Origin of the sequence: Sporosarcina sp. P26b, assembly GCF_002743245.1 — a bacterium.
GTDB lineage: Bacteria > Bacillota > Bacilli > Bacillales_A > Planococcaceae > Sporosarcina > Sporosarcina ureae_C.
Genome location: NZ_PDYW01000008.1, coordinates 57672 through 115171, shown reverse-complemented (window position 1 = coordinate 115171; position 57500 = coordinate 57672). Strand labels below are relative to the sequence as shown.

At 42.1% G+C, this 57500-nt stretch carries 62 protein-coding genes and 1 pseudogene (2 of these 63 cut by a window edge); 15 read left to right on the top strand and 48 right to left on the bottom strand.

Going from position 1 to position 57500, the window contains the following annotated elements; genetic code table 11:
- The 18 genes from CSV69_RS16815 to CSV69_RS09965 all read right to left on the bottom strand — a co-directional run.
- A protein-coding gene (locus CSV69_RS16815) for a hypothetical protein (protein ID WP_157129955.1) crosses the window boundary here: on the bottom strand, positions 1-48 show its 5' portion. The gene continues 123 nt to the left of window position 1, outside the view; 48 of the gene's 171 nt are visible here — the first part of the coding sequence; its start codon is at positions 46-48; the stop codon falls past the left edge of the window.
- 366 nt (positions 49-414) lie between these two features.
- The gene (gene mdh / locus CSV69_RS10045) at positions 415-1365 is read right to left on the bottom strand and encodes a malate dehydrogenase (protein WP_099693318.1); all 951 of its coding nucleotides are present in this window, start codon (positions 1363-1365) and stop codon (positions 415-417) included.
- A 55-nt stretch (positions 1366-1420) separates the two neighbouring features.
- Positions 1421-1762 carry a BMC domain-containing protein gene (locus CSV69_RS10040; protein WP_085427579.1) on the bottom strand — a complete coding sequence of 114 codons (342 nt, stop codon included), beginning with the start codon at positions 1760-1762 and terminating at the stop codon, positions 1421-1423.
- Positions 1737-2042: a EutN/CcmL family microcompartment protein gene (locus tag CSV69_RS10035; RefSeq protein ID WP_085427580.1), complete on the bottom strand. Its 306-nt coding sequence runs from the start codon at positions 2040-2042 to the stop codon at positions 1737-1739. Before CSV69_RS10035 ends, CSV69_RS10040 begins: the two co-directional genes overlap by 26 nt.
- 16 nt (positions 2043-2058) lie before the next feature.
- Positions 2059-2937: a phosphate propanoyltransferase gene (pduL, locus tag CSV69_RS10030; protein ID WP_085427581.1), complete on the bottom strand. Its 879-nt coding sequence runs from the start codon at positions 2935-2937 to the stop codon at positions 2059-2061.
- A gap of 33 nt (positions 2938-2970) precedes the next feature.
- The gene (locus CSV69_RS10025; protein ID WP_085132129.1) at positions 2971-3255 is read right to left on the bottom strand and encodes a BMC domain-containing protein; all 285 of its coding nucleotides are present in this window, start codon (positions 3253-3255) and stop codon (positions 2971-2973) included.
- A gap of 23 nt (positions 3256-3278) precedes the next feature.
- Positions 3279-4748 (bottom strand): aldehyde dehydrogenase family protein, encoded by a 1470-nt coding sequence (locus CSV69_RS10020; RefSeq protein ID WP_233192362.1) that lies wholly within the window; start codon positions 4746-4748, stop codon positions 3279-3281.
- Between the two features lie 73 nt (positions 4749-4821).
- Positions 4822-5466 (bottom strand): ethanolamine utilization microcompartment protein EutL, encoded by a 645-nt coding sequence (gene eutL, locus CSV69_RS10015; RefSeq protein ID WP_099693316.1) that lies wholly within the window; start codon positions 5464-5466, stop codon positions 4822-4824.
- 16 nt (positions 5467-5482) lie between these two features.
- Positions 5483-6484: an ethanolamine ammonia-lyase subunit EutC gene (gene eutC, locus CSV69_RS10010; protein ID WP_369823951.1), complete on the bottom strand. Its 1002-nt coding sequence runs from the start codon at positions 6482-6484 to the stop codon at positions 5483-5485.
- 7 nt (positions 6485-6491) lie between these two features.
- Positions 6492-7856: an ethanolamine ammonia-lyase subunit EutB gene (locus CSV69_RS10005; protein ID WP_085427585.1), complete on the bottom strand. Its 1365-nt coding sequence runs from the start codon at positions 7854-7856 to the stop codon at positions 6492-6494.
- A 14-nt stretch (positions 7857-7870) separates the two neighbouring features.
- The gene (locus tag CSV69_RS10000; RefSeq protein WP_085427586.1) at positions 7871-9316 is read right to left on the bottom strand and encodes an ethanolamine ammonia-lyase reactivating factor EutA; all 1446 of its coding nucleotides are present in this window, start codon (positions 9314-9316) and stop codon (positions 7871-7873) included.
- A 236-nt stretch (positions 9317-9552) separates the two neighbouring features.
- Positions 9553-10050 carry a EutP/PduV family microcompartment system protein gene (locus CSV69_RS09995; protein ID WP_085427587.1) on the bottom strand — a complete coding sequence of 166 codons (498 nt, stop codon included), beginning with the start codon at positions 10048-10050 and terminating at the stop codon, positions 9553-9555.
- A gap of 12 nt (positions 10051-10062) precedes the next feature.
- Positions 10063-10404 carry an ethanolamine utilization microcompartment protein EutS gene (gene eutS / locus CSV69_RS09990; protein WP_085427588.1) on the bottom strand — a complete coding sequence of 114 codons (342 nt, stop codon included), beginning with the start codon at positions 10402-10404 and terminating at the stop codon, positions 10063-10065.
- A 22-nt stretch (positions 10405-10426) separates the two neighbouring features.
- Positions 10427-11695, bottom strand: coding sequence for an ethanolamine utilization protein EutH (gene eutH / locus CSV69_RS09985; protein WP_085427589.1), 1269 nt, complete (start codon positions 11693-11695; stop codon positions 10427-10429).
- Between the two features lie 159 nt (positions 11696-11854).
- The gene (locus CSV69_RS09980; protein ID WP_085427590.1) at positions 11855-12424 is read right to left on the bottom strand and encodes an ANTAR domain-containing response regulator; all 570 of its coding nucleotides are present in this window, start codon (positions 12422-12424) and stop codon (positions 11855-11857) included.
- Complete coding sequence (locus tag CSV69_RS09975; RefSeq protein WP_099693314.1) at positions 12417-13847, bottom strand: sensor histidine kinase; 1431 nt, start codon at positions 13845-13847, stop codon at positions 12417-12419. Before CSV69_RS09975 ends, CSV69_RS09980 begins: the two co-directional genes overlap by 8 nt.
- A 100-nt stretch (positions 13848-13947) precedes the next feature.
- The gene (locus CSV69_RS09970) at positions 13948-14898 is read right to left on the bottom strand and encodes an alpha/beta hydrolase (protein ID WP_198166138.1); all 951 of its coding nucleotides are present in this window, start codon (positions 14896-14898) and stop codon (positions 13948-13950) included.
- A gap of 142 nt (positions 14899-15040) precedes the next feature.
- Entirely contained in the window at positions 15041-15175 is a 135-nt protein-coding gene (locus CSV69_RS09965) for a YfhE family protein (RefSeq protein ID WP_085132148.1), read from the bottom strand.
- Positions 15176-15304: 129 nt separating this feature from the next.
- Between CSV69_RS09965 and CSV69_RS09960 the strand changes: the two genes are divergently transcribed.
- Positions 15305-15694 carry an OsmC family protein gene (locus CSV69_RS09960; protein WP_085427592.1) on the top strand — a complete coding sequence of 130 codons (390 nt, stop codon included), beginning with the start codon at positions 15305-15307 and terminating at the stop codon, positions 15692-15694.
- A gap of 118 nt (positions 15695-15812) precedes the next feature.
- Positions 15813-17168 (top strand): S-layer homology domain-containing protein, encoded by a 1356-nt coding sequence (locus CSV69_RS09955; RefSeq protein WP_158232646.1) that lies wholly within the window; start codon positions 15813-15815, stop codon positions 17166-17168.
- Positions 17169-17248: 80 nt separating this feature from the next.
- On the opposite strand, the gene CSV69_RS09950 is transcribed toward CSV69_RS09955, so the two are convergent.
- The 4 genes from CSV69_RS09950 to CSV69_RS09935 are packed head-to-tail and all read right to left on the bottom strand — an operon-like array spanning position 17249 to position 19676.
- On the bottom strand, positions 17249-17632 hold the full coding sequence (locus CSV69_RS09950; protein WP_099693313.1) for a hypothetical protein: 384 nt from the start codon (positions 17630-17632) through the stop codon (positions 17249-17251).
- A 52-nt stretch (positions 17633-17684) separates the two neighbouring features.
- A complete protein-coding gene (locus CSV69_RS09945; protein ID WP_099624892.1) occupies positions 17685-18008 on the bottom strand; it encodes a hypothetical protein in 324 nt (107 codons plus the stop codon).
- 42 nt (positions 18009-18050) lie between these two features.
- Positions 18051-19208 carry a substrate-binding domain-containing protein gene (locus CSV69_RS09940; RefSeq protein ID WP_099693312.1) on the bottom strand — a complete coding sequence of 386 codons (1158 nt, stop codon included), beginning with the start codon at positions 19206-19208 and terminating at the stop codon, positions 18051-18053.
- Between the two features lie 15 nt (positions 19209-19223).
- Positions 19224-19676: a helix-turn-helix transcriptional regulator gene (locus CSV69_RS09935; protein ID WP_085427597.1), complete on the bottom strand. Its 453-nt coding sequence runs from the start codon at positions 19674-19676 to the stop codon at positions 19224-19226.
- Positions 19677-19849: 173 nt separating this feature from the next.
- Here CSV69_RS09935 and CSV69_RS09930 point away from each other — a divergent pair, with 173 nt between their 5' ends.
- Positions 19850-21172, top strand: coding sequence for a sodium-dependent transporter (locus tag CSV69_RS09930; RefSeq protein ID WP_099693311.1), 1323 nt, complete (start codon positions 19850-19852; stop codon positions 21170-21172).
- A 289-nt stretch (positions 21173-21461) separates the two neighbouring features.
- Here CSV69_RS09930 and CSV69_RS09925 read toward each other — a convergent pair whose 3' ends face one another.
- From CSV69_RS09925 to CSV69_RS09890, 8 genes are all read right to left on the bottom strand, one after another.
- A complete protein-coding gene (locus CSV69_RS09925; RefSeq protein WP_085427599.1) occupies positions 21462-21941 on the bottom strand; it encodes a GAF domain-containing protein in 480 nt (159 codons plus the stop codon).
- Between the two features lie 93 nt (positions 21942-22034).
- Positions 22035-22277, bottom strand: coding sequence for a PepSY domain-containing protein (locus tag CSV69_RS09920; protein ID WP_232319502.1), 243 nt, complete (start codon positions 22275-22277; stop codon positions 22035-22037).
- 125 nt (positions 22278-22402) lie between these two features.
- Complete coding sequence (locus CSV69_RS09915; protein WP_099693310.1) at positions 22403-23695, bottom strand: MFS transporter; 1293 nt, start codon at positions 23693-23695, stop codon at positions 22403-22405.
- Between the two features lie 180 nt (positions 23696-23875).
- Positions 23876-24304 carry a YugN family protein gene (locus tag CSV69_RS09910; RefSeq protein ID WP_085427601.1) on the bottom strand — a complete coding sequence of 143 codons (429 nt, stop codon included), beginning with the start codon at positions 24302-24304 and terminating at the stop codon, positions 23876-23878.
- A 187-nt stretch (positions 24305-24491) separates the two neighbouring features.
- On the bottom strand, positions 24492-25526 hold the full coding sequence (mnmH, locus tag CSV69_RS09905) for a tRNA 2-selenouridine(34) synthase MnmH (RefSeq protein ID WP_099693309.1): 1035 nt from the start codon (positions 25524-25526) through the stop codon (positions 24492-24494).
- Between the two features lie 21 nt (positions 25527-25547).
- Entirely contained in the window at positions 25548-26594 is a 1047-nt protein-coding gene (gene selD / locus CSV69_RS09900) for a selenide, water dikinase SelD (RefSeq protein WP_085427603.1), read from the bottom strand.
- A 139-nt stretch (positions 26595-26733) separates the two neighbouring features.
- Entirely contained in the window at positions 26734-27390 is a 657-nt protein-coding gene (locus CSV69_RS09895) for a GNAT family N-acetyltransferase (protein ID WP_099693308.1), read from the bottom strand.
- Complete coding sequence (locus tag CSV69_RS09890) at positions 27387-28499, bottom strand: mandelate racemase/muconate lactonizing enzyme family protein (RefSeq protein ID WP_099693307.1); 1113 nt, start codon at positions 28497-28499, stop codon at positions 27387-27389. Before CSV69_RS09890 ends, CSV69_RS09895 begins: the two co-directional genes overlap by 4 nt.
- Positions 28500-28587: 88 nt before the next feature.
- Between CSV69_RS09890 and CSV69_RS09885 the strand changes: the two genes are divergently transcribed.
- Complete coding sequence (locus tag CSV69_RS09885; RefSeq protein WP_085427606.1) at positions 28588-29826, top strand: HTH domain-containing protein; 1239 nt, start codon at positions 28588-28590, stop codon at positions 29824-29826.
- A gap of 44 nt (positions 29827-29870) precedes the next feature.
- On the opposite strand, the gene nhaC is transcribed toward CSV69_RS09885, so the two are convergent.
- Entirely contained in the window at positions 29871-31319 is a 1449-nt protein-coding gene (nhaC, locus tag CSV69_RS09880) for a Na+/H+ antiporter NhaC (RefSeq protein ID WP_085427607.1), read from the bottom strand.
- A 203-nt stretch (positions 31320-31522) separates the two neighbouring features.
- Here nhaC and CSV69_RS09875 point away from each other — a divergent pair, with 203 nt between their 5' ends.
- Positions 31523-32374: a dimethylarginine dimethylaminohydrolase family protein gene (locus CSV69_RS09875; RefSeq protein ID WP_369823288.1), complete on the top strand. Its 852-nt coding sequence runs from the start codon at positions 31523-31525 to the stop codon at positions 32372-32374.
- Between the two features lie 58 nt (positions 32375-32432).
- Here CSV69_RS09875 and CSV69_RS09870 read toward each other — a convergent pair whose 3' ends face one another.
- From CSV69_RS09870 to CSV69_RS09855, 4 genes are all read right to left on the bottom strand, one after another.
- The gene (locus CSV69_RS09870) at positions 32433-33011 is read right to left on the bottom strand and encodes a hypothetical protein (RefSeq protein ID WP_143560821.1); all 579 of its coding nucleotides are present in this window, start codon (positions 33009-33011) and stop codon (positions 32433-32435) included.
- A 128-nt stretch (positions 33012-33139) separates the two neighbouring features.
- Complete coding sequence (locus CSV69_RS09865; RefSeq protein ID WP_099693306.1) at positions 33140-33892, bottom strand: hypothetical protein; 753 nt, start codon at positions 33890-33892, stop codon at positions 33140-33142.
- Positions 33864-34772 carry an ATP-binding cassette domain-containing protein gene (locus CSV69_RS09860; protein WP_198166139.1) on the bottom strand — a complete coding sequence of 303 codons (909 nt, stop codon included), beginning with the start codon at positions 34770-34772 and terminating at the stop codon, positions 33864-33866. Before CSV69_RS09860 ends, CSV69_RS09865 begins: the two co-directional genes overlap by 29 nt.
- Entirely contained in the window at positions 34772-35134 is a 363-nt protein-coding gene (locus CSV69_RS09855; protein ID WP_198166270.1) for a GntR family transcriptional regulator, read from the bottom strand. Before CSV69_RS09855 ends, CSV69_RS09860 begins: the two co-directional genes overlap by 1 nt.
- A 221-nt stretch (positions 35135-35355) precedes the next feature.
- Here CSV69_RS09855 and CSV69_RS09850 point away from each other — a divergent pair, with 221 nt between their 5' ends.
- Both CSV69_RS09850 and CSV69_RS09845 read left to right on the top strand, forming a co-directional pair.
- Entirely contained in the window at positions 35356-35688 is a 333-nt protein-coding gene (locus CSV69_RS09850) for a DUF5658 family protein (protein ID WP_085427613.1), read from the top strand.
- 118 nt (positions 35689-35806) lie between these two features.
- Positions 35807-36427 (top strand): MOSC domain-containing protein, encoded by a 621-nt coding sequence (locus tag CSV69_RS09845; RefSeq protein ID WP_085429037.1) that lies wholly within the window; start codon positions 35807-35809, stop codon positions 36425-36427.
- A gap of 40 nt (positions 36428-36467) precedes the next feature.
- Here CSV69_RS09845 and CSV69_RS09840 read toward each other — a convergent pair whose 3' ends face one another.
- Complete coding sequence (locus tag CSV69_RS09840) at positions 36468-37514, bottom strand: NAD(P)/FAD-dependent oxidoreductase (RefSeq protein WP_099693305.1); 1047 nt, start codon at positions 37512-37514, stop codon at positions 36468-36470.
- A 121-nt stretch (positions 37515-37635) separates the two neighbouring features.
- Here CSV69_RS09840 and CSV69_RS09835 point away from each other — a divergent pair, with 121 nt between their 5' ends.
- The 4 genes from CSV69_RS09835 (at position 37636) to CSV69_RS09820 (ending at position 41449) form a co-directional block, all read left to right on the top strand.
- Positions 37636-38430: an ABC transporter ATP-binding protein gene (locus tag CSV69_RS09835; protein ID WP_099693304.1), complete on the top strand. Its 795-nt coding sequence runs from the start codon at positions 37636-37638 to the stop codon at positions 38428-38430.
- Positions 38431-38433: 3 nt separating this feature from the next.
- Positions 38434-39366, top strand: a complete 933-nt coding sequence (locus CSV69_RS09830; protein ID WP_099624899.1) for an iron-hydroxamate ABC transporter substrate-binding protein — start codon at positions 38434-38436, stop codon at positions 39364-39366.
- 71 nt (positions 39367-39437) lie between these two features.
- Entirely contained in the window at positions 39438-40445 is a 1008-nt protein-coding gene (locus CSV69_RS09825) for a FecCD family ABC transporter permease (protein ID WP_099693303.1), read from the top strand.
- Positions 40442-41449 carry a FecCD family ABC transporter permease gene (locus tag CSV69_RS09820; protein WP_099693302.1) on the top strand — a complete coding sequence of 336 codons (1008 nt, stop codon included), beginning with the start codon at positions 40442-40444 and terminating at the stop codon, positions 41447-41449. The genes CSV69_RS09825 and CSV69_RS09820 overlap by 4 nt, the downstream gene beginning before the upstream one ends.
- Positions 41450-41490: 41 nt before the next feature.
- On the opposite strand, the gene CSV69_RS09815 is transcribed toward CSV69_RS09820, so the two are convergent.
- The 3 genes from CSV69_RS09815 to CSV69_RS09805 form a co-directional block, all read right to left on the bottom strand.
- Positions 41491-42423, bottom strand: coding sequence for a 3-hydroxyacyl-CoA dehydrogenase family protein (locus CSV69_RS09815; protein WP_099693301.1), 933 nt, complete (start codon positions 42421-42423; stop codon positions 41491-41493).
- Positions 42424-42492: 69 nt separating this feature from the next.
- Positions 42493-43143 (bottom strand): 3-oxoacid CoA-transferase subunit B, encoded by a 651-nt coding sequence (locus CSV69_RS09810; protein ID WP_099693300.1) that lies wholly within the window; start codon positions 43141-43143, stop codon positions 42493-42495.
- A 15-nt stretch (positions 43144-43158) separates the two neighbouring features.
- The gene (locus CSV69_RS09805; protein WP_085427621.1) at positions 43159-43854 is read right to left on the bottom strand and encodes a CoA transferase subunit A; all 696 of its coding nucleotides are present in this window, start codon (positions 43852-43854) and stop codon (positions 43159-43161) included.
- Positions 43855-43968: 114 nt separating this feature from the next.
- Here CSV69_RS09805 and CSV69_RS09800 point away from each other — a divergent pair, with 114 nt between their 5' ends.
- Entirely contained in the window at positions 43969-44835 is an 867-nt protein-coding gene (locus CSV69_RS09800) for a LysR family transcriptional regulator (RefSeq protein ID WP_099693299.1), read from the top strand.
- 108 nt (positions 44836-44943) lie between these two features.
- On the opposite strand, the gene CSV69_RS09795 is transcribed toward CSV69_RS09800, so the two are convergent.
- Both CSV69_RS09795 and CSV69_RS09790 read right to left on the bottom strand, forming a co-directional pair.
- Positions 44944-46500 (bottom strand): ABC-F family ATP-binding cassette domain-containing protein, encoded by a 1557-nt coding sequence (locus CSV69_RS09795; protein WP_099624900.1) that lies wholly within the window; start codon positions 46498-46500, stop codon positions 44944-44946.
- Between the two features lie 191 nt (positions 46501-46691).
- Positions 46692-48172, bottom strand: a pseudogene (locus tag CSV69_RS09790) (BCCT family transporter).
- A 544-nt stretch (positions 48173-48716) separates the two neighbouring features.
- Between CSV69_RS09790 and CSV69_RS09785 the strand changes: the two are divergent.
- Positions 48717-49850, top strand: coding sequence for an amidohydrolase (locus CSV69_RS09785; protein ID WP_099693298.1), 1134 nt, complete (start codon positions 48717-48719; stop codon positions 49848-49850).
- Entirely contained in the window at positions 49847-50608 is a 762-nt protein-coding gene (gene pgeF, locus CSV69_RS09780; RefSeq protein WP_099693297.1) for a peptidoglycan editing factor PgeF, read from the top strand. Before CSV69_RS09785 ends, pgeF begins: the two co-directional genes overlap by 4 nt.
- 33 nt (positions 50609-50641) lie before the next feature.
- Here the strand turns inward: pgeF and CSV69_RS09775 are convergent, their stop codons facing one another.
- From CSV69_RS09775 to CSV69_RS09745, 7 genes are all read right to left on the bottom strand, one after another.
- Entirely contained in the window at positions 50642-51958 is a 1317-nt protein-coding gene (locus tag CSV69_RS09775) for a DUF4179 domain-containing protein (RefSeq protein ID WP_099693296.1), read from the bottom strand.
- Positions 51951-52475, bottom strand: a complete 525-nt coding sequence (locus CSV69_RS09770; protein ID WP_099624903.1) for an RNA polymerase sigma factor — start codon at positions 52473-52475, stop codon at positions 51951-51953. The genes CSV69_RS09775 and CSV69_RS09770 overlap by 8 nt, the downstream gene beginning before the upstream one ends.
- 127 nt (positions 52476-52602) lie before the next feature.
- On the bottom strand, positions 52603-53241 hold the full coding sequence (locus CSV69_RS09765; protein WP_099693295.1) for a class F sortase: 639 nt from the start codon (positions 53239-53241) through the stop codon (positions 52603-52605).
- A 36-nt stretch (positions 53242-53277) separates the two neighbouring features.
- Positions 53278-54639, bottom strand: coding sequence for a copper amine oxidase (locus tag CSV69_RS09760; RefSeq protein ID WP_099693294.1), 1362 nt, complete (start codon positions 54637-54639; stop codon positions 53278-53280).
- 166 nt (positions 54640-54805) lie between these two features.
- Positions 54806-55519: an anti-sigma factor gene (locus tag CSV69_RS09755; protein ID WP_099693322.1), complete on the bottom strand. Its 714-nt coding sequence runs from the start codon at positions 55517-55519 to the stop codon at positions 54806-54808.
- Positions 55512-56075, bottom strand: coding sequence for an RNA polymerase sigma factor (locus CSV69_RS09750; protein ID WP_099693293.1), 564 nt, complete (start codon positions 56073-56075; stop codon positions 55512-55514). The genes CSV69_RS09755 and CSV69_RS09750 overlap by 8 nt, the downstream gene beginning before the upstream one ends.
- 135 nt (positions 56076-56210) lie before the next feature.
- Positions 56211-56558: a DUF378 domain-containing protein gene (locus tag CSV69_RS09745; RefSeq protein ID WP_085427632.1), complete on the bottom strand. Its 348-nt coding sequence runs from the start codon at positions 56556-56558 to the stop codon at positions 56211-56213.
- A 170-nt stretch (positions 56559-56728) separates the two neighbouring features.
- Between CSV69_RS09745 and CSV69_RS09740 the strand changes: the two genes are divergently transcribed.
- A protein-coding gene (locus CSV69_RS09740) for a patatin-like phospholipase family protein (protein ID WP_099693292.1) crosses the window boundary here: on the top strand, positions 56729-57500 show its 5' portion. It continues 158 nt past the right edge of the window; 772 of the gene's 930 nt are visible here — the first part of the coding sequence; the start codon lies at positions 56729-56731; the stop codon falls past the right edge of the window.

Genomic DNA, 57500 nt, shown 5'->3' with positions numbered 1-57500 from the left:
ATTTTGCTCTGGTAACGCTGAATTGTTTTGATAGTTATTGTTTTTCATAAAAATTACCTCCTGGATTTTGTATTTTTCATAGTATATGTCTTGTTAGGAAATAAAAGAACGCTTTCTACGCTTTTATTGATAAAAGGCTAATTGGTAGCGCTTACATTTAGAAAGCAAGAAGAAATGAATTCATATATATTCCCAGGTGCGTGTACTAAACGCATGTTTTTTAATTCAATGAATTCTGTTTATTGTACCATTTCCATAAATAAAAGTAAACTATAATTGTAACTTCTTATTAACTTTTGTTAGTTATTTAATGCACTTGCATGACCTTCCACTCATTCAATGACTAAATGAACTTTCCTACATACAAAAACATCCCCCTAAGTCCTGATTACGACTTAGAGAGATTTGTAGTGGTTAAGACAGTTGCTTTTCGCAAATCGCGATGACTGCTTTGACAGAGTCTACTGAATGATCGAGTGCAGTTTGTTCTTCTTCTGTTAATGGAAGTTCAATCACACTCTCGATACCATTGCCTCCCAAAACAGTTGGCACGCCTAAATAAATGTTTTGATAGCCGTATTCGCCCTCTAAGTACGCAATGGATGGCATGATACGTTTTTTATCTTTAATAATTGCTTCAGCCATCTCCACCAAAGCTGCTGCTGGTGCATAATACGCGCTGCCATTACCTAGCAAAGAGACAATTTCGCCGCCGCCTTTTCGAGTGCGTTCGACAATTGCTTCTAGTCTCTCGCTCGAGATAATTTTATCCAACGGAATGCCGCCAGCATATGAATAACGCACAAGTGGAACCATATCATCTCCGTGTCCACCTAGTACAAAGCCCGAAATATCTTCTACGGAAATATTCAGTTCTTCCGAAACGAAGGTATTGAAACGCGCCGTATCAAGTACACCCGATTGTCCAATTACACGGTTTTTAGGAAAGCCTGTTGTTTTGTAACATACATACGTCATCGCATCTACCGGATTACTTAAAATCAACACAGTGCTGTCTGGCGCATAACGCTTTACTTGTTCGGAAACGGAACGCATAATCTTAGCATTCGTTGTCACTAGATCATCGCGACTCATACCTGGTTTACGCGCAACGCCTGCTGTAATGATGACCATTGCAGCGCCTTCAATTTCTTCATAATTGGATGTACCCGTAATACGTGAATTGAATTGTTGCACAGGACTTGTCTGAAGAAGATCTAACGCTTTACCTTTAGTCGGATTGGAGAGGTCTGGAATATCAACCAACACGATATCGCCTAATTCCCTCTGCGCTGCCATCAATGCTACGGTTGAGCCGGTGTGGCCAGCTCCTATGACTGCTATTTTATGTCGTTTGAAAGCCATGGAAACCACTCCTTTCTATAGATTTCATTATGGAAAATATGCTAATAAGCAACCGTCAGTCTTTCTTCGGTGCCTTCTTAGCCTCTGCAGACTTCTTTATTTGCGGAATTTCTGGAGTGGGCGACACTAAGGGTTTCACCATGCCGTATACTGAATCATCGGGACGCGGTATCACATGTGCACCTAGTAACTCGCCAACACGCGCTGCTGCGTCGCGACCTGCATCGACAGCTGCCTGTACTGCTCCGACATCACCTTGAACGATGACCGTGACAATTCCACCATCGACCATCTCTTGTGATACCAATTCCACGTTAGATGCTTTCACCATAGCATCTGCTGCTTCAATCGATCCAATCAATCCTTTTGTTTCAATCATTCCGATCGCTTGACTCATGTATATCACCTCTCTTTACTTCTGTTGAATCGATAATACCGATAATGACCGCGTCGATTGGGATCGGGTTTTCTTTCGGTAAAATGAAGCGTGAGGAACCGCCACTCGTAATAAGTACCTCGTCGCCGACTCCTGCCCCGATTCGATCTGCCGCGACCATATGCGACTGTATACTATTGCCGTGTGCATCAATCGGCTGGATGATCAGCAGTTTAAGCCCTGATAGTCCATCTTCTTTGCGGGTTGCCCACACATTACCAATTACTCTACCCATTCGCATGCGTAATCACCTTTTTCTACTTTCTATTGGTTATCGTTTTACCGAGTTCCCGTGCTGTATCTCTTGCAAGTGCTGTAACAATCGTGCCTTTATTCACTAAAATCTCCCGCTCAGAAATCAAAGCGATATCTTCAGCTGACAATAGTCTTTTAGTAAATTCAAATGACTGTGGCACACTTACTGGTTCAGGCGTTATAACGGTTTCTGTTACTCCCGCAACTTGTCCTACTGTCGTATTATTTGCGTCATTCGGTTTCACTAGACGGCCAATCGACCCTTGTGTAATGAAACCACCATTGGCTTCATCCGTATCGATATGCATTTCAAGACGATAGCGTTCATTCACCCGTATCCGCACATTGCGGAATGCAATAGGACGGATTCCATCTGCTTCGACCGTCACGTACTCCCCATCTACCACGCCAAAGCGTGAAGCGTCCGTGGGAGCCATGTGGATATGTGACTGTGCGATAATCAGACCTTGGTCTATATGCACACTACCCTTTGGTCCAATTAATGTAATCGGTGCGGATCCTTCAATATTGCCGGATTCCCGAAGTGGGGGCTTGACGCCGAGCTTCATGGCATCCGTAAAGCTGACCTCAACTTGAGTCGCTTTTCGGACAGGACCTAAAATCCGCACACGTTCAATGCTACTTTTAGGTCCCGCAATCATCACCGTTTCATTGGCGGCGAATTGGCCCGGCTGCGATAGCTCGGACCGTTGTGTCAATTCATACCCTGCGCCAAACAATACTTCCACATGTTCAGGCTGTAAATGTGCGTGACGGGCGGAAACCGCAATGGGCACCGCTCGTTCCGGCAATTGAACGGGGGATTTTCCCAGTTGTCCAAGAATCTCTCCGACAATTTGCTCAATCAATTGCTGATTCATTTAGTTCACGCCTTTCTACTGTGTCAGCAGTGATTATTCGCTTTTTGGTAACATCATTTCTAATTCATTATGTGGTCTTGGAATTACGTGAACAGAAAGCAATTCGCCTACGCGTTGTGCAGAAGCCGCGCCTGCGTCTGTTGCCGCTTTTACTGCGCCTACATCGCCACGTACCATGACAGTTACAATTCCGCCGCCAACATGTACTTTACCAACTAAGTTTACACTCGCTGCTTTCACCATTGCGTCTGCTGCCTCGATTGCACCGATTAACCCTTTAGTTTCTACCATTCCTAATGCTGTACCTTCTCTGTTCATAATTGTTTCCTCCTAATAATGTTTTATTTTGTAAGTTGTTTAACGATTTCACTGACTAAACTTTGCACTAATGCCGGATCGACCTTGCTGTTTGTTGCTGCTGTAACGTTGTTCATTACACTAGATACAAGCTGATCATTTGAGCTTTCAACAGGCTCTGAATGCTTCGGCAATTGAACTTCTTTTGTACCGTATGCCATTCGCTTAATGTTTAGCAAGTGCTTAGCTGTAACATTGTCCGATGTGATATTGCCACCGAAAGTTCCGCATCCTAACGTGAGCGACGGCATCAAGCCTGTCGTTCCACCCACCGCACCAATGGAAGCCATCGTGTTGACTAAGATACGTGATACAGGCATTTCCATGGCGAATTCACGTGCAACTGCATCAATTTCCGTGTGAATCGCCAAGCTGTGCCCACGTCCTCCAAGATTCAGCAAGTCGAGGCATACTTCTTTCGAATGCTTCACACCATCGACAATATACATCGCAAAGATCGGTGATAATTTCTCCAATGAAAACGGAATGTTTTTTCCAACCTTTGTTTCCATCCCGATAATCAAGCGAGTGCCTTCCGGTAAAGAAATACCAGCCATTTTGGCAATGAACTGCGGACTCTTGCCGACCACTTTAGGATTCACTTTGCCGGGTACCGGCGAGATGACACCTTCCATGATCTTCTTCTCTTCATCGGATAAAATGTATGCGCCATTTTTCTTCAATTCACGTGTAACTAAGTCTACAACATGCTTATCAACGACAATTGCTTGCTCCGTTGCACAAATCGTACCGTAATCGAATGATTTACTGTCGACAATATCTTTTACCGCTTTCTCTATCTTCGCAGAACGTTCGATATAAACGGGGACATTACCAGGACCTACACCATAAGCCGGTTTTCCAGAGCTGTATGCCGCTTTAACTAGTGCACTACCACCTGTTGCGATGATTAGATTGACGTCTTTATGGGACATCAGTTGCTGTGTTGCCTCCATTGAAGCCAACGTCAAACACTGGATCAAACCTTCTGGAGCACCTGCCGCAACAGCTGCTGCATCACATACTTTTAACGCTTCATGTGTACACTCCACTGCATAAGGATGTGGACTCACAACAATGGAATTTCGTGTCTTCAATGAAATCAATGTTTTGAAGAACGCTGTTGACGTTGGATTAGTCGTTGGAATGATTGCTGCTACAACACCAAACGGGGCAGCGATTTCCACTACTTTATTCAAATGATCTTCTTTGATAACACCCACTGTTTTCAAATCTTTGATGCTTTCATAGACATCACGTGAACCCACTTCATTCTTGATCTTCTTATGGGCTGCTACTCCCATACCTGTTTCATCTACCGCTAATTGCGCTAGACGGCCGGATTGTTCAAAAGCGGCATCCGCTACAGCTTTAACTATTTTGTCAACTTGTTGTTGTGTATAGCCCATGAATTTCTCTTGTGCTTCTTTTGCAGTTTGAACAGCCAAGCGCATTTGCTGCAAAGCCAATAAATCCTTATCCACTAGTTGAACCAAATCAAAACACTCCTTTCTACATGCTTCTCTATCAATAACTTAACGGATGATCCGCCATGTTCTGTACGGCTTCACGGAACGCGTCAGCTGCTGCTTCACAAGAAGATTGACTACCCGTGAGCAGACCGCCACCAAAGTTTGTTTCGGAGGGAGGTGCATAGAGTTCACATAATGTGACATCTGCAGCTTTTAAGGCCGCATCCAAACCGATAATTGCTTCAATAGGTGGTGCAATCAAGTATGCGATTGATTGGCCAACTGGTATGTTAGCCATGTCAGCCAAGTAACTGCCACAGCTAGAAATGGTATGCGCATATAACGCATGATCCGGATTTCCATTGATTGCTTCGAAATACGCTTCATGCTCTACAGTGATACGAATCGAATCAAGACCACTTTTCACTTCTTCCGGTGACGGTCCAGCAATGATTCCGATAAACTCACCAGACAGCGGTCCGGAAGAATGTGCAGCACCTGCGTAAAAACTTTTCGCGTAGACCACTTCCACGTCGCTATGCTTCGTAGCTGCGTCGATTGCTGTATAACCAATGTCATCAATTGTCGTCGTCACCAACCCAAGACTGCGTTGATAGGGCTTCAGATCAAACTTCTCAGCCAGCTCAGGACTAACGTTTGGAATGACTTGCATCGACAAGATGTCCGCGTGGATTTTCATTCGTCCTCCCCCTTCCTCAACCTTCTTTTTGAACAAGCGATACACCACTCGCTTCGTATTTTAAGATTTTCTGAATGATCGTACCGAGGAATGCACCCGCTTCAACAGGTGGAATTCCCCCTTTATGGATATTGGAAATGACCATACGATCTGCTTCAATCGTACCGTGCCTTGGTTTGTAGCACATGTAAGCACTTAGTGATTCCGCAGATACTAGACCAGGACGTTCACCGATCAGCATGACTACTACATCCGGTTGCAATAACTCACCGATATCATCCATCACAGCAACTCGGCCTTTATCAACGTAAAATGTTGTTCCCATTTCGATATTCAAGTTGTTTAACGATTGTTCCAGTGACAAGTAGACATCTTCCAGATTTTCTTCAATCGCTTTCGCACTTAGACCATTTGACGCGACAATCTGTACGACAGGCGACTTTTTACAGCGTTCTTGAATAACAGACTTCGCTTCATCTGAAAGTTTTCTACCAAGATCCGGACGTCGAATATATTCTTCTTTATCCACCACTTTGGATTGCACTTGGAATAACCCTAGCTGCTCAAGCAAGTCATCCGGCACTTCACCGTAGACCGCATCGACTGCCGCCGCGTGATCCAGTCGAAACTGTAGCCATGTCTTCGTTTTCGGACGTGAACCTGCGCGTCCAACTCCTACTCTAGCCGGGGTTTTCTTGCGATACTCTGCCCATTTATCTTCTACAGGCTCTGCTTCAGGTTCTACCTTCGGTTTCGGATTACCGTATGCCGTCGTTGGTTTTGGTTTTACCGTAGCGATATTCCGCTTTGACTCTTCCGTTGTACTATGGAATGTCACCAATCCACTAGGTGACTTTTTCACAGTTTCTGCGTTCAAATGTCCAATAGGCTGTTGTGAAAACAACTCTACCTTTTGCTCGTCGGAATTCCGTTGTACCCTTTGATTGCCGCTTGCAGCTTCTAGCTTCTCTACGACCATTTTTGTGATTTGCTGAATCAGTTCTTCATTCAAGTTTATCCACCTCCTATCGATTGAAGAGTGTGAGATCTCCGGCACGTTTACTTAGCATGCCATTTTCATAAATCCCCATCTTTTCAAGCCATTTTAAATATTCAGGTGCTGGCGTTTTGCCCATCGTCTGAAGAACCGTTGCCACGTCATGGTAGCTCATGGACTGGTAATTCAGCATAACGTCATCACCCATCGGTGCTGCGATGATGAAATTCACACCTGCTGCCGATAATAAGATACTTAAATCTTCAATATCATTTTGATCCGCTTTAATATGGTTCGTATAGCAAATATCAACACCCATCGGCAGTCCGTGTAGCTTGCCCATGAAGTGATCTTCAAGTCCTGCACGAATAACTTGTTTACTGTTGTACAAGTACTCCGGCCCAATAAATCCAACCACCGTGTTGACGATATATGGATCGTAATGTCGTGCAAAACCGTAGTTACGCGCTTCCATTGTCACTTGATCTACACCGTAATGTGCTTCGGCGGATAATTCCGAACCTTGTCCTGTTTCAAAGTACAACGTTTGTGGACCAGTGCCTGTACCCATTTTCAATGACAAGTCTTTCGCTTCTGCTATTAGCTCTGCTGAAATACCGAATGAACGATGAGCTTTTTCAGTTCCTGCGATACTTTGGAAAATCATGTCGGCAGGAGCACCTTGTTCAATCGCTTTCATTTGCGTTGTAACGTGTGCAAGTACACAGTTTTGCGTAGGGATTTCCCACTCATCTATGAAATCCTTCGTTGCATTCAGTACACGCTTTACGCTTTCTACAGAATCATCTACAGGATTGATCCCAATCACCGCATCACCAATACCGTAAGACAAGCCTTCTTTCAATGATGTAAGAATTCCATCGATATTGTCAGTCGGGTGGTTCGGCTGCAAACGTGAAGACAATGTACCTTTTTGGCCAATTGTAATATTGCATGTAGATAGAATTTCGATTTTATTTGCTGCGTGCACTAAGTCCAAGTTGGACATCAATTTCGTAACCGCGGCGATGACTTCAGAAGTCAATCCTCTACTGAGACGCTTTAATTCGCGGTCGCCTACTTCATTACTTAAAATATATTCACGTAGTTCTGCGATACTCCAATTCTGGATTCCACCGTAAACCTTCTCGTTAATATCGTTTTCGATAATAAGTGACACTTCATCGCTTTCAATCGGAATGAGTGGATTATTGCGGATATCGCTAACTAGCAACTCACTGACAACTGTTTTCGCAGCGATTCGTTCCTGGACGGTTTCTGCCGCAATTCCTGCAAGGCGATCACCGGATTTCTCTTCATTCGCTTTCGCTAGCACTTCTTTTAAGTCGTGGAACACATATCGTTCGCCGCCTAATGTAGTGGATAAATTCACGCACGAGACCTCCTTTACGTTGTGTGGAAAGTTAAGGTTTTTACGACAACCGGTACTACACCTGAAGTGAGTGCTTTTCCGATATCGATGTAATCGCCTGTTTCCACATTGATTTGATCTATACAAATAATGCTTTGTTTCACTTGTAATGCCGCGAGTGTCTGGCCAATCACCTTGGCGTGATCTGATTGGATCACCAATATAATGGGCTGTTCAGGACGTGGCCGCTGATTCATGATTTGGACAACTGCTTTTGCAAGCTTCTGCACATCCCGAAACCCAAGATAGGGCAGATTGCATAAGTAGAGCGCGAAGTTTTGCCCTTCTTTGGCTGAGTCATATAAAGTAACCGCCTGCCTCACTGCGTCTTCAAAATGGGCTAAACCTGTTGCTAAATCTTCTTTAAAATCATATTGATGAATCGGAATATTTTTTAATGGTAATTCATGCGGTGCAACTTGAATGGTGGCTCCACTAATTTCAGTCGTCTGGGTTCCTGCACCTAATACGGTTGCACGTACAGTTTCTATCGGCTCCTGCCAAGTGAAATGCTGTAGTGAAGTGTTACGCAACAAGGCTTCCGCAAGCTGAACACCTATATCATCGTATTGTGCTTCTTGTACTTCACCGGATTCATGATGATACATGCATTCCGAAATTCCACCTGAAAAGACGATTGTATCGACTGCCGGCGACCAATTCGGTTCATGACCGAGTAGTAGTACTTGATCTTGTGCGTGAACTTCTTTTTTTAAGATTCGCCCCATTGCTTCCGCCATATACGTCGTTACAAATGTTACGGCTGAAGAATTTTGCGGATCCCCTACTTGCAATGTGTAACCTTGCTCTCGCAGTAATCGTTCGACTGGTGGTGAGATGGTACGTACTTTGCCGCCTTCAAATTCGATTAATCTACCTCCAATGTGCATCGTACATGTGCCAAGGAGCTGCTTATCCTTGAATACTGCAATATTGGCTGTTCCTCCACCAATGTCTATATTGGCGATGACCTGCCCGCTTTTTCCGGACGATTCATAGCTGCCTGAACCTTTAGCCGCAATGATGCCTTCTAGATCAGGTCCTGCAGTTGCTACGAGGAAATCGCCCGCTTCGTTAGACAACTGATGTAACATTTCACTGGCATTCCGCTTGGTAGCGGTTTCACCGGTGATAATAACAGCACCCGTTTCAATCTGCGAAGGCTGAATTCCTGCTTTGTCGTATTCAGAGCGGATAATTTGTTGGACGCCCGCTACATCGATCGTCACTGCGTCTTGCAATGGCGTCCGGAATACAGGGCTTTTATAGAGTATTTCTTTGTTTGTGATTTCTATTCTTGGCACATGCGTTGCGCCTGCCACGTTACGTAGCGAAAATCGACTGATAATCAGTTTCGTCGTGCTTGTGCCAATATCAATGCCTGCACTAATGATAGTTTCGTGCTTATTGAAATTGCTCACTCCCACACCCCTTCCTGATTATAGATTTCAACGCCTGTCGGTGCTCGACGGCGTCCTGCACTTTTGATTGCAACTAGTTTCCGACGCCAGCCCCTTGGGTCGTTTCGATCTTTTGATATAAAAAAGGCGCCTTTACAAACCCATGGATTTTCCACGGGATGTAAAGGCACCTTTGCCGTTTTTATTCACTTGTATACAATTTACTATATCAAATTCCTTACTGACTGTAAAGAAGATTACCCGAGATAGATCAAGTGTGGATCGGCTGATGATTCTACGTATTGTTGCATTGCAGTGAGGTTGTTTAGCTTTGTTAATTCTTTCAAATGTTCGACCCCCATGCCTGTTACGGATGAAACCATGACGATGGGCCCTTGGTTCATAACGGTTTTTAGCATGTCGAGCGAACGCTCTAGGTCAGCTTCAGGTAGATCACACTTGGTAATGACACCAATCGGAAGTTTCGGGATACCCATGCTGAAACCTGGCGGGAATATAAGTTTCTCACTTGTTGCATCCTGCAAGTACAGTACATGTGTCACTTCAAGTGCAGTGGCCATGATGTTTTTATAGAACATCGGATTTTCCGAATACTCTCCCGGCGTATCAACAATCCAATCATAATAATTGAGCGTCTGCGTTTTGAAAGCTTCTACTTTTCGGCCCAATAAAGCATTTGTCAATGTAGACTTCCCCGCTCGTACCGCACCGACTAGCATCGCCTTGTTTCGCATCATCCTCACTCCTTATGATTTTGTAATTTCCGCTGGCGTATAGTTCAACTTTTCGGATAAAAACCGGTTGATCTCAAGCATTGCCATCTCCACTTCCGAGACACTGCCCACAATAACCAGACTGCCTGTAAATCGATCGAGGAATCCAATGCGGACATTAGCCGCTTTCGTTGCCAAGTCTCCTGCGATAATGACCGTTTCACTCGGTGTACATGTAAGGATACCTAAAGCACCCGCTTCCTGTATACCTAACTTCTGAAACATATCGGGATCGGGATTAGCGATCAAATGACTGAGTGTAAGCTGTTTTCCCGGAACGAATTCCTGTATAAACCTTTTCTTTTCTTCGCTCATTATACACACTCCCTATATAGTTTTATGCTTTAGCAGCAGGAGCTTCTGGTTCAACGTTTTCATTTTCGTACTCGCCCTTTTTAATAATTCCAGCTTCACGGTCTTGCTTCTCCAGCTTTAATGCCGTTGGAACAGAAAGCTTGTACGCAATAATAATTGCGATGATACCCGCACTCAATTTACCTAGTATAACCGGTAAAATAATATTTGGCTGGAAGTTCGCTGTGAACGATAAGTGATCACCCAACAAGAACGCCGCACAAACTGCGAATGCGATATTAACGACTTTGTCTTTTGGTCTCATGTAACGAACCAATGAGAACATCGCCAAGATATTCGCAACAGTCGCAAGTAAACCCGCACTTCCTTCAGGTGAAAGTCCAATTTTTTTCCCAGCAGATTCTAAAGGTTTGCCCATATACTTTCTAATCAAATAAATCATCGGGAACGCACCCGCTAGCATAATACCAATGTATCCCGCTGTTTCAAGTGCACGGAATTGGTCTATTTCATCCGCCATAATTGGATCGAAGCCCCACGCGCCAAATATCTTAGTGAAAATACCTGTAAATACTTCAACGATAGAGAACACTAACACTAATTTAATGGCAGCGTCCATCACGCGTCCAAAAATCATAAAACCGTTAATCATAATGCGAGGAACGAACTTCAGTCCGACCGCAATCAATACTACAAAAATTAATAATGGCAATAAATTGATGAAAATCTGTAAATAACTAATTGCAAATTCATAATTAGATGTAGCTGTCGTGCTAATCACATCACGCACGTCCGTGTTGAATATTACTACTAAAACAGAAGCAATAAATGCGCCAATCGGAATTGTCAAAACACCCGACATAATACCAAGCGCCATGTATTTATGATCTCGCTTATCAAGCATCGCAAGGCCCATCGGAATAGAGAAAACAATCGTTGCTCCTGACATGAAACCGACGATTAACGCCATAATCCATCCTTCATTTGTTACTTTTAGTGCTTCCGCTAACTGATAACCACCCATATCCGAAGCCAGTATAGTAGTTGCGGCAATTGCAGGATCTGCTCCGATTGAGTTGAAGATCGGTCCGATAAATTTACTGATGAACCATGTTAAGTAGGGTATAGATGCCATGATTCCTGCTGCTGGAACGAAGATATGTCCTACTGCGTGTAATCCAGACATAAATTCTTTACCTAATCCCTCTTCAGGATTCTTTATTGATGCAAATGCCCCTGCCACTGCACAGGCCATAATAATATATACAATTACTGTACCGATCATTTCCATTTAGGTTTCCTCCTATTACTATTTAATTGTAATATTGTTTCTTACGCGCCAGCCAACAAGACACCACCCTTTGATTTAATTCATGTCCAATCCGCGAAAATTTAAAACAAAAAGACGCTTAAAGAATGTATCTCTTTAAGCGTCTTTGCTTAGATCTATTTACTTGTGCGAATCTATAATTTCCAAGGCAAGTGACTCCATTGTCATTTGCCGTGACATACTCGTATCACGCATTTTTTTAAATGCTTGTTGCTCCGTTAATTGTTCCATATTCATCAGAATGCCTTTTGCCTTCTCCACGACTTTTCGCTTTTCCACTTCTTGCTTAGCCTGTTGAACGTCTTTTTTCAGACGTTTGGCTTTACTTGATTGGTGAAGAGCTACTTCAATAGCGGGTATTAAATTAGATTCCGATATAGGTTTGACCAAATAGCCAACTATATTATCTTGTTGCGCTTTTTCTACGAATTCCTTTTGGCTGTACGCGGTTATAATGAGGATGGGTATATCTAGCTGTTCCCCAATGATGCGACTTGCTTTCAGGCCATTCATCTTTGGCATTTTGATATCCATCAAAATCAAATCGGGTTTATGCAAGAAGGCCATCTCAATCGCTCTGTCTCCGTCCCCCGCTTCTCCAACTACTTCATAGCCGTGGTCTTGCAAGGTCATTTTTAGGTCCATGCGAATGATCGATTCATCTTCGGCTATCAAGATTCGTTTACTCATCAAAAATTTCCACCTCCGCACCCACTGGAAAGTTGACTACTGCATGAGTCCCGATTTCCCTGGGCACATATAGAAACTCACCATTCAAGTCATTGGTCACCAAATTGTGGATGATTTCCGTACCAAGTGATGTTTGCGGATTCTTCATTCCAACGCCGTTGTCGGACACGTGAAGTTCTACAAAGTCTTGATCTACGGTAAATTCCACATCAATAATTCCCTCTTCTTTGCCTTGAAATGCATGTTTTAAAGAGTTTTGAATAAGCTCATTTATGATAAGCGCAATTGAAACCGCTTTCTTAGAGGTTGTTACTATTTTATTGCCATTCGGCTCAATAATCAAGTCTACTTTCAAATTATATTCATTTAGCACCATGGTTGAGCATATTTTTCTCGTCAAATTTATGATATTTACATCATCATCGTCCGCATGTTCCTTTGTAAGAATAATTTCATAAACCGATGAAATACTATATATACGATTAAGGGTTTCTTCAAAAGTGGAGCGACTTTCCGCAGGCATTCCACTACGCATTTGTAGTCTTATAAGGCTTGCGACTGTTTGCAAATTGTTTTTCACGCGATGATGTATTTCCTTGATTACGACCGATTTCATCATTAACTCTTTTTCTTTTGTGCGAAGTTCGGTAATATCTTGAACAATTAATAACGTCTCTTGAGATTTATTTTTTTCACGCATTCTTATCTTTTTCACTATCAAGTTTTTGCTCTCAATGGTTAGTTCAAAGACGAACACATCATCTTCTTGTGTATAAACTGTTTGTAAAAAAGGTAATAATTCCAATAAATCACGATTTAGCACATCATCTTGGTTACTTATTTCCGTAATTAGTTTTAAGCCTGAAGGATTTGCATAGACTAACCGATTACTTTCGTCTGTCAAAATAAGCATTTCCATCAGTAAATCTGAAACAACGCCGAGTCCTGAATTTGTCATCTGGTCCTCCGCTGTTTCTGTTATGACCGAAAATCTCTTTGCATTATCTGTTGAAGTGGATGACGCTACCTGCTTCTCTGAGATAAGTACGCCAATCACTTGATGATTTGTATTCTTAATGGGCACTACGGTCTGATCCACTACGATACCTTCTTGTGTCATAGCTTGTCTTATGATGGATTTCTTTCCATTGCGATAGGAATAAAACACACCCGGTTCAAAAGATTCAAAAACAATCTTTCCAACAACCGAATTATTATATAGCGGTGTACTACCGACTGGAAAAGCTTCCGCTACAACAATCGCCTGATTACTTGGTTTTAATTTGCAATCGATAAACATATAGGAGTCTGACAAATCGGCATACGTCTGCAGGCTAAACGCCATTTCCTCCAAAATTTTCACGTCTTGATCTGTCAGTTCAGTATGCTGTTTACAAAGTTTTTCTACTGTTGATTTTACCAATGCACCACGACCTTTAATGAGAAGAATACCGCTTCCCCTATTGTGTAAAATTAGTATAAGACGGTTAATGAGAGAGGTCAATCTGTAGGTTCAATGTTACTCAATACTTTTCAAGAAAGGTTTTTATTTTCATTTTATATACTTCCTGATCCATCACAAACGCTTCACCGTGATTTGCGTCATCCACTAAAAATAATGCCGCATCACTCTTTGTCTCTTCATAAAGTTCTTTTGTCATTTCTGTTGGCACGAATGTATCTGCCTTGCCATGAATGTACAGGATTGGTACAGTCGCGCGTTTAACTGCACTCAACGCGTCTGCTTCTTTTAGTGAATACCCCGCTCTAGCATTCGTCAACAAACTCATATTATCGAGTAATGGAAATGCAGGTAAATGAAACATTCTGTCCAGTTGATAGGCAAATAATTGATAAACGGATTGATACGGACTATCTGCAATAATTGCTTTCACTTGTTCGGGAAGTTGCTCACCACTCGCCATTAAAACTGTAGCCGCACCCATCGATAACCCATGATAGATCACTTCTGTATCCGCCCCCAGCTTTTCGCTGAGCAACTTTGTCCAATCAATCAAATCTAAACGATCTGGCCAACCGAAACCGTAATAGTCACCACCGCTTTTTCCATGTCCCCTAGCATTTGGCATGAAAATATTATAGCCAAGTTCCTCATAATAAAATTGACCATACAACCCCATCTGTTTTGCGTTCCCTAAATAACCGTGTGTTAAAATCACCAATTTGTTAGTCGGTTTTTTTGCCGGCAAGAAATAACCCATCAAGTCCAGATCATCTTTTGATGTCATATGAATTTCTTCAAATTCCTGTTGATCTACCCAGTCAAGCCAATCTCCATTTAAAAAAACTTCCATGGTCTCAGCGGATACTTTCAAATCCGCATTGCCTGTCAAAAAATCCTTCGGTCCACGCTTGATAGCCAAGTCATAGAAGAAAAGACTTCCTGCTATCTGAAATACAATAAAGATAGCCACTAGTAAAAAGACAACCTTTTTCCATCTTATTTTTCTCATCTCTATGTCCTCGTTCTCTTTGTCTAAGCATTTTCTCTTATTATACAGTGAAATCTATAATTACGTTATAGCAATTTCATGAGAAAAGCCCCAGTAGTTGGACAACAACTACTGGGGCACCTCTAGTTCACTATTTTTTCTTTTACTTCTTTTTGTTATCTTGCTCGGTAGCCTTATCTGCTCGTTTATACTCTTTGGCGTACAATACTTCCTGTGCGGATGAAAGGCCATTATTCTTATCTGTTAGTGTTTTATGGGGCTGTTTGTTCTCACTCAAGTCTCAACACTCCTTTCCGTCTTACTTTCAGTCTGCCACGATTAGACGAAATTAAACACAGCATTCAGTTATCGTTCTTTGGTTTTCTCACTAAAACCACGTATACTAACTGCATAAGGAGCTGATCACATGAAATTCCATATGACAGAGCACGGTTTTGACACCGAAACCGAATTTGGTACTTTACACATTTCATCCAATGAAGAAAAAGGGTTTCGCCCATACCAGCTGATGGTCGCGTCGATTGCCGCTTGCGGTGGTGGCGTTATGCGAAAGATTCTTGATAAAATGCGTCTGCCTGCAGATGATATCGCCGTGGAAGTGAAAGAAGTCGTACGTTCACAAGATGATGCAAGTCGTCTATTGAAGATTCATCTTCATTTCACAATCACCGGATCAACTATTACCGAAGAAAAAATGCCACGGATCATGGAGCTTACAGAGAAGAATTGCTCCATGTTACAATCTGTAAATGGTTGTATTGAAGTAGTGAAAACATACAAGATTGCCACTAAGTAAGTGCCAATGAAACGACAAGAGAGTTCTCTCTTTTGTCGGTTTTGATGGTTAAAGGACCTTATTTTCCCATTAATAATCCTGTATAATGAATAGAGTATTTAAAAGGAGGTCTACCTATATGAAGAATAAATTAGTTGGGTTGCTAGCAGTTTTATTAGTTTTTGCAGCAACACCATTTCATGCGCAGGCTGCCACACAGTTCTCTGACGTAGATAAGCATTGGGCGAAAACAGAAATTATGTATCTAGCTGACCGTAATATTATAGGCGGTTTTCCAGATGGCACGTTTAAGCCAAATGATCCTATTACACGCGCTCAGGCATCTTCCATGCTCATTAAAGCATTGAAAATTCCTCTGGTGAAAAATCCTACTGTCCAGTTTAAGGACGTCTCGAAAAAGTCCGCATATTATCAGATCCTTGCAACGGTGAGTGAAAAAGGAATTATGAAGGGTGACAATGGTTTCATGCGTCCTGGTGAAGATACTTCACGCGCGCACATGGCCGCGATTATACGCCGTTCGTTTAAAATACCCACAGACAACCAAGCAACATTTGTTGACGTATCGCCAACGCATTGGTCATTCCCTGATATTAATGGAATTGCAAAAAAAGGAATTACGGGCGGTTCTGAAGGTAAATACATGCCTGCAGACTCGGTCACAAGATCCCAATTTGCTGCATTTTTAGTACGTGCTTTGGATGACTCGATGAAACTCAAAGACTACCATTCGTATGTTAGTGTTAAAGGAAAGACAGTTGAACAGAATGGCTTCTTATATACAATTGCCAAAGACAAGGAGTCTACGAAGCTATTTAAAGAAAACAAAAAGGCTGGAACACGTTCAGCCATTTTGGATAGTGCGACAATGCCGGATAACGGTATAAATCGCGAGCTCTTAATGTCCGGTTACCAGATGGTTCTATATAATGACGAAATCTTCATTCCCTATTGGAACCTAATCAATGCAAGTAGTAAAATGCCTGCTGGTTACAATGTAGTAAAATTAAACGTGAATGACTGGAGCTACACAATTGGTAGTATTCCACTTGACCAGAAGTTTCGTAACATGTTCATCTTGAATGACCGTATCTACTATACTCTTGAAAAGAACAAGGATCGTGTTTTTGATTCCAAGTTCGATCCTACTAAGCCAATGGATGATCCGTTGACATTGTATTCGGTCACTATGGACGGCAAAAACAAGAAAACGTTGTTGAACTTCGATGCTCGTGTGATATTCGATGAAGTAGAGGCTAATTCGAAAAGTAATCAAGTCAGCCAAAACAATAAATCAGTAGCATATGATTTATCTACAATGTATTATTTCAATAAAACAGGTGTTTATAAGTATAATTTGTTGGATAAGAAGACTAGTAAAGTTTCAAATGTACTAGCGAAAGACATGGAAGTTACGGCTACGCAGCTAGTTGTGACGGATCAGGCAGGCAAGAAACATCATTTGAAGAAATAAGTAAAAGCGGTACATCTCTATTTAGAGGTGTACCGCTTTAAGATTATAAAGATAGTAATCAGTAAAGTGGACATACCGAATTAAGCATGACGTTTTTTCTCTCGAATGAAAATGGGCTTAGCTATCATCCTTACTAGCACTTGGCCGATGAAAAACGGAATAGCCGTTAGAAGTATAACGATATCCCGACCAAATGGCTTGAACCATCCTCCGTCTTCGGTGATGAAGTTCATAGCTAACACGAGCGAAATTACAGCTGTAATGACATTGATTAACAATACGTAACGGATTTTCACTGTACTTGATAATATACCAATTATAATAATGAATACGATACAAGCCAATAGTAGATAAGTGGCTTCTTCGCGCTTTACATACTGACCATATTCATAAAAATGAAAGAAGAACGGTGCCGGTATCAAACTCGTAACAAACCATAGGATCTTTATGTGTCGCTTGTTCATAACATTATCTCCCTCTTAACCATACCAATAAATCCGCTTCATACCTTCACTATTAAAAGCCCGACATTCCTGCTGATATTACGAATGTAGTCCATAAAAACCCAAGTCCAATGGCTAAAATCGCAAGTGCTCTTAGTGAAATAAGTAAAGTAGTAAGTAATGTTTTTTCTTCAGGCCCTTTTATCTTTAATGTTTGAAGAATGAACGCAGTACCTGCGATTCCTACTGCAAAAGTAATTGCAACCCCTACCCAATACCAGGTTAACCCTCCACCCCAGTACGCCATTTTTTGAAATAAAATACTCATTAAAAATACACCCGAAGCGCATACAAACGCGAGCATCGTATACAATAGTTGTTTCTTTTCTCCCTGCATCACACGTATCCCCTTTCTATTCTATAGATAATCATACACGTTCTACGGTTTTTTTACCGGTACATATCCAACTTTCTCAACCAACTCTTGCCCTTGAGGTGACAGCATCCATTCTATAAATTTCTCTACATTCGGATTTTCCGTACCAGCCGTCACAACGTAAAATTCAGATGAAATTGGATACTCCTCATTGCGTATGGTCTCTTTGTTTGGTTCGACCCCATTGATTGCGAGCAATTTAATTTCATCATTCCCTACCATTTCTGTTGAGTAATAGCGGAACGTATAGCCAATGGCATTTTTATAGTTGCGATACTTCGATACTTCAGAAATTATCCCGCCCATTCCCTCAGGCACATTTTCTTCCGGAGCATCCATAATCGGAATATCCCCCATCAACCTTTCCAAAGTCGTTTGACTACCACTGTCTTCCGGTCGCTGGAATGCGCGAATCGGTTCGTTATTACCGCCCGCCTCTTTCCAATTCGTTATTTTACCTGCATAGATATCTTGAATCTGCTTTAACTCTAAACTAGTAACGGGATTCTTTTGATTAACGAAGAAAACAAATGCTTCCCGACCAACGGGTGTTAATTTCAACTCAAGTCCCTTTTGTTTAGCTGTTTTCAATTGTGCATCGGAAGGTCCAGCCGCGAGTATCATATCCACTTCTCCGCTAAACAAATTATCATAAGCAACTGGCGTAGTATTGACCATCACTTCGCTATCGTACGGATTATATTCCTTTTCCGGATAGACAGCATGAACGAATGCAGCATACAAGGGATATAATGCAGTTGCCCCATCGATACGCGGCAGATTGTCTTCCAACGTTAATGTAGCCGCTTCATCTAATGACACTAACTTTGATTCTCGACCCATAGAAAATGGCTCATAGTAAAATACATCTACTTCTGCATCCACAGTCGAGATACTTTCTTTATACAGATGCATGATGGGCCATACCGCAGCTCCCATCACGAATATACCTGCAATAATGCCGAACCACTTCTTCCGTTTTTTCGTATTGAAGTAATGGAATATCATCATGACAATCCAAATGTATAGAACAACCACACCAATCACGACTAACGGAATATAATGAATCAATCCCATAAACAGTAAATATAATAAACCTACGCCTGTGAAAAATAGAAAACCAATCAATAGTAGTACCGAAAATGCCATGGGTGCAATCATAACCATTCCCTCCTTTTATTTGCCACTCAACTCATCCAAACGATGCCACGCCTCATCCTCATCAAAGGAACTATACCAGCGATAATGTTCTTCATCCAAGATACGGAAATGTTGACTGATCAAGTTTTGCTGTAAACGGAAACGGCCTTTCGTTTCTAACTCGCGCCACCATACTTTCCCACCCATTGACTGGTCCATTCGGCGATCTATGCCATCATGGGCAATCGTTTCAAGCACTTCCAACGGGTCTCCGCCAACTACTGCCTGCAGTACATCACTTTCTCGAAACAATGCACAAACACCTATCACTGCAGTCCAACTGGCAGCTGCCCTACCCTTTTCAATTTGAATTAACGTCTTTTTTGAAAGTCCTAATACATCAGCCATCTTTTGTTGGGAGTATTCCCTCTCCAATCGGACTACTCGTAACTTTAACGAAATCAGTTCTATTAATTGTTGTTGATTCACGAGATCACCCCATAGTTACATTTAATATCTATTGGTGTAATATTACACCACACATACTAAAAACGCAAATGAATTTTCTAAACTATCTGTTAACCCGCTAACTATCGATTCTTTCGTAAAATTATGATAAGATTTATTGACTTTGTGATTTAGTATAAGAAACGAGGACTTCTATGAAACAGCGTGAACAATGGACATCCAAGATTGGTTTTATCTTAGCTGCTGCTGGCAGTGCTATCGGATTAGGTGCAATCTGGAAGTTTCCTTATATGGCCGGAACAAACGGTGGCAGCGTGTTTGTGCTGTTATTTATTATTTGTACATTATTGATCGGACTACCGATTTTATTGGCTGAGTTTGTCATTGGACGAAGAGGACAGGCAGATGCCGTGACTTCTTTGAAAAAACTTTCAACAGGACGGAGTTGGGGATGGGTTGGATGGATGGGACTTGCATCGTCTTTCATCATCTTATCGTTTTATAGTGTCGTGGGTGGATGGATTCTATCCTATTTAGCACGAGCGTTTACATTTAAACTAGGCGGAATAGATTATGGTGATTTATTCAATACTACGATTGCCAACCCGTGGGAAGTATTACTAGCGCAAGCTTTGTTTATGGCATTGACGATCTTCATCGTTCAAAGCGGAATTCGTGGTGGAATTGAGCGAGCAAGTCGCTGGATTATGCCGCTACTATTCTTGTCTTTCATTGTATTGGCGATTCGTTCGTTAACACTGGATGGCGCAATGGAAGGTGTTCGGTTCTTATTCGTGCCAGATTGGAGTTATCTCAACGGAAAAACATTCCTTGTTGCGTTAGGACAAGCATTCTTTTCCCTCAGTGTCGGTGTAACGGCTATGATGACGTATGCTTCCTACCTTTCAAAAGAGGAAAAGCTTGGACAGTCTGCATTTAATGTCTCAATGCTAAATATCGCGATTTCTATACTAGCAGGACTTGTGATTTTCCCAGCCGTATTCGCGTTAGGACACTCACCTGAGGCAGGCCCTGGTTTGATCTTCGTCATCCTACCGGCTATTTTCAATGAAATTCCGTTCGGTGGCGTATTCTTGATTATCTTCTTTTTCCTCATGCTGTTTGCGACATTGACTTCCGCCATTGCGATGCTCGAGATCGTAGTGTCTACAGGCATCAGTAAAAAGCATGACAGACGAAAACGTGCTTCCTGGGTATTCGGAGGACTGATCTTTTTAGTAGGAATCCCAAGCGCATTATCATTTGGTTTACTATCCGACGTGAGCATCTTCGGTAACTCCATTTTTGACTTCGCTGATTTGCTGACGAGCAGAATTGCGATGCCGCTTGGTGCGTTAGCTGTGTCTTTATTTGCTGGCTTTGTGCTGACGAAAGAGGATACGGCGGAAGAGTTAGGCATGAATCCCGCTCTTCACACGTTTTGGAAAGTGATCGTCCGCTACTTCGCCCCGATTGCGATTGTAGTCATATTCTTCACTTGGATTTTAGGCATGTAAAAAGCACGCTGGAGAAACTCTCCGGCGTGCTTTTAGTTTGTGTATACTTATGAAAAACAGTGGGCTATGAGCAGTTTTAAGGTGCCTATGAGCGGATATCCAGTGTCTATGAGCAGAGACGGTACTCAATAGAGCGGTCAACAGCTGTCATAGAGCACTTAAAGTTCCTGATAGAGCGCTCAGAGAGAATCAATGAGCCTGTGACGTCAGAAAAGTTCTAGTTTGGAACAAACGCATCCGCCCGGAATGCAGTGGAACGCTTCACTCACGCCAATCGTGTTTAGCAAGCTCAGATATGTTTCATAAGAGCTTCTACCACTAGCGTTAGTCCTGCTAAATCATCTTCAGAAAAACGATCCAGTTCAGGGCTGTCGATATCGAGCACACCGATTACTTCTCCATCTTTAATCATAGGCACGACAACTTCGGAACGAGATGCCGCGTCGCATGCAATATGGCCCGGGAATGCGTTGACGTCGGCTACAACAAGGCCTTCTTTCGTCTTCGCAACCGTTCCGCAAACTCCGCGGCCCAGTGGAATGCGGATACATGCAGGCAAGCCTTGGAATGGCCCTAGCACTAGTTCATCGCCATCCATCAAATAAAAACCTACCCAGTTAATCCGATCAAAGAACTGATTAAGTAACGCAGATGCATTGCTTAAATTTGCGTACATATTTGGCTCTCCAGACACTAATGCGTCTAATTGCGTGGAAAGCTGTTTATATTTCTCTTGCAGATTGTTGGAATAGTCAATAGGTGTGTACATATGATTCCCTGCTTTCTGTGTATAGATCTACCTTTTATCATACACAGAATTACGTTGTGGGAAAAGTAATCGAACTTTATTACATACTTCTTATCAATCTAGTTTCACCTTCAATACCTCTCCGGTTACGGCATCTATTTTAACTTCATACTTATGCCCTTCCATAGTGCGGATATCTACTTCATAGATTAATATACCATCATCAAACTCTAGCTCAGATTTCACCACTTGCCCCGGTACTCTTTGCAATGCAATTTCATTCGCCTGCTCCATGGAAATTCTACGGTATTGAGGATGTTGCCAGTGATTCATCCAATATTCATTTTGCTGATTCAATTGATGATCCCTCCCATTTCTTCTTCGCTATCAATCTATGCCAAAGAGTGGGAAAGTGTTTCTCTACTACGTATGTCGTTTACGATAGAAAAACGGATTATTTCCGAGGAAACAATCCGTTTTTGTCAGGCGGTTTGCGCTGAAGAGTTTCTTTGTTTGTAACGCATCCAAATAATAAGTGGGATGAGCAGTAACGAGATATATGTTCCTAGGAAGCTCAGCATGGAAAAGCCCGAGAACGCAACGATAATTCCCGAAACCAAGCCACCGACTGTACCCGCTAGTGCAACAAACACATCGATCGTTCCTTGGATCTTCGCACGCGTCAACACATCAGTTGAATCGATTACAATTGCTGTTCCACTAATTAACCCGAAGTTCCAACCAACTCCGAGTAATATGAGTGCCACAGACATCCAGAGTATCGATCCTCCTGCTACATAGGCTGAAAGAATACCCGCGGTTGCAAGTGTCACACCGGAAGCAATCACCATAGCCGGACGTCCAATCCGGTCTACTAATACGCCTGTGAAAATCGATGGTAAGTACATCCCTGCAATATGAAGTCCAATAACTATGCCAATACCCGATATTTCCGCGCCGTGATGCTGCATATGAAGCGGTGTCATAGTCATAATGGCAACCATGACGCCGTGAGACAGAACGAGAACAATGGCTCCTATCCAAATCCCCATTCTGTTCGCCGTATGCTGCTGAATAAATTGTCCTTCACTGGATTCTTCTTGATTCTTTTGATTGGCCAATTCAATTTCACGTGCTACTAGTAGCGGATCGGGATTTAAAAACAGTAGGAAGGTCAAACCGGACAATAAATACGCGACACCGGCTAGTAAGAATACACCTGTCAATGAAGGAATACCGATAAAATCCGCCACGTATCCCATAGGTAATACGAGATTCGGTCCTGCGACCGCTCCGATTGTGGTCGAAACCAATGCTACACTGACTGCTGTAGCACGTTGCTTTTTATTGGCAAGATCTGTTCCTGCATAGCGTGCCTGTAAGTTCGAAGAAGTCCCCGCCCCGTATATGAAAAGAAAAATAAATAAAATAGCCAAGCTTCCAGACATGGTGGCCAGAATAACACCAAATGCTCCAATTCCACCTGTAATAAAGCCAGCTCCCAAGCCAAATCTCCGGCCGTACCGCTGTGATAGTCTGCCCACTAGATAGGCTGAAAGAGCTGATCCGAATGTGGAAAGTGCAATCGGCATACCCGCCAGACTTTCGTTACCAGTCATCTCCTGTATGATTAAAGATCCCACTGTGATTCCTGCAGCGAGTCCTGCACCACTAAATATTTGGGATATGATCACGACAAGTAAAGATCGCTTGTAGAGTTGCTTCTGCGCTTCTTCAGAATTTACATAGTACGAATAGTCTTGTCGTCTTGACATAAAATTTCCCAGCTCCTTCTTTACGTCTATGCCATTTTGCTATGTATAAAGATAAATCTTTTTATGCTTTACTCATCTTATCACACCTAGACAAGTAGACGGCGAGAATTTATCTGAATATAAAAACAAGCAAGTCCAGGTGTAATGGACTTGCTTGTTTTGTTCTACTATTGCTTAAGATTAAATAAACGGTGCAATAAAAGTAGGATGATCAGAGAATTGTGCTATACGCTTTTCCCCTTCATGTACCCACTTTTCATCGTATACAATTGGACCGTCTTTGTCTTCAGGTGTTTGGAACTGATCGAGACCGACAGCTGCTAGAACCGGGCTATCATCGTCGTCTAATCCAATATTGACTACATGATTGATGATAAATGGCACGTCGAATTCGATCATGGCACTATCTTCATCGAGTTCACCGTCGATCACATGGAAAGGTATTCGCAAGTAGATGGTATCACTGCCGTCCTGATTCAGGATGGAGTCGAAGTTTCCTCTGTCGAAGTCCCAATTTCCACCCATTTGAATGTCATGTTCTGCGAGAATTTTAGTTGCATCTCCAAATAGTGATTTCTTTCCTGGTAGATTTGTTTTTAGTTCGATCATGGCTTGTCCTCTTTTCTATGTCAGTTTTTCTTGTTGTTTGTCTAGTTGATAGTAGTTTTAAGAATACCCTAGTTAGCTGTTTGGCAAACTTCTAAAGGTAGTTGATCTTTAAAAGAAATAGAGGGATGGAGTCGTCGTTTTTACACAAAAGAAAAGACTACCAAATACATAGGCAGTCTACTTTCTTTTATTTCATTAATTCCTGATACCGTCGCAAGCATTCTTCATACGCTTCTTGTACGGTTTCGGCTTGGATGACGTCTTCACCGGTTGTAGCAAAACGGGCCACGGAATGTTCGTATTGTGGGTCGTAGTAGTGGATCAGTAGTTGCTCCACGGCTTGTGCAAAGCGTCCGTTTTCTAAATCTTCTTGGATCTGTGCGGTGATTGGTTGGTGGATCCGTTTTCGAATTCGAGCAAATGCTTCTAAGAATAGTTCCGGTTGTTTTTCGGGTTCGTATTCGGAGAGGATTTCTTCTACACGTACTTTGACCGGTAGTTGAATGATCCATTGAGGACTCTGCTCTTTTTTCTTAAACAGTAGTTCAGGCATATGCACTTGGCCTATGCGTTTGCTTTCGCCTTCGATGAAGATGAATGGTTCATTCGCATACTTTACTAGTTTATCTGCAATTAGTAATTCGAATTTCTTCTGATTGTTCGGTTGCACACCGATCTGTCCGAATATCGAACCGCGATGACCTGCCATTCCTTCTAAATCGATGACCGGACAACCGTCTTCCATCAGCTTGTGAAGAATCTTCGTCTTGCCGCTGCCAGTATAGCCGTTAAGTACAAGTAATTTAGGTGTGATAGGTTCTTGCAGTCGCGCAATAACCCACTGACGATACGTATGTATTCCGCCACTGATCCGACTTGAGCGGATTCCCATTAATTCAAGCACGGTCATTGCCGTTTTGCTTCGCATGCCGCCACGCCAGCAAAATACGGTAATCTGTGCATCAATCTTCCTGAATTCGTCAATGAAGTCAGGCAACTTCTTGGAGAAAATAGCTAGTCCATGATCCATTGCTGCTTCTTTGCCTACTTGTTTATAAAGCGTTCCTACTTCTGCACGTTCTTCATTTGTAAAGATTGGAATGTTGATACTACCTGGAATAGTAGCTTCTTCATACTCTTTAGGCGTACGCACATCGACTAAAGTTTGTGAATGATTTTTTTGCAAGTCGAGTGCTTCCGCCAATGTAATGTCTCGTACCATGTGATTCCCCATCTCCTTGATTTACTGCACGATAATTCGACCGCTATGTTCATCGGTCACTTCCCCAATAATATGCGCATCGACTCCAGCTTCGCGTAATTGTGCATGCAGACGATCTGCTTCATCTCCTGCAACTGCTACAAGCAATCCACCAGAAGTTACCGCGTCACATAAAATCCATCTACCGACTTGATCCAATGATTCGGGGTATTCAACGATGTCCTCTATATGAGCAAAGTTGTTTTTCGTACCGCCTGGGACTGAGCCCGCTTCTGCCAGTTCTCTTGTACGCGGCAAAACAGGTACTTTCTCGTTATCAATACGTAAACAAACGCCACTACCTGTTGCCATTTCAGAAGCATGTCCAAGTAAACCGAAGCCTGTTACGTCTGTCGCAGCATGAATACTATATTCATCCATCACTTCTGACGCTGTTTTATTGAGTGTCGTCATCACTTTTGTCACGTGAATTTCCTCTTCTTCAGACAATAATCCGTTTTTCAAGGAAGTGGTCATGATTCCTACACCAATTGGTTTTGTTAGAATCAAACGATCTCCAGGCTTAGCACCAGCGTTTGTACGGATCTTGTCGGGATGCACCGTTCCAGTTACTTGCATACCGAATTTTGGTTCCTGATCATCAATTGAATGTCCGCCAACTAGTACTGCACCAGCTTCTTTCAATTTGTCTGCGGCTCCACGCAAGATTTCCGTTAGAATATTGCGATCGAGTGTATGAATGGGAAAGGCTACGATATTCAATGCTGTGATAGGTGTTCCACCCATTGCGTAGACGTCACTGATTGCATTCGCCGCTGCCACTTGTCCAAAATCATACGGATCATTGACAATTGGCGTGAAGAAATCAAGTGTCTGCACAATAGCAGTCGTGTCATTTATTTTATAAACACCGGCGTCGTCGCTCGTATCCAGTCCGACTAGTAAGTTGGGATCCGTTAGGCCAGGGGGCAATGTGCGTAGAACTTCAGCCAAATCAGCAGGCCCTATTTTACACCCACACCCTCCTTTTGAAGATAATGAAGTAAGTTTTATAGAAGAGTTTCGCATTACAGGTATCAACCTTTCAATTTGTAGTCCCTTAATTTTACCATAGAGTTTGTATTCTAGAGTTGTTGAACACTTGAAATTCCTATTGACACACAAAGAGGCTGAGCGTAAATCGCACAGCCTCACTTAATTCATTTTATTACTTTACATAAAGTACTTGCCATTCATTATCATGTTTCTCTATACGCGTTCCTGTCCAACCAGTCAATAACAATTGCTGTTGTCGTTCGATATCCTGCATAGGAACTGCTTGCTGTTCGGACGTAGCTTCTTTGAAAGGCTTCTGCAAATCTCTGAATAAAATATAGCGTAGTTTATTGCCGTACTTAACTTGTAGTGCTTTGATTTGTAAATCAAGTGCAAATTTATCCTTTAAGCTCGGTATATTAAATGGTGCAACGGTTGTACAAATATAGCGATAATGCTCACTCTCGATGTGCTCCAATAGCCATTTGCCGAGAATCGTCTGTAATCCATGACCTCTAAAGGCTGGATCCACACAGGTGATTTCTGAGTACAGTACACTTGTCATTTCGTTTTGCGCTACACCTACGTCGATTCCTAAATGCTCGTCATCTTCACCAGGATCCAGCATAGCTCGGAACGCAATGAGGCGATCATCGACGTAGGCACCTGCCATCATGCCGTTACCGTGTAAAATATATAAAAATTCTTCTTCCGTTAGTGGTTGTAAGAATTCGGGTTGCTCGAGTACTGCCATGACCTGTTCTTGCAAAGCCAAAACTTCAGGTAGTTGATCTTCTGTAAGCAGTGAAAGTGAAGATTGTAACGTCATAGGGCCACCTTTTCTTTACGTACCGTCAATTCCTCTAGAGTTTGCTCGTCTACGTCAATTCCTAGCCCGGATTTTTCATTGAGTTCAATAAACGGTACGTCATAGCGGAGATTGCCGACATCTTTGCTGAATTTCAATGGTCCAGTCAATTCTACGCTTGTCATCGCTTTTTGTGAGAAAGCTACATGGAAACCTGCTGCAGAGCCAATGGATGACTCTACCATTGAGCCAACCTGACATTCGATTCCAGCCATTTCCGCCATATGTGCAAGTTTCATAGCGGGATACATGCCTCCGCATTTCATGAGCTTGATATTCACTTTATCGGCTGCACGTTTTGCGATAATCTCACGCATATCACGCATACCGCGTAGTCCTTCATCTACCATTAGAGGCGTTGCAGTTTTCGATTTGATTTCTACCATCGCATCGATATCATCCGCTTTCACAGGTTGCTCGAGCCAGTCTAGTTCACAACTTTCCAATTGCTTCATCGCCTGTAATGTCGTCGCACTGTTGCTCCATCCTTGATTGACGTCAACACGAATTGCAATATCCTTACCTACACGCTCACGTACTGCTTGAATACGCTTGACGTCTTCCGTTGCGTTGGTACCTACCTTCATCTTCAATGAGCCATAGCCCGCTTCTACACGTTCTGCGGCTTCTTGTGCCATATGTTCAGGAGACGCGATACTTAACACATGCGTAATCGGAAACTTCTCATGATAGCGTCCACCGAGAAGATTATAGGCTGGGATACTATATGCTTTTCCTACTACATCAAAACAAGCTATGTCCAGTGCAGCTTTTGCAGTAGGTACACCGTAGATTGCTTGATCCATTATTTCATGAATTCTACCAAAGCAGCTCGGATCTTCTCCAAGTAAAATAGGGGCGAGCGTGTGTTGGAGTACAGCAAATGTACCTTCCCAACTTTCTCCTGTTACATGGTCGTCCGCCACTGCTTCACCGTAGCCGACATGTCCGGTATCTGTCGTCATTTTCACGATAATAGATGGCATGTCATCGTAAGACGCGTAGCTAATCACAAATGGTTCGTGGAGAGGCAATCTAATCGCGAATATTTCAATTTCAGTTATTTTCATTATGTATTCTTCCTTTCCTATTTGCATTCTTTCATTCGTATTGTATGATTGTCGTTAAATAGTCGTTAATGAAAGAGGAGGTATCTATATGAAGGTTACCATTGCATTGATTGGGTCACAAGAGTTTTGCCAACAAGCGGAAACTATTGTGTTGCCTCAAAACATCCGCATCGATTGTTATCAATACCGTAATCCTTCAGAAGCACCGAGTTTGCTCGACACGATGAAGCCTTGTCATGCGATTCTGTTTTCTGGATCCTTGCCATATGAGGCATCTGAGCATGTTCTTAAGACCATCTCCGTTCCTGTACTTTATCTTCAACAAAATGAACATACTATCGCTGTTACATTATTATACCTTGCTTCAGAAAAGAATTTAGCAATTTACGATATTTCTATCGATATAAAAGATCGTTCCCATATCGAACATATTTTGCGTGACCTCGACACTTTATCGCCCAGTAAGAAACCCGCTATACATGAATTGCAGAGGAACAGTGATTTACAAGCGATTGTAAACTTTCACGTGGAACACTTCAGAAGCGGGCAATCTAAAATGGCAGTGACCAGTGTGCATGCCGTCTATGACCAACTAAAAGCAGCAGGGATTCCCGCTTTTCGTATGCTCGATCCCGTCAGTAATACTTTACGTGCACTTGAACAAGCTGCACACCAAGCAAGTCTTGAAAGAAGTAAAGCAACTAAAATCGCAGTCGGATTATTGAAAGTACATAATAAGAAGAAATTTTCTCATGAAACAGTAGTGAAACTAGCTAATTACTTACAGGCAAAGTGGTCGGAAAGTGAAGGTTTCTACTACTTCTATACTTCGCTAGGTACTGTGGAGTTCGTGTTGGCACTGGAATCATTCGTTCTCTTTATCAACTCTATACCCGAAGCTTCTTTATCTTTTGGATTGGGTCAAACTATTGTAGAAGCTAGCGACAATGCATGGAGTGCGCTGCAACTCGGTTCAAATGAAGGTATTTTCATGCTAGATGAACATAAACAGCTTCACGGGCCGTTGCCTTCTACAAACATCTCCATCGCCATGAAGCTCGAAGAACCAAAGTTACTAGCAATTAGCAAGAAGACTACTCTCAGTCCTGCAGTCATTTCCAAGATCATTCAGTTCAATCAATTCAGACAATCCACTTCTTTTACTGCACATGATCTCGCCGGGTATTTAGCCGTTTCAAGAAGAACCGCAGAACGGACGATCAAGAAACTGATGGATCATCAATTCATACAGGCAGTTGGTGAAGAAATGACATATTCGCAAGGCCGCCCCCGTGCTCTATATGAAATGAAACTCCCCCACCCCTAACGAAAGAAAAGCCGTAGAAATAATCTCGGCTTTTCTTTTTTATATTATTCCAACTGCACTTCTGGCTCTAACCGTGCCTCTTGCTCATCCATCTCTACGATTTCTTCCGATGTCATTTTTACAATGCTGAAGCCGGTTAATGCATACACAATCGACAACAACGGAACCGCGAAATTCAAAATAGCATACGGACCATATTCTACAACACTGACACCAAGTGTACCGAATATAAACACACCACATGTATTCCACGGAATGAATACGGAAGTCAGAGTTCCACCGTCCTCAAGCGCACGCGACAGGTTCTTGGAGCTTAATCCCATGTCTTTATAGGTTTTACTAAACATTCTAGAAGGCACTACAATCGAAACGTATTGCTCTGAACACGTAGCGTTGGTTAGAACACACGCACCGATCGTCGAAATAATCAATGATGACGTAGATTTCACGACTTTCAACAATTGTTTCATGATTGCACGTAGCATTCCGGAATACTCAAGGATTCCACCAAACGTCATCGCCACAATCGTCATGGAAACGGTATACATCATACTATCGAGTCCACCGCCATTGAATAAATTATCAACTAATTTATTACCTGTTTCAATAGCAAATCCGCTCTGTAAAGCATGAAGAGCGTCTGCAAACGTCCCGCCCTGAATAGTGATGTGCGAAATGAATCCTAACACAATACCGATAATTAATGCAGGAACCGCAGGAATCTTTAACGCGACCATTACAATGACTGCTAACGGAACGAGCAATAGCCAGGGTGAAATAATAAAGCTTTCTTGCATGACTTGCGATGTTTTCGCAATCGATGATAATTCTGCTTCACCCGATCCAAACTTTCTTCCCAAGAAGGTAAACACAGCCAATGCGATGAGTAAACCAGGAATCGTCGTATACAACATATGCTTAATATGATCGAATAAATCTGTCCCTGTCAGCCCTGCTGCAAGGTTCGTCGTATCCGAAAGAGGTGACATTTTATCACCAAAATACGCACCTGAAATAACAGCACCCGCGACCATGCCTGCTGGAATTCCCATACTTAACCCGATGCCCATACCTGCCACACCGATCGTTGCCATCGTGGACCACGAACTACCGATTGCCAACGAAACAAGCGCACAAATTAACGCAATGGCAACTAGGAACCAAGATGGTGTAATGATCTTCAATCCGTAGAAAATCATTGTAGCGACGATGCCGCCACCCATCCACGAACCAATCACTAATCCAACGAGCATAATGATAATGACGGCAGGAAGTGCTAAACGAATGCCTTTGTACATCATTTCTTCAATCTCTTTCCAGGAATAACCGTAACGCCAAGCGACGAGTGCCGCAATAGAAGTACCTACTATTAACGGCATATGTGGTCCTTGCTCTAGCTTTACCACGGTGATCAGCATCACTACAATCATCAATACTAGTGGCAGTACAGCCCACCAAAAACCTATCTCTCTTTTTTCTCTTTTCGCTTCCATAATTCACCCCACCCATCTTCTGATAATTCCGAAATGTCGTTATATAGTCGTTTAATCTATAGTAAGCGTTTTCTGAATTACTTGTCAATGCAAAATTTGTAAGCGTTTTCCGAAGTCACGAACTCTTCATATAGAATACGTTTATAGTACTTTGATAACGGGAATACTATAAAGTACTTTCACGAATGGGAGGCGCGCTGCCATTGACAGCTAATGTCCAAAAAACAGAAATGATAAAATGTATTACGGAATACGATACGTTACGCAGAGTCATTTTGTGCCCGCCAGAGTTTATGGCAATTGACGAAGTGATTAACGAAGTACAGAAAAAGTATGAAGACGAAAATATTGATAAAGCCCGTGCGATGAAACAACATGCGGAATTCGAGAAATTACTAAAAGAAAATGGAGTGGAAGTCATCACACTTCCTACTTCTGAAAAATATCCGGAACAAGTCTTCACGCGGGATATCGGTTTCACAATCGGTAATGAAGTATTCATAGCCGATTTGGCCGCAAATATTCGAAAAGGTGAAGAGATCACGCTAAAAGAATGGCTGATCGCACAAGACATCCCCTATCAGTCCGCGACGGATCGAATGGAAGGCGGCGACATCATTGTCGACCGCGATACGATCTACATCGGCATCAGTAGCCGCACATCCGAGGAAGCAGTCAGCAAACTAGAAGAAAAACTGCCCGATCATTACATCAAGCGAATTCCATTTGACGGGCGCTACTTGCACTTGGACTGTGTATTCAATCTCCTGTCTTCAGGAAAGGCTCTCTACTTCCCCGCAGCATTTGATCAAGACACGATCGATCAATTAGCCGCGTCGTACGAACTAATTGAAGTCGCTGAAGATGAACAATTCTCGCTTGGTACGAACGTACTTTCAATAGGCAATAATAAAGTATTCAGTTTGCCTCAAAACAAAAAAGTGAATAAAGATTTACGCGCACATGGTTTCGAAGTCATTGAAGTCGACTTCTCTGAAATCATTAAATCAGGCGGTTCGTTCAGATGTTGTTCCATGCCGGTAGAACGCGGATAAAGTGAAAGACTGAAGCCCATCCCACATAATGTTCGTGGTGATTAGGCTTCAGTCTTTTTCATTCCAGTAGGTCTATATAGTAATTTTGGTCATCGTCTAACTCAGGTATATCGATCTCAATTGATTCTGGAATCAACAAATGAACCGTCATAACACCCGATACAGTACCAGAGGAATATCCAGAGGTCTTTTCGCCAGTAAACTGATTCAAGATGTTTGAGTCATGATAAAACGTATATTCCAAATGGTTTTTAGGTTGTTTCGGAATAGACATGGACTTGCTATCCCAGACAGGTAGATTGATTTTGAGTTGATCGGATAAATCGTAATACATATTCTCTTCATCATTGAACGTGGCTATCAATTCGGGAGAATAGACTGTTTCTTCTATTATCCGACTAGTACTCGGTGTACGCTTGATCAGAACATACGCACCGGAGAAAGAAGGAATAGAAAATTCCCCCTTCACTTCATGCGACCGTTTTGCTAATACTAGGTGATCAGGAATTGGTAACTCTTCTACAATCGCACTATATAGATCAAATCCCACTTCGTTTTCCATTGCTTCAGGAAGATTAACACCCTTTACTTTTCGTTCCATCGTTTCCGCTACGCCAAGTCCAATTATCAGCAACACTAGGTATCCAATAATAAACTTCCAATGAAAGGATCTTTTTATCCGTACGCGTCCCATATTCCTTGTTACCAGTATAATCGTCAATATTCCTAGAAGAAGGACTATAGGTACTAGTATAGTAAGAAGCATCAAGGGTTCCTCACCTCCAAGCGGTTTGTGACGAAGAAGCTAATAGCAAACAGAACAGCAACGGTCCCTACTATCTTCACTGTGAATAATAGAATCGATGTTTCCCCATAGAAGAAATACAGCAATCCATTGTTCTCATTGCCTGCTATACCAAATGTGCTTTGCGTGAATGCATACCACATCACTCCAAACAGCGCGACAAACATTTTGCTCCATTGGATAAGTGATCCGAGCGTATACCCAACCAGCATAAGCAATAGCGTATAAGCCGTCATAGCAAAAATACGTGAAAAGAAATCCAGTGGTGAAGATAGTAATCCCGACGTTTCAATAATCATATTATCTTGGAACATCGCCACAATCTTCATCACCGACCCTAGTAAAACGGTCGTCACACCGCCGAGTAACGCGGCAGTACAGAAGAAGTAGAAATTAGCTAGTTGAAACGTCAAACGATTGGTCACAAACGAAAAGGATTCATTTCGCTGCGCCGCAGACGTCAACAGGAAACCGACTATGAATGCCCAGAATAGTGTGAGTCCTACTTGGCTGTCGTTCGATATGGAAGTGAAGTTGAAGGAAATCGGCTCTCCCCAATCGTTCGTGTAGGTTGATGTAAATGCACCGCTGATAAATACAGTAGCTAAAATCTGCAATATAATCAGCATCGTAAAAATTGTGCCATTGGCATTCAGTTTGAATAAAAACTGTCGTGTGGCAAGTTCATTCATACTCCATTGCGTCGAATACATCATCTACACCTCCTCTCGTCTGACCTGTCATAGCAAGATACGCTTCACTTGCCGAAACGGCCGACACACGGATTCCAGCCTGCTTTAATTCCGTTAGTTCTGCTTTCGTATGTTCATTGTCAACTATCCATTCTGTTAACGGACCTGTTGAAGTTCGATGGATTACGGCATATTGATTCGCATACTGCTTCAATACGTTTTCTTTCCCTTGGAACTTGATGAACTTCTCTTGTAGTTCGGTTATGGAACTATGAAATGCAATGCCTTTTCCTTCGATCAATAAAATGTCTTCCAGCAAGTCTTCCATCTCTTCCATATGATGACTCGATAACAAAATGGTTCTTGGGTGCGCCAAATAATCTTTTAATAATGCTCGGTAGAAATCACTGCGGGCTCCGGCATCCATTCCTGTAATCGGTTCATCAAACATCGTCAATGGACAACGTGCTGCGATCCCGACGATTGCATTGAATGTGCTACGTTTTCCTTTAGACAGTACGCGATGGTTCAATGTTAACGGCAGCCTGAAATATTTAAGTAGACGCTCAGCGAGTTCGCCGTCCCAGTTTTCGTAGAAGCGATTAAACTCCAAAAGTAAGTCTTCTAGCGTCATCGCGTCGGGAAAGCCCATCATGTCGTCAACAAATATCATGTTTGCAGAAACGGAAAGGCTATTAAAGGGACGCTCGCCAAACACACGTAATTCCCCACCCGACTCTTTGATGAAGCCTGCAATCATCTTCATGAGTGTTGTCTTCCCTACACCGTTGCGCCCTATTAGGCCTGTAATGGTATTTTCGCGAATCTCCAAATTCAATTGATCCAATATCGTAGTAGAACGATACCGTTTTGTTACGTTTTCCAGAGTAATGACCGGCATCACGATCTCTCCTTTCGCTCTGCTTGAATTAATTCGATAAGTTGTTCATCTTGCAAACCGAGTAACGCAGCTTCATTCAGCAGCTCTTGTACTAACCGCCGCAATGTTCCGTCTTTTCGTTTCGTTAGCAGTTTATTGCGTGCATCTGCGGAGACAAATGTACCGAGTCCCCGTTTTTTATAAATAAGTTCCGCATCCAGCAAAATTGTCAACCCCTTCCCCGCAGTCGCAGGATTAATGTTGAATAGCTCTGCCAACTGATACTGCGAGTACACTTTATCGTCCGCTTGTAACGTACCATCAATAATTTCCGTCTCTAACCATTCTGCAATTTGTATATAAATCGGCTTTTCTCCATCCATGTTGATCAAGAGCTTCACCACCTTTAGGTTACCCAGTACATTACTGTTATAATGTACTATACTCGTTTTTATAGTCGTTTGCAAATGAATATAAAAAAATGCAAGGCTCAAGACCTTGCATCCCAAAGTACAAAAATATTGGCAAACAGCAATATCAATGCATAAAAGCTTCATTTTCTGCACATGCTAGCTATTTATACTGTATGTAAGGAGAGGATGAAATGAATACAGTAAAAGATTTTCCTATTCAGCAAAATAGATTATTGAATGCAGGCTTTCTATTAGTTTGCTTATGTTTATTAGACGCCGTTTTCACTGATTATGGTCTGCGACTTGGTTATATAGAGGAAGCCAATCTGCTAGTAGCGTTTATGTATGATCAAAGTATTGCTTTATTTTATATAGTGAAATTGGGCTTACCTTTACTTCTTTTATATATTGTGGCGATTCGTGCATCAGGTATAATTGTACGGATTTCGCTAACAACTGCATTGTTTCTTTATATTACGGTGCTATTCGTTCATATATTCTGGCTGATCGTGGTCGCAATCTAACAGGTGGATAATCACCCCTTCTATACATCGTATTTGTTGTATACTACTTGTATCAATACGCGGAAAGAAGGGGTTATGATTGAACAATGCACGAACATTGCAAGCGCTATCAATCGGGATGCCACGGTCATTAAAAACGGTGGATGGAAAAGACTTTGTGAGCGCCATTTGTAAACAGGCTACGGATGAAGCATTTCTTTCAGTGGACGGTTTCAAAGGAGACGGGATTGCGGATACGAAGCATCATGGTGGGCCTGACCGTGCAGTCTGTATGTATTCAGAAGAACACTACGCTCTTTGGGAGAAACAGTTTTCTTGTACATTGTCCCCTTCTACATTTGGAGAAAATCTCACAGTAGGTGGAATGCTTGAGGATAAAGTATGTATAGGGGATATCTATCAAGTGGGAGATGCGGTCATCCAAGTGACACAAGGTCGGGTTCCTTGTAGCACAATCAGTCAGCGGACAGGTTTGCCTGGTCTGATGAAAGAGATGATTAAAACTGGACTTACAGGCTATTTATGTCGTGTCGTTGAAGAAGGAATGGTTCATTCAAATTCTACAATTACGTTGTTGCAACGCGATCCAAACAACGTGTCAATTCTTTACGCTAACGAAGTATACTTTCAACGTCCAAAAGATCAGGACGGGTTAAAACGAATTTTAGCTGTCGATGCGCTAGCTGACGAGTGGAAAGACATGCTAATGAAACGTTTGGAAAAATTACAGACTACTTAAAAAGAACGGACCACACGAATTGTGGTTCGTTCTTTTTCTATTATATAAGTTGTTTCACTAATTCACGATTTCGTTCCTTGAACAGTTCGTTATGAGAAGAGACCATTCCGTTCTGATTCGCTTCAGGGTCAATATACTTCTTGGCGCAGTTCACGGCATTGGCAGCATCTTGGAATGCTCCCGCGATTAAGTGCAACTTGCCGTCATGGCTTAGCACATCACCAGCCGCATACATCCCTTCTATGGATGTAGCGCTCGTGCAAGTACCTGCAATTTGGTCGTGCTCTGTTAGCTCCACACCTAGCTGCTGATCGCCAATCAATGAGGTATCCCGCTCGTAGCCGTGATTGATGATCACTTCATCCACTGCTATCGTTACGACTGTCCCATCGTCAGTATGTTGCAGTTCAACTTTCTCGATCGCACTATGATCTTCAGACGCAATGAACCGAGTAATATTCGTATTGAAGTGGCAGACAACACCACTCTCCAAAAGTTGTCGCACTTGCGCTTCATGGCCATTCAAATTGTCTTTCCGATAGGTTAAATATACTTCTTTAGCTATCGGTTGTAATTCATTTGCCCAATCGATTGCTGCGTTACCACCACCCGATATGAGAACAGTCTTGTCTTTGAAACGTCCTAGAGACTTTACCGTATAGTTCAAATTCGATACTTCAAAGCGTTCCGCCCCTTCTACTTCGATCTTCTGGGGATTTAATATACCTGTTCCTGTCGCTACTATTACTGTCTTACTGTAGTGAATCGTACCGGAAGAACCATGCAAAGCAAAGTAATTTTCTTTTGTCTTTTCAATTTTAATAATTTTTTCATTGAGTACTACTTCAGGATCAAATGTTAATCCTTGAGCTACAAGACGCTCGATTACCTGTGCACCTGGAGCAGGAGTAATACCCCCGATGTCCCAAATCATTTTTTCTGGATAGACATGGACTTTCCCACCGAGTTGCGGCTGGTATTCAATGACTTTCGTCTTCATTTCGCGCAATCCACTGTAAAAAGTAGCATATAATCCTGCAGGTCCACCGCCGATAACCGTAACATCCAGTAGCTGATCTTGTTTCATTTCATCTTCTCCTTTTAAAAAGTAATTGACAACGCTCGCATTTCAATTTATAGTTTTGATTATACTGATATTGATAATCATTATCAATGATTATTTAGTAGGAAAGGTAGGAGCCCATAAAATGGTTCGCTTGTACACAGAAAATCTGCAAGTTTCATATGATGACCGCCTCATCGTCAAAGGGCTGTCGGTAAAAATACCTGACCAGAAAGTAACTGCAATTATTGGAGCAAATGGATGTGGCAAGTCCACTTTCTTAAAAGCCGTTACTCGCTTAATTCCACATCAAGCTGGAGAGGTCGTGCTGGATGGTGGAAGTATCGTCAAACAAAAGACGAAACAACTTGCACAAAAGATGGCGATTCTTCCTCAAACACAAGAAGCCGCCAGCGGATTGACTGTTGGTGAGTTAGTGTCCTATGGTAGATTTCCTTATCAAAACGCGATGGGACGTCTAACTCCCCATGACATGGATGTCATCAACTGGGCACTTGAAGTTACCAATACGACTGATTTTAAACATCGTCAAGTCGACGCGTTATCCGGAGGTCAACGTCAGCGTGTGTGGATTGCGATGGCTCTTGCCCAAGAGACAGACATCATATTCCTCGATGAGCCCACTACCTATTTGGATATGGCACATCAGTTAGAAGTACTTGAGCTGTTGCAAAGGCTCAATGAAGAACAGCAACGCACCATCGTCATGGTTTTACATGACTTGAATCAGGCAGCACGTTTCGCTGATTTCATCATTGCGATGAAAGACGGAGAAATTATTCGTGCCGGCATGTGCGAAGACGTAATTTGCCCCGACATACTGCGAGAAGTATTTCGCATCGACGCTGAAATCGGAACGGATCCACGAACGGGTAAACCGTTATGCATCACATATGATCTACTCAAAGGAGACGAATAACTGTTGAAGAAATTTCTATTACCTGCCCTTTTGCTAATCGTACTTGCGTTAGCAGCTTGCGGCAATAAACAAGATGAGCCCGCGAAAGAAGATACACCTGCAAAAGAAGAAGAAACAAACGGCACCATTACGTATGAATCTGAAGATGGTCCAGTAGAAGTACCGGCTGACCCTCAACGTGTCGTCGTATTATCAAGTTTTGCTGGTACTGTGCATGAATTGGGCGTTAATTTAGTAGGAGCAGAATCTTGGTCAAAAGATAATCCTAGTTTTGATTCATTCCTGAAAGATGTAGAAGAAGTTTCGGATGAGAATATCGAAAAAGTTATCGAACTAGAGCCAGATCTAATTATCGGACTTTCCACTATCAAGAACATTGATAAATTCAAAGAAATCGCGCCTACTGTTACGTATACATATGGCAAAGTAGACTACTTAACACAGCAAATCGAGATCGGTAAATTATTGAATAAAGAAAAAGAAGCAACAGAATGGGTAGATGCATTTAAAGCACGTGCACAGCAAGCTGGAGAAGACATTAAAGCGAAGATCGGAGAAGACACGACGGTTTCCGTTATCGAAGAGTTCGACAAACAAATTTATGTCTTCGGCGATAACTGGGGTAGAGGGACAGAAATTCTCTATCAGGAAATGAAATTGGCTATGCCTGAAAAAGTAAAAGAAATGACGGAGAAAGACGGATATTATGCGCTATCTGCAGAAGTTTTGCCTGAATTTGCTGGAGATTATATTATCTTGAGTAAAAGTGATACAGGAGATAATTCATTCTTGGAAACAGAAACATACAAGAGTATTCCCGCTGTCAAAAACAATCAAGTCTATCAGGTAAACACAGCAGAATTCTCATTCAACGACGCCTATACACTTGATAATCAGCTTGATTTCTTTATCGAAAGCTTTTTAGGAACTAAGTAATTAAACGAGATGGGGCTCTTCTTCACTGAAGAACCCCTTTTTTTATGACAAGAAAGGAGCGGATGAATAGGATGGAAAAACCGGTTAGAAAAGCTATTCCGTTTAGTCTCAAACTTTTTGCCAGTGCAATACTATTACTAATCAGTTTCTTATTTGCCATGAAGCTTGGTGCCGCTCACACTTCATGGCAAGACGTCTTGCTTTCATTCACAACAAGTCAAGAGAGTAACATTCTGATACTGAAAGAAATTCGTTTCCCACGTGAAGTAGCTGCCGTGTTTGTAGGTGCTGCTTTGGCCGTTTCCGGAGCTATCATGCAAGGCATGACACGAAACCCATTGGCTGATCCTGGATTGCTCGGACTAACGGCTGGAGCGAATGCAGCACTTGCGATTGCACTTGCATTCATTCCAACGATTAATTACTTCGGCATCATGACGGCTTGCTTCATAGGGGCTGCTGTCGGTGCGCTGATCGTTTTCGGCATTGCATCCGCAAAGCGTGGTGGCTTTGCACCCATCCGACTTGTATTAGCCGGAGCAGCGGTATCTACGTTTCTATTTGCCATTGCACAAGGTGTTGGCTTGTATTTTAAAATTTCAAAGGACGTGGCAATGTGGACGGCTGGTGGATTGATCGGCACGTCATGGGGACAACTGCAGACGATTGCACCTGTTATTATGATTGGAATTTTCATTGCATTATTATTATCACGTCAATTGACGTTATTAAGCCTTAATGAAGAAGTAGCGATTGGGCTTGGACAAAACACGTTCAAAGTAAAAGTTATGTTGTTTATCATTATTATTTTATTGGCTGGGGCTGCTGTGGCTTTGGCCGGCAACTTGGCATTTGTTGGTTTAATGATTCCTCATATCGTGCGTGCCATTGTAGGAACGGATTATCGGTTCATCCTCCCTGTTTCAGCAATTATCGGTGCTGCATTCATGTTGCTTGCCGATACAGTCGGTCGCATGTTGCAAGCGCCGTTTGAAACGCCTGTTGCTGCATTAATCGCGGTGATCGGCTTACCGTTCTTCCTATTGATCGTACGCAAGGGAGGTCGTGCTTTCTCATGATTCTTCCACATATTAAAAGAAAGCAGCGAATTTTAGTTGTCTTGTTTATTGCGTTGATTATCTCTTTAAGTATTCTTGCTATTGGTTTAGGCTATGCATCTATTGAATGGAGTCGGTTACTTCCTACCCTCCTTGGCCAAGGCACGTTTAAAGAAGAGTTTGTTCTGTTTTCCATTCGCCTTCCGAGGATTATTATCACGTTACTCGCGGGTGCGGCTCTTGCTTTGTCAGGCGCTATTTTACAAGGCATTACACGGAATGACCTCGCGGATCCAGGTATTATCGGTATTAACTCTGGAGCTGGAGTCGCGATTGCGGTATTTTTCTTGTTTGTACCAATCGAAGCCGGTGCATTTGCTTATTTGCTACCGTTAGTAGGATTTGCTGGAGCAATTATCACGTCTATTCTCATTTACCTTTTCGCGTATAGCCGAAAAACCGGTTTACAACCTATGCGGCTTGTACTGGTCGGGATCGGCTTCTCGATGGCACTTTCAGGCGTGATGGTCGTGTTAACTTCTTCTGCAGATCAAGAGAAAGTGGATTTCATATCGAGATGGATAGCGGGAAACATTTGGGGAACTGATTGGCCTTATATATGGGCACTTGCTCCTTGGTTACTACTCTTGATTCCTTTCGCTTTATTTAAAGCACATCGACTCGATATGTTGGGATTGAATGAAGCGGTCGCTACAGGAATTGGCGTATCCATCGAACGCGAGCGTATAGTTTTATTGCTGACAGCAGTAGCTCTTGCAGCCTCTGCTGTATCCGTAACAGGCGGCATAGCGTTTATCGGCCTGATGGCACCTCATATTGCTAAATCACTAGTCGGACCGCGCCATCGTATAAATTTACCTATCGCAATTCTACTTGGTAGTTTTCTGCTATTGCTTGCCGATACGATCGGACGAAACATTCTAGATCCTAGCGGTATTCCCGCTGGTATTATCGTATCGTTGATCGGTGCACCGTATTTTTGCTATTTATTGCTGAAGAAATGAAAAACGCCAGAATTCCCTTTATGGGAGTTCTGGCGTTTTCATTATATCCCTCGATCCTTTTTAACATAACGAATCAGTTCTTTTTCTCGTTCTGTATTCATCTCTTCCGTAAATTCGGCACTCCACTCGTAATATCCCTTGCCCGTTTTACTTCCAAGATCACCTGCATCCAATAATTCTTGCATACTAGACGCAGATTGTTTTGTGTTCGACAAATCCTTGTATAAATAATTCGATATATCCGTGTACACATCTAAGCCACCCATATCTGCAGATAGAAATGGTCCGGTGATAGGTAATCTTCTACCGATACTGTAAAGCACCGCTGCATCGATATCTTCTTTTGTCGCGATGCCTTCTTCTAAAATATGCTGTGCTTCACGTAACAAAGCGAACTGCAAACGATTCCCTACGAAACCGGGTGCTTCCTTTTTGACCTCAATGGGCTTTTTATTCATCTCGGTCATTAACATCATAGAACGTTCGACTGTCTCATCATTTGTTTTCGACCCGCGAACTACTTCAACTAATGGGATTAAATGTGCGGGGTGCCAAAAATGCGTGATCACCGTACGTTCAGGATGTTTGGTTTTAGAAGCGATATCAGTGGGACTGATTGCTGATGTATTACTTGCCAAAATAACTGTCGGATCGCAAAGCTCGTCCAATTGTTTAAAAATCTGCTGCTTCAACTCCAAACGTTCAGGTACTGCTTCGATAATGAACGTCGCATCTTTTATCGCTTCTTCCATTGTAGTGACTGCAGTTACCCTGTCTTTTACTAACTGCACTTCTTCAATTGCCAATAAGTCATTATCTGTTAGCACCTGCAACTTACTATCGATACTTGCAAGAGCGTGCTCTAGTTCTTTAACAGCAATACCGTACATTGTCACATCGTATCCAGCCCATGCAGCACTTAGGGCAATGGAATGGCCCATCGTTCCGGAGCCTATTATCGCTATTCTTTCCATAGTCTACCCCCTACTCATTACTTGAATGCAAAGGACGATACCTGTACTAAAGGGTATCGTCCACTTATATTATCTAGTCTTGAAATCAGATGAAATCGTAAAGGATGCTTCTGTCTTTTCCTTGACCTCATCTATAGTAACACCGGCAAATGTTTCAACCAGAACCATACCATCATCCGTGAAATCAAATACAGCCAAGTCTGTGATAAGTCGATCTACAACGCCTAGACCTGTTAACGGTAACGAGCACGTAGACTTAACCTTTGATTCACCGTGTTTATTGACATGATCCATGATGACCACCACGCGTTTAGCGCCGACTACTAAATCCATGGCGCCGCCCATTCCTTTCACAACTTTCCCCGGAATCATCCAGTTGGCCAAGTCTCCTTGTTCAGAAACTTCCATACCACCAAGAATCGCCAAGTCGATATGTCCGCCTCGGATCATCGCGAACGATTCCGCGCTATCAAAGAAGGATGAACCGGGAACTGTCGTAATAGTTTCTTTTCCCGCATTGATTAAATCTGCATCTTCTTGCCCTTCTACTGGGTAAGGTCCGATACCAAGCAATCCATTCTCAGACTGTAATAACACTGTCATGCCATCTGGTATTTCATTCGCTACTAGTGTGGGCATACCGATCCCAAGGTTCACGTTCATACCGTCTTGAATTTCCTCTACCGCACGTTTTACGATCGTATTTCGTGTTTCCGTCATGTTCATCTCTCCTTTTTACGCTTTTCTCACTGTTAGGCGTTCAATGCGCTTTTCATAATCTGTCCCGAGAAGTACACGCTGGACATAAATACCCGGCGTATCAATTTCTTCTGGAGTAAGTTCGCCAGCTTCAACGATTTCCTCTACTTCTGCAATCGTAATTTTACCTGCAGTTGCAGCCAGTGGATTAAAGTTCATAGCCGTCTTGCGGTACACCAGATTTCCAAGTGTGTCGGCCTTCCATGCTTTAACAAGCGCAAAATCTCCAACGATGCCTTCTTCAAGCAGATAGGTCTTACCGTTAAATTCTTTTGTTTCCTTGCCTTCCGCAATCGGTGTACCTACTCCAGTTGCCGTATAGAATCCTGGAATCCCCGCACCGCCTGCTCTAATTCTTTCTGCAAGCGTACCTTGAGGACTTAGTTCTACTTCTAGCTCTCCATTTAGGAACTGTTTTTCAAACATCTTATTTTCTCCAACATAAGAAGCAATCATTTTTTTAATCTGTTTATTTACTAGTAACTTACCAAGACCTGCATCATCTACTCCACAGTTATTGCTGGCTACTGTTAAATTCTTTACACCACTATCGCGTAATGCTTCGATTGACTTTTCGGGAATACCACATAAGCCGAAGCCTCCGACAATCAGCGTAGCACCATCTTGAATATCTGAAACCGCTTCCATAAATGAATTCATCACTTTACTCATACTGTAACCTCCTTCAGACTCTTAGTAATAGTGTACAGAGTTCTGACTTATATGTAAAATGAATATATTGAATGAATTTTATTCCCGATTGGAATAAAGAAAGGTCGGATGATCATGGAACTTAAAGACTTTCATGCTTTTATAGAAGTGGCTAACCACCTAAGTTTTACAAAAGCGGCTGAGCACTCATATATATCCCAGCCTTCTTTAAGTAAATCAGTGAAAAAGATTGAAGAGAAATTGAATGTTGTACTGTTTAACCGCTCTACCCGTGGTCTCCGACTGACAGATGCAGGGAATATTGTATATGAACAAGGACAGCAAATTGTTCAATTGATCGGCGAACTTCCTATCATGCTAGAAGGCCTGGCAGAAGGTGTTTCAGGGGATATCAAGATTGGTATGCCACCGTTAATTGGCACATTATTTTTTCCGCAAATCGCAAAAAACCTTTCAGAGAATTATCCTCATATTAAAATCGAGCTACATGAGCATGGAGCTCGTATTGTCGAAGAACTTGTAGAAAAAGGACAGATTGACGCGGGTATCATCGTGCTTCCAACAAATACAGATCTTTTCAATGTACAGCCTTTTATATCTGATAAGTTTTTTCTTTTTGTACATAAAGACCATCCATTTGCACAGCTTGATTCCATTGCACTATCCGATTTACAAGAAGAATCTCTTATACTATTCTCCAAAAGTTTCGCATTGCATCGTAATATCATCAGTGCGTGCAAAGATGCAGGTTTCAATCCGACCGTATCTTACGAAAGTTCGCAATGGGATTTAATTATTGAATTAGTTGCAGCAAAACTTGGTATTACACTCCTTCCTCAATCGATTTCAACAAAAGTCACGAATGAAAGTATCGTCATGATCCCTCTACAGAAGCCGGATTTATTGTGGAAGCTTGGCATTGTGACTAAAAAGAATAGCTATCATTCATTCGCATTGAAGAAGTTTATGCAGATGTTTTAATCTGCTAAACGTATCTCTCCCTTATCTGATGATTCGTGAATGAACGCTGAAAACTCCAGCCAAATAATCGGCTGGAGTTTTTGTTTCACGTGGAACAAATTGGTTTGCTTAGAACATCTTCGTAGTCCAAGTTTCCCCGTTCCATATAGTAGATACGATACCTTCATAAAAGTCCGGCTCATGTGAAATCAGCAGGATACTTCCTTTGTATTCTTTCAATGCACGTTTTAGTTCTTCTTTTGCATCGTAATCCAAGTGATTAGTCGGCTCATCCAAAACTAATAAATTCGTTTCACTATTTACTAGTTTGCAAAGACGCACTTTCGCACGTTCTCCCCCACTCAGTACTTTCACTTTACTTTCAATATGCTTTGTCGTTAATCCAACACGCGCTAAAGCCGAACGAACTTCATATTGAGCAAGATGTGGGAACTCACTCCAAATCTCTTCTAGACAGGTGTTATCCGTATCGGCTTTCATTTCTTGTTCGAAGTATCCGATCGAGAGATGCTCGCCCTGCTCTACTTTACCTGATAGAGCTTTTATTTCCCCGAGAATACTTTTTAGCAATGTGGTCTTACCGATACCATTAGCCCCTGCCAATGCAATCTTCTGTCCACGTTCCATGCTAAGATTCAACGGTTTGGATAAAGGATCATCATATCCAATAACCAAATCTTTCGTTTCAAACAAGTATTTTCCGGGTGTTCTTGCCGTTTTAAAATCAAAATGAGGTTTCGGCTTTTCTGAATCTAACTCAATGATATCCATCTTATCTAGCTTCTTCTGTCTTGACGTTGCCATCCGGCTAGTTGCAGCATTGGCTTTATTACGGGCTACAAAATCTTTCAGATGAGAGATTTCCTTCTGTTGCTTCTTATAAGCCGCTTCGACTTGTTGCTGTCTCATTTCATGCACACGCAAAAACTCGTCGTAATCTCCTGGATAACGAGTAACCTGTTGATTTTCCATATGATAGATCAAGTTGATGACACTATTCAAGAACGGAATATCGTGAGAAATCAAAATGAATGCACCAGGATACTCTTGTAAGTACGTACGCAACCATTCAATATGCTCTACGTCCAAATAGTTCGTTGGCTCATCAAGCAATAGGATATCAGGTTTTTCAAGTAACAATTTTGCTAGTAATACTTTTGTACGCTGCCCCCCGCTCAAAGCGTTTACGTCAGTATCCAATCCAAACTCGTTCAATCCAAGTCCATTTGCCACTTCTTCCACCTTGGCGTCAATCATATAAAAACCACTTTGCTCCAATGAGTCTTGAATTTGTCCAGTCTCTTCAAGCAAACCTTCCAGTTCATCTGGCTCTACTTCACCCATCTTCGCAAAAAGACCGTTCATTTCCGTCTCCATATCATATAAATACTGAAACGCTGTACGCAGCACATCACGTATGGACATCCCTTGCTTCAAAACGGCATGCTGATCCAAATAGCCGATACGCACACGCTTCGACCACGTCACCGTTCCTGCATCCGGTTCCAACTTATGCGTAATAATGTTCATGAATGTAGATTTTCCTTCTCCATTTGCACCAACTAATCCTATATGTTCACCCGATAATAAACGAAATGAAACATCGTCAAAAATGGCACGATCACCAAAACCGTGACTAATATTTTTTACTGTTAATAAACTCATACTGTACACCTATTCCTTTTCAATTGTTTCAACAAAATCTGTATATGCTATTTTAACATTCTCAACGTGCAATTGCTTAAGAAATGAAAAAACAGGATATAAACGCAGCGAAACGATGCCTTACCACATCCTCGAACGTACAATCTAAACAAAAAAGGAACATGCAGTCAAACTCGCATGTTCCTCACTTTTTATTTCATTTTGTATAACTCTTCATTCATTGACTTGAACAACGCATACATCATCAATAAAATGACGAACGAGAACGGCAATGCCGCTATGATAATCGTATTCTGCAAAGCAAGAAGTCCACCTGCATAAAGCAAAATCAATGCGATTGTCGAAACAATAACACCCCAGATAACCTTCACGGAGTTTGGTGGCGTCAACGAACCATACGTCGACTGCATACCTAACACGTAAGTCGCTGAGTCAGCCGATGTGATAAAGAACGACGTAACTAGAAGAATTGCAAACAGTGATAAAATTAATGAAAATGGCATGGCATTAAACATTTCGAATGCGACAACTTCCATATCCAATGACGCCAAATCTGCTACTCCATTGTTCTGCATTTCAATTGCCGTTGTACCAAATGTAGAGAACCATAGGAATCCGAAGAATGAAGGAACAAGCAAGACACCTGCCATAAATTCACGAATCGTACGTCCTTTAGAAACACGCGCAATGAACATACTGACAAATGGAGACCAAGAAATCCACCAAGCCCAGTAGAAGATTGTCCATCCATCTAACCATCCACGATTTTCGCCGTTAAGTGGAGCCGTACCCATACTCATGTCGATGAGATGTGTAAAATAGCCACCCACAGTATCAGTGAACATATTTAGGATGAGTAAAGTAGGTCCAAGAATTAGGATTAATCCTAAAAGTGCTACCGCTAGCATTAAGTTGATATTGGACAAATAGCGTATTCCTCTACTTAATCCTGACCAAGCTGATCCGATAAATAGAACGGTCACGACGGTTACGATGATAATTTGTGACTGGATACCTATCGTGAAACCAAATAAGTAATCCAAGCCTGCGTTAATTTGAACGGCACCCAATCCGAGTGATGTTGCTACACCGAATGCTGTTGCAAATACTGCAAGTACATCAATGACAGTCCCTAAAGGACCTTTTACTTTTTCTCCAAAGATCGGCTTCAATGTTGCCGAAATTAGGCCCGGTTCACCTTTTCTAAACTGGAAGTATGCCAAAGCCAAAGCGACCATTCCATACAGAGCCCAGATGTGTAGACCGTAGTGTAAAAATGTTTTCCGCATGGACTCTTTAAAAGCAGCTGGTGTGAGTGCTTCCTCAGTTGCAGGTACTGCATAGTGGGATAAAGGTTCTGCGGCACCATAAAACACTAGTCCGATTCCCATCCCAGCCGAGAATAGCATCGCTATCCATGTAATGGTAGAGAATTGCGGACGATCTGTATCTTTTCCCAACCGGATTTTACCGTAGGGGCTGAATATCATAAATAACTAAGCAACAATAGCGCTGTCATGATCAACATGTAGTACCAACCAAAAGTAGATGCTACGAAAGCTTTACCAGCTGACGTAATTTCCTCGAAATGGACTGGATTTATTACTCCATAGCCAACCGCTATTACGATTAACACAATAGTAATGTAAAATACTTTTGAAATTTTCTTCATAGTTCCCCCTTAATAGATGAATTGCACAAGCAGGTTTACACTATACTGTAAAAACAGATGAAAATCAAACACATATGCACTATTTATTTGATGAAATCAGTATACAGTATAAGCAAAACCTTACAGTACCACGTTTTTTATACACTTATGCAATTACAACTTTTTTTATACATGCTTATAAAAAGGCTTTACTTAGGAAAACTAATAGATGGCTTCATGTGTACTAACGGAATCCGTGTTGTATCTTCGCGAAATATTTCTTGTGTTTTCTTACACAACTCTATTTTTCATTTTCATCGAATGTAACTTGTATATGAATAATCGCCTGTGTGGATTTAACCTACTAACATACTCATTGCAATTACTAAGCGTTTCACCCCCCTTCCTCCTTTAGTTGATAAGCTTCGTATTACTTTACTATTCTCGAGTAAGTGTTTTGAAAAGTCAATTTATTTATGATGATTTACTATTATTTTTTTGTGATTTTCTAGTTGGTATGTTTTACTTTTAAGATAACTACCTTTATGGAAGAGAGGCAAATCAAATGACTAACCCAATAACCTACATTGAACAGCATAAGAATCAACTCCTACAAACCTATAAAGAACTACACGCAATCGCTGAACCTAGCTGGCAAGAACAGCAGACATCCCGATATTTACAAGATAAGCTTTCGTCTGCAGGATTGACTATTACTACGTATACAGGGCATCACGGATTTATTGCGGAGATCGCTGGTAAAAAGGAAGGAGTTATCGCATTGCGCGCTGATATGGATGCATTAGTGCAGGAAGTCAATGGTGAAGTGATAGCTAACCATTCTTGCGGACACGACGCACATAGTACGATGACTCTATATACGGCACTCGCTTTAAAAGAAATTGAAGAGAATTTACATCATACGATCCGCTTCATTTTCCAGCCAGCAGAAGAGTTAGCAGAAGGCGCGTTGCAAATGATGAAAGAAGGCGTGCTCGATGATGTATTGTTCCTAGGCGGCTTGCACGTGCGTCCTCACACGGAAGTTCCTTTCGGTAAATCAGCACCCGTAATCTTGCATGGCTCATCAGCGACCATTGTAGGAACGATTACGGGCACACCAGCGCATGCGGCGAGACCTGAAGAAGGCAATAATCCGATTGAAGCAGCGAGTTCTCTCATCCAGTCACTGCGTCAAATTAGATTACTTGGGAATAAAAAGTTTTCTATCAAAATGACAGAGTTGCACGGCGGCGAGACGAGCAACTCTATACCAGCCAGTGCGCGATTTACGCTCGATGTTCGTGCCGAAACGAATGACACAATGGATTCTTTACTGGCAAAAGCTCGCCACATCATCCAACACACTGCCGCGTTGACAGAGACGGAGATTATATATGAAGAAGAGGGCTATTCCCCTGCCGCTACAGAAAATGCAACGGCTGTACGACTAGCCCAGCAAGCAATTGGTTCTGTACTGGGAGAAGAAAATGTAGAGGGTCCTTGTATTTCTCAAGGCGCAGAAGATTTTCACTTCTACACATGGAAAACACCTGATATTCCCGCCACGATGATTGGACTTGGTTGTGATTTGAAACCAGGCTTGCATCATCCGCAGATGTCGTTCAATACCGATGCCTTAATTTATGGCGCACAAATATTAACCGAACTATTGCTGAATGCGGATCAAGAATTATGAAAACTGTCATCTATCAAGGACATGACAATTTACTACTTGGCATGACGATGAAAGACTGTAGTGAACCCGAGTCTAACAACACTGCCTTGCACGCATGTATTTCCAAGGAAGACGTACTGCATAATCGTCAACAATTGGCTCGTGATTTGCAGTGTGGAGTGAAAGACTTCGTATTTGCCAATCAAACACATAGCGCAAACTTTCATAAAGTGACAACTCAAGATCGAGGGAAAGGTGCGTTGCGGCAAGACACGGCAATAGCTGACACCGATGCACTGTATACCTTTGAACCCAATATTGTACTTTGTAGCTTAACGGCAGATTGCGTGCCTGTCTTATTTTACAGTGACGATAGCACATTGATTGGAGCCATTCATTCAGGATGGCAAGGCACTGTGAAAGAAATTACTTTGAAGTTATTCCGCCACTTACAGCATTATGAAAACTGTGATATGAGTCATATTCATGTCCAAATTGGTGCAGCACTTAGTCAAGAGAAATTTGAAGTGGATGAGGATGTCTATAAAAAATTCCACGAGCTTCGCTATGCCGACGAGTGGATTTCTTATAATCAGGATACAAAAAAGTATCACATCGATAATCAACTGATCGTGAAAAAACAATGTGAGCTAGCAGGGATACCCGATGCTCACATTACGATCGATCGTACTTGTACGTATCGGAGTCCACACGGCTTCTCTTATCGCCAAGACAAGCAGGCAGGCCGTCATGTCAGTTTTATTAAACGAACAACCTAAAAGTGCAGTGAGGAGACTATCCCCACTGCATTTTTATTTTAACTCTAATTTAATATCACCTTCAAGATAATTCGGGTAAGCAAATAATTCTAGCTTCAATGGATTTACATAATCGGTCCGATCAAAGTTCAAATCCCAATGTGTTGCTTCCCCATCACCATATTTACCTGTTGAAGGGGTTTCCACCTCTTTCCCGTTTGCATCAACCGCAGATCCAATAAAGAAAAACGGAAACTCCTCATCACCCGTATGATTCATGATGAATTCAGCATGATGTTTAGTGGATTCTAACAACTGAATCTTTTGATCTTCTGGCTGATTGATCCATTCACCCGTTTCCGTGTTCACTTCCGCAAAGGCATCCTCTGCTCGTAATGCCTGCACTTTATTGATGCGCAAATACAGTTTTTCGGGTTTTGAGAAATAATTGCTTTGCAGGAAATACGTAGACTTCCCATCCTCCCCACCGAACGCTGTCGTACCGTTTCGAATAGATCCCCACACCTCGCCTTTTTCATCTTCCAATCGCATATCCTCGAATTGTAAAATTTTCATCGTATTATCTGGATCAATAGAAACTTTTACACCTACTCGTAATGGGGAGATCGTGATGTTTTCAATCCGAAATTTCTGTCCTTTGATTTCTACTTCTTTATCTATTGAATAAACCTCACTTGGCTTAACTTGTTCAGGCACCGTAAACGGTACAGTAAACACCGTTACTTCGCCTTTCAATTTGATGGCTACTTCCAAATCAAATGACTGATTGTGCGAAGTATATTGTTCACCAAACTGATAATCTATACGATCTTTGTACGTATAATTCTCTCCTTCATCCATCATATTCCCATAAGAAAAGCTACCTTCGGAAATTCCTTCCGCTTGTAAATTGATATAGTCGACTCGTAAGCCTTTCAATGAATGATCGGATGCAATTGTATAGAAAATATTAATTCCCGACTCATCTAAAATGACGCCATCTACCGTCAGTGTTTTGTCGTCAATCGTTTGAGTCGCTCCGATTTCTTGATAATAGTCGTTTTGAATCGCCGCATCGAGCCCTTTATCCATCGCAATCAATTCCACGAACTTTTCCAGACCTGGAATGGAAGCTACTGCATTGGCGAAGACAGGAGATACGCGAATAGACGTAATGAATGTCAGAAGCAACAATGCTACAACCGCTACACTTCCGAAGAATCTCTTTCGTCTCCTTCTACTCTCTCGCTTTTCTTGCCGCGCCCTTTCCATGCCTTGACGGATCGCTTGATCAGCTTCAGATAAAGGTAGTTGCTGTTGATCCAAACGGTCTTTCAGTCGCTTCAACTGCTCTTCTTCTGTCTCATACATGATCACTACCCCCTTTATCTTCAAAGTATGACCTCAGCGTATGCATCGTCTTATGAAGCCTAGACTTCACTGTGCCCTCTGGAATATTTTCCGATTGTGCAATATCTTTAATTTTCACTTCCTGAAAATATTTTAAATAAATTAATCGTTGCTCTTCATTAGATAACGTAGCTAACGCTTCCCTCATTTCAAGATACGAAATATCCTCTGCGGATACAGTCTCCAATCCACTGGCGTCTACAGTAAATCGTTTACGTAGTTTTAACTGATCTTGGCAGTAATTCATCATAATCCGAATGAGCCACGTCTTGAGATAATTCGAATCTTTCACTGTCGCAATTTTTTTATATGCGCGATACGTTACTTCCTGTAGTGCTTCGATCGCGTCATTTTCATTTCGCAGAAAAGCCAAGGCTGTCCGCAGAAGCGGTTCCTTATATAGTTGCATCACAGCCAGAAACGCGTCATCATCGCCGGCTATTGCTTTTCTATGCAACTCTTTTTCATTAACCTTCATTGGACTATCACCTCTTCTTCTAGCTTCTTATACATTAGACTCTACAACAGCTAAAAAGTTCACGGCACTTTTTATTTATTTTTCTGCATAAAAAAGATGCCTATTCTTACTAGGCACCTCACTTTATTTATTCTGCTCCTTCTACTAATTCAGTATAGACAACGAGTCGATCATCATGTGTTTTCGCTTTACGATCCCACGATCCTGTACACGTGATTAAATTCAATCCACTGCCATACGTGAAGCCAAATATCTCATCAACTGGTGCATCAGTACGTGGATATGCGACCTTCTTTACTACTGCGAAACGTAACATTTCCCCGTCTTCGCCATGTATCAAGACTTCATCGCCAATTTTCATCTTATCCAATTCATAAAATATGGCTGGGCCCGTCTTTGAATCTACATGTCCCGCAATAACTGCACTCCCCCTACCGCCAGGCTTTGTACCCGGTGAAAACCAGCCTGCCTGATCAGGGTCTTGTGGGACTCCCATCTGACCATTATCCAAACGCCCGACTTCTTCGATTGGAGCCTTCACGTCGAGTGAAGGAATTTCAATTACTTTCGGCTCGATCCCAACCCGTTTATCTTCTAATGAAAATTCCTCCGCTGTACGTAAGGGAACAATCGGCATATCTTCCACCTCAGCTACTTCTATAGAGGAAGAAGCCTTCACAACTTTCTCTTGTGGCTTGGCCTCGGGCTGTGTACAACCAGCCAACAGCATTGCACCAATGAGTACTTGTATATATAGTTTCATCATCTACACGGCTCCTTCCTAAAAAAGTAGTGTATTCTTTTATTGCTGTGCTGCTGTTTTTCTACGAATCAAGACTAGAGATGTGCCTGCGATGAAGATCATGCTTAATGTGACCCATAGCACCGTATAATCCGTTTCTTGACTCATTCCGCCCATTCCTGTTTTCGGCATGTCAGCAGGCATTGCAGAAGCAAACTGATCTGGGAACTGGTCAACAATCGCACCAGATAATGCGGTTCCTACACCAAACATATGACTGTATGCTTCGTGAATATTGTCATATGTTGCTTCGTAGTCCTCATCTACATAGCTATCGAATGCCATTAGTAATTGATCGACGTGCATCTTCAAACCTTCTTCGAGATCTGCGGCTTTCAATCGACCTTCCGTTGCCGTATCCAAAAATGCTGCTTGTGTTACACGGTAGGCATCCAAATCTGCCATGGCCTTGTCTTGTCCTGCTTTATCTTCTTTCGCTGTTGCTTGTACATAATCCACAAAGTAGCCAATATGACTGCTCCAGATTTCATTGAACTGTTTTGCCCCTTCAGCACCGTATACCGATTCCACAGATTTCGTTAGATCTTCTGTATTGGTGTTTAAAATAGCTGCAGCTGCGTCAAAGTCTTTCGCACCGTCAATTCCCTTTTGCATAGCAAGTATCGCCAACGCTGCATGTGTTGAAAATTCATTGTTTAGTGATTCGCGTAAATCTGCAGCTTTCGTGTCTACGGATAGATTGTCGAATTTCTCAGGGAATTGGTCAGTGATCGCCCATGATAGACCTTTTCCCGTTCCGAACATGTGATGCATAGACTCTTTTAGACTTTCATATGCCTTATCGTAATCTGCTGCTCCATAGTTATCGAATGCCCAGATCAACTGATCGACGTGCATTTTCAAGCCTTCTTCTAGATCTGACGCCTTTAGACGATTTTCCGTAGCGACAGCCAAGAAGTCTGCCTGAGTGACACGGTATCCGTCTAGATCTTTAAGCGCTTTCTTTCTGCCTTCTTCATCTTTCTCAGCTGTTGCCGTAACATAGTTGACGAAATAGCCTATATGGCTGCTCCAGATTTCTTTGAATTGCTCACCTGCTTTGTCGCCGTAAACGGAACCTACTGCTTTCGACAATTCATCCGTATTTTCTCCAAGTTGTCCCGCGGCTGCTTCAAAGTCGGCGGCACCATCCAAACCTTTTTGCATAGTAATAACCGCCAAGTAGGCATGCTCTGAAAGAATGCTGTCGAGTGTTGCTCGTAAATCTACTGCTTTATTCGATACGGCTTCAGATGCTTTTCCTCCGTGTTCGTGTTCTGCTGCGTTTGTCAGAATCGCTCCTGTTGGAAATAGTAGTGACACACTCAATGGAATAGCTGCCCAAGTTTTTTTGAATTTCATAATCAATTGCTCCCTTATTCGTTTTTGTTATACAGCTAACGCAACGAATATCAAAACGGATCACTTTTTCTTAAAAGTTTTTTAAAAAACCATAAATACAACGTTGAATACAGCATGAAAAAGCCTGAACCCATCACTTTGCATGAAGGTTCAGGCTGTACTTCTACTATATTCCACCGGCCAAAATAATCTGGCCTTCTGGCGCTGAGAGGTTCGGTTCTTTCTCTACCGTGATCGCAACAGTATCCCATGTTCCCGAAAGATCTGTGAGCGGATGGCTAACAGTTCCTGTACCGGTTTCATTCGGCTGAACAATTCCCGCAGGATACGGCTGATCACCTTCTATCACCCAGACTTGATATAGTTCATCTTTAGAGAGCGTTGGTAAATCTTTGGCGTCGAGTAGCAATATATTTTGATTGCCATCTGCTATTAACATTGCGACTGCGGATGCACTTGTACCTTCTTGTGGTGCCAGTATACTTTGACCAATCAACTGGATTTCACTCTGCGCTATTTCAGGTTGCTTTTGTGTTTCTGAAAATAAGAAAGCATTCGCAACGAGTGAAGCAAATAACCCCGCAGCCAGTACGGATGTCACAGGACCCATACGCCGACGACTTTTTTCTTTAGTCGGCATCGATACCACTTTAGCTTGTTCTGGGATGTCAGGAAGTGAAGCAAATATACGCGTTTTTAAATTTGTCGGTACTTCTATCGCTTCTGACTCATAGGGTAGATCTTCTGTTAACATCTCCCACTCCATTAACTCTTCTTGACAGGACGGGCACTCAATCAAATGATTTTCAAATTGTCTCATCTCGTCTTCAGTCAGGGTACGATTGAAATAGTCAATCAGCATATGACATGATTCATTCATTTGACACCCCTCCTTCCTGACCAATAATTCCTTTTAAATGCTTTAATGCTAGCCGAATCCTACCTTTTACCGTTCCAAGTGGAAGCTTACAGTGTTCGGCAATTTTACTTTGGCTGAAGCCCTTAAAGTAAAACAAGTCAATAATTTCTCGTTGCTCTGCGCGTAGCTCCGCAATTGCTGTACGAATCACTTCACGCCGTTCATTCCATTCAGCTGTAACTTCTGTGGATACGGTCTCTTCAGTCAATGAATCTTTGTCCAACATCGGTTCATACTCATGGCGTTTAGATTTACGAAGCTCATCTATCGATTTATTTCGTGTCACGGTCAGTAGCCAAGAAGAAAATTTTCCTTTGTCTTCAGTATAGTGGTTCGTTCCATTCCACAACTTTAAAAAGACATCTTGCGTTACTTCCTCCGCCATAGTGCGGTTATTGGTCATTCGATAAGCAAATGAAAAAACCAATTTTTCATAACGGTCATATAATTGCTCAAATGAATGCCGATTATGAGCAACTGTTTGATAATAGAGTTGTACATCATCCGGTTCGGTCATAAGATCCTCCTTTTTACAGGTTTTTTCTTTTTACCTTACCACAGACGATCGAAAGACATCATTTACTAGACTCTACTATTTGTAAAAACATAAAAAAGAGGTGTTCCCGTTATAGCAACGAGAACGCCTCTTTTATTATTCTTTGGGATCCTCAAGCGACCGATCCACTTTTTTACGCTTTCCCTTCAAATCAAGCTCTTCTCCAAATTCTGTGTTGTAATTCACATTTCGAATTCGGTCAAACTGTTTATGAGGTTCTACTTTCTCATCCACATCAACAACCATTTCTTCATTCGATTTAACTAAAAGTCCAATTGTAGCTAATCCGCTTAGTCCCACAATGGCATAAACAATCTTAGCAAGAATCGTGTTTTGTCCTCCAAATACACTGGCAACCAAATCAAAGTTGAAAAATCCGATCAATCCCCAGTTAAGGGCACCAATAATGACTAACGCTAGTGCAATTCGCATAAATGTACTCATGTTGCACACCTCCTCCAACAATCTATAATCGAATCCAGTACATGTTTGTATAGATTCCTTATTATAGTTCACCGAATGAGACTTTTCATACATTTACATATGAAAATCGTTCTATTTCTTCAGTTAAGACCTTACAGTATAAGACTTATAAAAATGAAAGTAGGGATCACATGCGAATAAATGGAGTGTTTTCAGGTGGTGGATTAAAGGGTTTTGCGTTAGTAGGTGCGGTTCAAGAGTTAGAGGAACAAGGATATCATTTTGAAAATGTAGCTGGAACTAGTGCCGGTGCTATTGTAGCAAGCTTTTTGGCAGCAGGCTATACAGCTAATGAAATTGAAGTCATGTTGGCCGAAGAGAATTTTCAAGATTTGCTGGATCCAAGAAAGTCTCTGCTATCATTTCCATTTATGAAGTGGTTATCGCTTTATTGGAGAATGGGTTTATATCAAGGGAAAGCATTAGAGGATTGGTTTTTTGATAAGCTAGCCCGAAAAGGTTGTTACACGTTTGGTGATCTACCTAAAGGCTCATTGAAATTAGTAGCATCAGACTTAACGAACGGTAAAATGATGGTCTTGCCTGATGATTTAGAGCAATATGGATACGATCCCGATGGTTTTTCAATTGCAAAAGCTCTTCGCATGAGTTGTGGTATTCCATACTTTTTTGAACCAGTGCGCCTGATAGCCCAGAAAGGAACGATTGTTGTCGATGGTGGAATACTAAGTAATTTCCCGATGTGGATTTTCGATGAAGATACGGTGTCCGTAAAACGACCAGTAATTGGTCTCAAGTTAAGTAGAGATCAAAGCGAAGTACCTGGACGCTCTATTCGTAATGCTCTGCAATTATTCGAAGCGTTGTTTGCTACAATGAAAAATGCGCATGATGAAAAGTATATCTCACGTGATCAAGAGAAGAATATAATCTTCATTCCAG

What these genes read in the sequence shown, in the direction of transcription:
- pduL (WP_085427581.1), bottom strand. Translation starts at nt 2,937, where the DNA reads ATGAATCAGCAATTGATTGAGCAAATTGTCGGAGAGATTCTTGGACAA.
- mdh (WP_099693318.1), bottom strand. Translation starts at nt 1,365, where the DNA reads ATGGCTTTCAAACGACATAAAATAGCAGTCATAGGAGCTGGCCACACC.
- CSV69_RS09770 (WP_099624903.1), bottom strand. Translation starts at nt 52,475, where the DNA reads ATGAAGGTTAATGAAAAAGAGTTGCATAGAAAAGCAATAGCCGGCGAT.
- selD (WP_085427603.1), bottom strand. Translation starts at nt 26,594, where the DNA reads ATGCGAAACTCTTCTATAAAACTTACTTCATTATCTTCAAAAGGAGGG.
- CSV69_RS09890 (WP_099693307.1), bottom strand. Translation starts at nt 28,499, where the DNA reads ATGAAAATAACTGAAATTGAAATATTCGCGATTAGATTGCCTCTCCAC.
- CSV69_RS10035 (WP_085427580.1), bottom strand. Translation starts at nt 2,042, where the DNA reads ATGCGAATGGGTAGAGTAATTGGTAATGTGTGGGCAACCCGCAAAGAA.
- CSV69_RS09825 (WP_099693303.1), top strand. Translation starts at nt 39,438, where the DNA reads ATGGAAAAACCGGTTAGAAAAGCTATTCCGTTTAGTCTCAAACTTTTT.
- CSV69_RS09995 (WP_085427587.1), bottom strand. Translation starts at nt 10,050, where the DNA reads ATGCGAAACAAGGCGATGCTAGTCGGTGCGGTACGAGCGGGGAAGTCT.
- CSV69_RS09945 (WP_099624892.1), bottom strand. Translation starts at nt 18,008, where the DNA reads ATGCAGGGAGAAAAGAAACAACTATTGTATACGATGCTCGCGTTTGTA.
- CSV69_RS09895 (WP_099693308.1), bottom strand. Translation starts at nt 27,390, where the DNA reads ATGACGTTACAATCTTCACTTTCACTGCTTACAGAAGATCAACTACCT.
- CSV69_RS09815 (WP_099693301.1), bottom strand. Translation starts at nt 42,423, where the DNA reads ATGGAAAGAATAGCGATAATAGGCTCCGGAACGATGGGCCATTCCATT.
- CSV69_RS09755 (WP_099693322.1), bottom strand. Translation starts at nt 55,519, where the DNA reads ATGAATGAATCATGTCATATGCTGATTGACTATTTCAATCGTACCCTG.
- CSV69_RS09885 (WP_085427606.1), top strand. Translation starts at nt 28,588, where the DNA reads ATGAAGGTTACCATTGCATTGATTGGGTCACAAGAGTTTTGCCAACAA.
- CSV69_RS10025 (WP_085132129.1), bottom strand. Translation starts at nt 3,255, where the DNA reads ATGAACAGAGAAGGTACAGCATTAGGAATGGTAGAAACTAAAGGGTTA.
- CSV69_RS09750 (WP_099693293.1), bottom strand. Translation starts at nt 56,075, where the DNA reads ATGACCGAACCGGATGATGTACAACTCTATTATCAAACAGTTGCTCAT.
- CSV69_RS09765 (WP_099693295.1), bottom strand. Translation starts at nt 53,241, where the DNA reads ATGATGAAACTATATATACAAGTACTCATTGGTGCAATGCTGTTGGCT.
- CSV69_RS09950 (WP_099693313.1), bottom strand. Translation starts at nt 17,632, where the DNA reads ATGAACAAGCGACACATAAAGATCCTATGGTTTGTTACGAGTTTGATA.
- CSV69_RS09915 (WP_099693310.1), bottom strand. Translation starts at nt 23,695, where the DNA reads ATGTCAAGACGACAAGACTATTCGTACTATGTAAATTCTGAAGAAGCG.
- CSV69_RS09835 (WP_099693304.1), top strand. Translation starts at nt 37,636, where the DNA reads ATGGTTCGCTTGTACACAGAAAATCTGCAAGTTTCATATGATGACCGC.
- CSV69_RS09745 (WP_085427632.1), bottom strand. Translation starts at nt 56,558, where the DNA reads ATGAGTACATTTATGCGAATTGCACTAGCGTTAGTCATTATTGGTGCC.
- CSV69_RS09860 (WP_198166139.1), bottom strand. Translation starts at nt 34,772, where the DNA reads ATGCCGGTCATTACTCTGGAAAACGTAACAAAACGGTATCGTTCTACT.
- CSV69_RS09850 (WP_085427613.1), top strand. Translation starts at nt 35,356, where the DNA reads ATGAATACAGTAAAAGATTTTCCTATTCAGCAAAATAGATTATTGAAT.
- CSV69_RS09925 (WP_085427599.1), bottom strand. Translation starts at nt 21,941, where the DNA reads ATGTACACACCTATTGACTATTCCAACAATCTGCAAGAGAAATATAAA.
- CSV69_RS09970 (WP_198166138.1), bottom strand. Translation starts at nt 14,898, where the DNA reads ATGAGAAAAATAAGATGGAAAAAGGTTGTCTTTTTACTAGTGGCTATC.
- CSV69_RS09955 (WP_158232646.1), top strand. Translation starts at nt 15,813, where the DNA reads ATGAAGAATAAATTAGTTGGGTTGCTAGCAGTTTTATTAGTTTTTGCA.
- eutH (WP_085427589.1), bottom strand. Translation starts at nt 11,695, where the DNA reads ATGGAAATGATCGGTACAGTAATTGTATATATTATTATGGCCTGTGCA.
- CSV69_RS10020 (WP_233192362.1), bottom strand. Translation starts at nt 4,748, where the DNA reads ATGCGCTTGGCTGTTCAAACTGCAAAAGAAGCACAAGAGAAATTCATG.
- CSV69_RS09820 (WP_099693302.1), top strand. Translation starts at nt 40,442, where the DNA reads ATGATTCTTCCACATATTAAAAGAAAGCAGCGAATTTTAGTTGTCTTG.
- CSV69_RS09760 (WP_099693294.1), bottom strand. Translation starts at nt 54,639, where the DNA reads ATGAAATTCAAAAAAACTTGGGCAGCTATTCCATTGAGTGTGTCACTA.
- CSV69_RS09910 (WP_085427601.1), bottom strand. Translation starts at nt 24,304, where the DNA reads ATGATCGAACTAAAAACAAATCTACCAGGAAAGAAATCACTATTTGGA.
- CSV69_RS09800 (WP_099693299.1), top strand. Translation starts at nt 43,969, where the DNA reads ATGGAACTTAAAGACTTTCATGCTTTTATAGAAGTGGCTAACCACCTA.
- CSV69_RS09810 (WP_099693300.1), bottom strand. Translation starts at nt 43,143, where the DNA reads ATGACGGAAACACGAAATACGATCGTAAAACGTGCGGTAGAGGAAATT.
- CSV69_RS09785 (WP_099693298.1), top strand. Translation starts at nt 48,717, where the DNA reads ATGACTAACCCAATAACCTACATTGAACAGCATAAGAATCAACTCCTA.
- CSV69_RS10040 (WP_085427579.1), bottom strand. Translation starts at nt 1,762, where the DNA reads ATGAGTCAAGCGATCGGAATGATTGAAACAAAAGGATTGATTGGATCG.
- CSV69_RS09980 (WP_085427590.1), bottom strand. Translation starts at nt 12,424, where the DNA reads ATGAGTAAACGAATCTTGATAGCCGAAGATGAATCGATCATTCGCATG.
- CSV69_RS09805 (WP_085427621.1), bottom strand. Translation starts at nt 43,854, where the DNA reads ATGAGTAAAGTGATGAATTCATTTATGGAAGCGGTTTCAGATATTCAA.
- CSV69_RS09960 (WP_085427592.1), top strand. Translation starts at nt 15,305, where the DNA reads ATGAAATTCCATATGACAGAGCACGGTTTTGACACCGAAACCGAATTT.
- CSV69_RS09865 (WP_099693306.1), bottom strand. Translation starts at nt 33,892, where the DNA reads ATGTATTCGACGCAATGGAGTATGAATGAACTTGCCACACGACAGTTT.
- eutS (WP_085427588.1), bottom strand. Translation starts at nt 10,404, where the DNA reads ATGAGCGAAGAAAAGAAAAGGTTTATACAGGAATTCGTTCCGGGAAAA.
- CSV69_RS09795 (WP_099624900.1), bottom strand. Translation starts at nt 46,500, where the DNA reads ATGAGTTTATTAACAGTAAAAAATATTAGTCACGGTTTTGGTGATCGT.
- mnmH (WP_099693309.1), bottom strand. Translation starts at nt 25,526, where the DNA reads ATGGTACGAGACATTACATTGGCGGAAGCACTCGACTTGCAAAAAAAT.
- nhaC (WP_085427607.1), bottom strand. Translation starts at nt 31,319, where the DNA reads ATGGAAGCGAAAAGAGAAAAAAGAGAGATAGGTTTTTGGTGGGCTGTA.
- pgeF (WP_099693297.1), top strand. Translation starts at nt 49,847, where the DNA reads ATGAAAACTGTCATCTATCAAGGACATGACAATTTACTACTTGGCATG.
- CSV69_RS09855 (WP_198166270.1), bottom strand. Translation starts at nt 35,134, where the DNA reads ATGGATGGAGAAAAGCCGATTTATATACAAATTGCAGAATGGTTAGAG.
- CSV69_RS09840 (WP_099693305.1), bottom strand. Translation starts at nt 37,514, where the DNA reads ATGAAACAAGATCAGCTACTGGATGTTACGGTTATCGGCGGTGGACCT.
- CSV69_RS09775 (WP_099693296.1), bottom strand. Translation starts at nt 51,958, where the DNA reads ATGTATGAGACAGAAGAAGAGCAGTTGAAGCGACTGAAAGACCGTTTG.
- CSV69_RS09845 (WP_085429037.1), top strand. Translation starts at nt 35,807, where the DNA reads ATGCCACGGTCATTAAAAACGGTGGATGGAAAAGACTTTGTGAGCGCC.
- CSV69_RS09930 (WP_099693311.1), top strand. Translation starts at nt 19,850, where the DNA reads ATGAAACAGCGTGAACAATGGACATCCAAGATTGGTTTTATCTTAGCT.
- CSV69_RS09940 (WP_099693312.1), bottom strand. Translation starts at nt 19,208, where the DNA reads ATGATTGCACCCATGGCATTTTCGGTACTACTATTGATTGGTTTTCTA.
- eutL (WP_099693316.1), bottom strand. Translation starts at nt 5,466, where the DNA reads ATGAAAATCCACGCGGACATCTTGTCGATGCAAGTCATTCCAAACGTT.